At 71.7% G+C, this 40,618-nt stretch carries 39 protein-coding genes and 2 pseudogenes; 18 read left to right on the forward strand and 23 right to left on the reverse strand.

Annotated features, from left to right (window positions below; all coding sequences use genetic code 11):
* Positions 1–125: 125 nt before the first annotated feature.
* Positions 126–1,109 (reverse strand): magnesium/cobalt transporter CorA, encoded by a 984-nt coding sequence (corA, locus tag BGM09_RS28245; protein WP_317452929.1) that lies wholly within the window; start codon positions 1,107–1,109, stop codon positions 126–128.
* Positions 1,110–1,302: 193 nt separating this feature from the next.
* Between corA and BGM09_RS28250 the strand changes: the two genes are divergently transcribed.
* The 3 genes from BGM09_RS28250 (at position 1,303) to BGM09_RS28260 (ending at position 3,747) form a co-directional block, all read left to right on the forward strand.
* Entirely contained in the window at positions 1,303–2,520 is a 1,218-nt protein-coding gene (locus BGM09_RS28250) for an AAA family ATPase (RefSeq protein WP_188284547.1), read from the forward strand.
* Between the two features lie 127 nt (positions 2,521–2,647).
* Entirely contained in the window at positions 2,648–3,289 is a 642-nt protein-coding gene (locus tag BGM09_RS28255; RefSeq protein ID WP_188284548.1) for an HAD family hydrolase, read from the forward strand.
* Between the two features lie 95 nt (positions 3,290–3,384).
* Complete coding sequence (locus BGM09_RS28260; RefSeq protein WP_223187732.1) at positions 3,385–3,747, forward strand: hypothetical protein; 363 nt, start codon at positions 3,385–3,387, stop codon at positions 3,745–3,747.
* Positions 3,748–3,825: 78 nt separating this feature from the next.
* On the opposite strand, the gene BGM09_RS28265 is transcribed toward BGM09_RS28260, so the two are convergent.
* The gene (locus tag BGM09_RS28265; protein ID WP_188284549.1) at positions 3,826–4,452 is read right to left on the reverse strand and encodes a TetR/AcrR family transcriptional regulator; all 627 of its coding nucleotides are present in this window, start codon (positions 4,450–4,452) and stop codon (positions 3,826–3,828) included.
* A 127-nt stretch (positions 4,453–4,579) separates the two neighbouring features.
* Complete coding sequence (locus tag BGM09_RS28270; RefSeq protein WP_188284550.1) at positions 4,580–4,831, reverse strand: hypothetical protein; 252 nt, start codon at positions 4,829–4,831, stop codon at positions 4,580–4,582.
* Between the two features lie 246 nt (positions 4,832–5,077).
* Between BGM09_RS28270 and BGM09_RS28275 the strand changes: the two genes are divergently transcribed.
* Positions 5,078–5,671 (forward strand): hypothetical protein, encoded by a 594-nt coding sequence (locus BGM09_RS28275; RefSeq protein WP_188284551.1) that lies wholly within the window; start codon positions 5,078–5,080, stop codon positions 5,669–5,671.
* Positions 5,672–5,762: 91 nt separating this feature from the next.
* Here BGM09_RS28275 and tkt read toward each other — a convergent pair whose 3' ends face one another.
* The 6 genes from tkt to BGM09_RS28305 are packed head-to-tail and all read right to left on the reverse strand — an operon-like array spanning position 5,763 to position 12,335.
* Positions 5,763–7,877 carry a transketolase gene (tkt, locus tag BGM09_RS28280; RefSeq protein WP_188284552.1) on the reverse strand — a complete coding sequence of 705 codons (2,115 nt, stop codon included), beginning with the start codon at positions 7,875–7,877 and terminating at the stop codon, positions 5,763–5,765.
* 52 nt (positions 7,878–7,929) lie between these two features.
* Entirely contained in the window at positions 7,930–8,697 is a 768-nt protein-coding gene (locus tag BGM09_RS28285) for an SDR family NAD(P)-dependent oxidoreductase (RefSeq protein ID WP_188284553.1), read from the reverse strand.
* A complete protein-coding gene (locus BGM09_RS28290; RefSeq protein ID WP_188284554.1) occupies positions 8,694–9,404 on the reverse strand; it encodes a nucleoside/nucleotide kinase family protein in 711 nt (236 codons plus the stop codon). Before BGM09_RS28290 ends, BGM09_RS28285 begins: the two co-directional genes overlap by 4 nt.
* Complete coding sequence (locus BGM09_RS28295) at positions 9,401–10,276, reverse strand: ATP-binding cassette domain-containing protein (protein WP_188284555.1); 876 nt, start codon at positions 10,274–10,276, stop codon at positions 9,401–9,403. Before BGM09_RS28295 ends, BGM09_RS28290 begins: the two co-directional genes overlap by 4 nt.
* Positions 10,273–11,286: an ABC transporter permease gene (locus BGM09_RS28300; protein ID WP_317452930.1), complete on the reverse strand. Its 1,014-nt coding sequence runs from the start codon at positions 11,284–11,286 to the stop codon at positions 10,273–10,275. The genes BGM09_RS28295 and BGM09_RS28300 overlap by 4 nt, the downstream gene beginning before the upstream one ends.
* Positions 11,283–12,335 (reverse strand): substrate-binding domain-containing protein, encoded by a 1,053-nt coding sequence (locus tag BGM09_RS28305; RefSeq protein ID WP_188284556.1) that lies wholly within the window; start codon positions 12,333–12,335, stop codon positions 11,283–11,285. Before BGM09_RS28305 ends, BGM09_RS28300 begins: the two co-directional genes overlap by 4 nt.
* A 179-nt stretch (positions 12,336–12,514) precedes the next feature.
* Here BGM09_RS28305 and BGM09_RS28310 point away from each other — a divergent pair, with 179 nt between their 5' ends.
* Positions 12,515–13,756, forward strand: coding sequence for an ROK family transcriptional regulator (locus BGM09_RS28310; protein WP_188284557.1), 1,242 nt, complete (start codon positions 12,515–12,517; stop codon positions 13,754–13,756).
* Positions 13,757–13,772: 16 nt separating this feature from the next.
* Here the strand turns inward: BGM09_RS28310 and BGM09_RS28315 are convergent, their stop codons facing one another.
* Positions 13,773–14,327, reverse strand: a complete 555-nt coding sequence (locus BGM09_RS28315) for a TetR/AcrR family transcriptional regulator (RefSeq protein WP_188284558.1) — start codon at positions 14,325–14,327, stop codon at positions 13,773–13,775.
* A 75-nt stretch (positions 14,328–14,402) separates the two neighbouring features.
* On the opposite strand from BGM09_RS28315, the gene BGM09_RS28320 reads away from it, so the two are divergent.
* On the forward strand, positions 14,403–15,701 hold the full coding sequence (locus BGM09_RS28320) for an MFS transporter (protein WP_188284559.1): 1,299 nt from the start codon (positions 14,403–14,405) through the stop codon (positions 15,699–15,701).
* A gap of 55 nt (positions 15,702–15,756) precedes the next feature.
* Here BGM09_RS28320 and BGM09_RS28325 read toward each other — a convergent pair whose 3' ends face one another.
* Genes BGM09_RS28325 through BGM09_RS28340 form a run of 4 tightly spaced genes read right to left on the reverse strand, consistent with a single transcriptional unit; the run spans position 15,757 to position 20,473 of the window.
* Positions 15,757–17,361 (reverse strand): glycoside hydrolase family 3 N-terminal domain-containing protein, encoded by a 1,605-nt coding sequence (locus BGM09_RS28325; protein ID WP_188284560.1) that lies wholly within the window; start codon positions 17,359–17,361, stop codon positions 15,757–15,759.
* A 7-nt stretch (positions 17,362–17,368) separates the two neighbouring features.
* Positions 17,369–18,205 (reverse strand): carbohydrate ABC transporter permease, encoded by an 837-nt coding sequence (locus tag BGM09_RS28330; protein WP_188284561.1) that lies wholly within the window; start codon positions 18,203–18,205, stop codon positions 17,369–17,371.
* Positions 18,202–19,182: a sugar ABC transporter permease gene (locus BGM09_RS28335; protein WP_317452931.1), complete on the reverse strand. Its 981-nt coding sequence runs from the start codon at positions 19,180–19,182 to the stop codon at positions 18,202–18,204. Before BGM09_RS28335 ends, BGM09_RS28330 begins: the two co-directional genes overlap by 4 nt.
* A 1-nt stretch (position 19,183) precedes the next feature.
* Entirely contained in the window at positions 19,184–20,473 is a 1,290-nt protein-coding gene (locus BGM09_RS28340; RefSeq protein ID WP_188284562.1) for a sugar ABC transporter substrate-binding protein, read from the reverse strand.
* A 264-nt stretch (positions 20,474–20,737) separates the two neighbouring features.
* Here BGM09_RS28340 and BGM09_RS28345 point away from each other — a divergent pair, with 264 nt between their 5' ends.
* Positions 20,738–21,760, forward strand: coding sequence for a MurR/RpiR family transcriptional regulator (locus BGM09_RS28345; RefSeq protein WP_188284563.1), 1,023 nt, complete (start codon positions 20,738–20,740; stop codon positions 21,758–21,760).
* Positions 21,761–21,974: 214 nt separating this feature from the next.
* Here BGM09_RS28345 and BGM09_RS28350 read toward each other — a convergent pair whose 3' ends face one another.
* From BGM09_RS28350 to BGM09_RS28360, 3 genes are all read right to left on the reverse strand, one after another.
* Positions 21,975–23,168, reverse strand: coding sequence for an anhydro-N-acetylmuramic acid kinase (locus tag BGM09_RS28350; protein WP_317452932.1), 1,194 nt, complete (start codon positions 23,166–23,168; stop codon positions 21,975–21,977).
* A gap of 180 nt (positions 23,169–23,348) precedes the next feature.
* Positions 23,349–25,577, reverse strand: a complete 2,229-nt coding sequence (locus BGM09_RS28355) for an MMPL family transporter (RefSeq protein ID WP_188284564.1) — start codon at positions 25,575–25,577, stop codon at positions 23,349–23,351.
* A 209-nt stretch (positions 25,578–25,786) separates the two neighbouring features.
* Complete coding sequence (locus BGM09_RS28360) at positions 25,787–27,259, reverse strand: MFS transporter (RefSeq protein ID WP_188284565.1); 1,473 nt, start codon at positions 27,257–27,259, stop codon at positions 25,787–25,789.
* 160 nt (positions 27,260–27,419) lie between these two features.
* On the opposite strand from BGM09_RS28360, the gene BGM09_RS28365 reads away from it, so the two are divergent.
* The 3 genes from BGM09_RS28365 to BGM09_RS28375 all read left to right on the forward strand — a co-directional run bounded on the left by BGM09_RS28365 (position 27,420) and on the right by BGM09_RS28375 (position 29,939).
* Positions 27,420–27,947, forward strand: a complete 528-nt coding sequence (locus BGM09_RS28365) for a MarR family winged helix-turn-helix transcriptional regulator (protein WP_188284566.1) — start codon at positions 27,420–27,422, stop codon at positions 27,945–27,947.
* A gap of 154 nt (positions 27,948–28,101) precedes the next feature.
* Positions 28,102–29,277, forward strand: a complete 1,176-nt coding sequence (locus BGM09_RS28370; RefSeq protein ID WP_188284583.1) for a sensor histidine kinase — start codon at positions 28,102–28,104, stop codon at positions 29,275–29,277.
* The gene (locus BGM09_RS28375) at positions 29,265–29,939 is read left to right on the forward strand and encodes a response regulator (RefSeq protein ID WP_188284567.1); all 675 of its coding nucleotides are present in this window, start codon (positions 29,265–29,267) and stop codon (positions 29,937–29,939) included. Before BGM09_RS28370 ends, BGM09_RS28375 begins: the two co-directional genes overlap by 13 nt.
* A gap of 162 nt (positions 29,940–30,101) precedes the next feature.
* Here the strand turns inward: BGM09_RS28375 and BGM09_RS28380 are convergent, their stop codons facing one another.
* Positions 30,102–30,968 carry a haloalkane dehalogenase gene (locus BGM09_RS28380; protein WP_188284568.1) on the reverse strand — a complete coding sequence of 289 codons (867 nt, stop codon included), beginning with the start codon at positions 30,966–30,968 and terminating at the stop codon, positions 30,102–30,104.
* Between the two features lie 91 nt (positions 30,969–31,059).
* Here BGM09_RS28380 and BGM09_RS28385 point away from each other — a divergent pair, with 91 nt between their 5' ends.
* On the forward strand, positions 31,060–31,575 hold the full coding sequence (locus BGM09_RS28385; RefSeq protein WP_188284569.1) for a MarR family winged helix-turn-helix transcriptional regulator: 516 nt from the start codon (positions 31,060–31,062) through the stop codon (positions 31,573–31,575).
* Between the two features lie 76 nt (positions 31,576–31,651).
* Positions 31,652–32,095 (forward strand): glutaredoxin domain-containing protein, encoded by a 444-nt coding sequence (locus BGM09_RS28390; RefSeq protein ID WP_188284570.1) that lies wholly within the window; start codon positions 31,652–31,654, stop codon positions 32,093–32,095.
* Here the strand turns inward: BGM09_RS28390 and BGM09_RS28395 are convergent.
* The gene (locus BGM09_RS28395) at positions 32,085–32,570 is read right to left on the reverse strand and encodes a GNAT family N-acetyltransferase (RefSeq protein WP_188284571.1); all 486 of its coding nucleotides are present in this window, start codon (positions 32,568–32,570) and stop codon (positions 32,085–32,087) included. The genes BGM09_RS28390 and BGM09_RS28395 overlap by 11 nt on opposite strands.
* 81 nt (positions 32,571–32,651) lie before the next feature.
* Complete coding sequence (locus BGM09_RS28400) at positions 32,652–33,236, reverse strand: TetR/AcrR family transcriptional regulator (protein WP_188284572.1); 585 nt, start codon at positions 33,234–33,236, stop codon at positions 32,652–32,654.
* 96 nt (positions 33,237–33,332) lie between these two features.
* On the opposite strand from BGM09_RS28400, the gene BGM09_RS28405 reads away from it, so the two are divergent.
* Positions 33,333–33,923, forward strand: a complete 591-nt coding sequence (locus BGM09_RS28405; RefSeq protein WP_188284573.1) for a cupin domain-containing protein — start codon at positions 33,333–33,335, stop codon at positions 33,921–33,923.
* Between the two features lie 118 nt (positions 33,924–34,041).
* Here the strand turns inward: BGM09_RS28405 and BGM09_RS38990 are convergent, their stop codons facing one another.
* Positions 34,042–34,251 (reverse strand): hypothetical protein, encoded by a 210-nt coding sequence (locus BGM09_RS38990; RefSeq protein ID WP_317452933.1) that lies wholly within the window; start codon positions 34,249–34,251, stop codon positions 34,042–34,044.
* 149 nt (positions 34,252–34,400) lie between these two features.
* Positions 34,401–35,324, reverse strand: a complete 924-nt coding sequence (locus tag BGM09_RS28415; protein WP_188284574.1) for an NmrA family NAD(P)-binding protein — start codon at positions 35,322–35,324, stop codon at positions 34,401–34,403.
* Between the two features lie 117 nt (positions 35,325–35,441).
* Between BGM09_RS28415 and BGM09_RS28420 the strand changes: the two genes are divergently transcribed.
* Positions 35,442–36,008, forward strand: a complete 567-nt coding sequence (locus tag BGM09_RS28420) for a TetR/AcrR family transcriptional regulator (protein WP_188284575.1) — start codon at positions 35,442–35,444, stop codon at positions 36,006–36,008.
* Between the two features lie 34 nt (positions 36,009–36,042).
* Here BGM09_RS28420 and BGM09_RS28425 read toward each other — a convergent pair whose 3' ends face one another.
* Positions 36,043–36,465, reverse strand: a complete 423-nt coding sequence (locus tag BGM09_RS28425) for a winged helix-turn-helix transcriptional regulator (RefSeq protein ID WP_188284576.1) — start codon at positions 36,463–36,465, stop codon at positions 36,043–36,045.
* 101 nt (positions 36,466–36,566) lie between these two features.
* On the opposite strand from BGM09_RS28425, the gene BGM09_RS28430 reads away from it, so the two are divergent.
* The 4 genes and pseudogenes from BGM09_RS28430 to BGM09_RS28440 form a co-directional block, all read left to right on the forward strand.
* Entirely contained in the window at positions 36,567–37,418 is an 852-nt protein-coding gene (locus tag BGM09_RS28430) for an alpha/beta fold hydrolase (RefSeq protein ID WP_188284577.1), read from the forward strand.
* 303 nt (positions 37,419–37,721) lie between these two features.
* A pseudogene (locus BGM09_RS39235) lies at positions 37,722–38,090 on the forward strand (hypothetical protein); the annotation flags it as partial.
* A gap of 135 nt (positions 38,091–38,225) precedes the next feature.
* Positions 38,226–40,103 (forward strand): chitobiase/beta-hexosaminidase C-terminal domain-containing protein, encoded by a 1,878-nt coding sequence (locus BGM09_RS28435; RefSeq protein ID WP_411158377.1) that lies wholly within the window; start codon positions 38,226–38,228, stop codon positions 40,101–40,103.
* Between the two features lie 180 nt (positions 40,104–40,283).
* A pseudogene (locus BGM09_RS28440) lies at positions 40,284–40,618 on the forward strand (hypothetical protein); the annotation flags it as partial.

Raw genomic sequence — 40,618 nt, forward strand, 5'->3', positions numbered from 1 at the left:
CCTGACCGCGGCGGGGCGCCGGAGCCGGGAGACCCGCCGGGGTCGGGGAAGCCGACCGCGGCGAGGACCGGCCGAGGCCGGGGGCCACGAGCGGCCGAGCCCGTATCGCCCGGCCCGCACCCGACTCAGAGCCAGCCGCGCCGCTTGAACAGGAAGTAGAGGAAGGTCACGACCGACGCCATCAGGGCGAGCACCGCCGGATAGCCCCAGATCTGGCGCAGCTCCGGCATGTGGTCGAAGTTCATGCCGTAGATCCCGGCGATCATCGTCGGGGCCGCCGCCATGGCCGCCCACGCGGAGATCTTGCGCATGTCGTCGTTCTGCCGCACACCCACCTGCGTCAGATGCGCCGCCAGGATGTCGGACAGCAGCCGGTCGAGCCCTTCCTCCGCCTCGTTGACACGCGCCAGGTGGTCGGCGACATCGCGGAAGAACGGTTTGGTGCGCGCGTCCACGAACGGCGCGTTGCCGCCGGCCAGCCGGGCCATCGGCTCCGAGAGCGGACTGATGGCCCGGCGGAATTCCAGCACCTGGCGCTTGAAGGAGTAGATGACGCCCGCCACCCGTGAGGAGTCACCGCCGGTGGGGGAGAAGACCTGCTCCTCCAACTCCTCCAGATCCACTTGCAGCTCCGCGGCGATGTCCAGGTAGTCGTCCACGACCGCGTCACAGATGGCGTAGAGCACGGCCACCGGACCGTGGCGCAGCACCTCGGGGGACCGCTCCATACGGGAACGGGCGTCGGCGGCCGTCTTCGCGTCCCCGTGCCGCACCGTCACCACGAAGGAGTCGCCGATGAAGATCATCAGCTCGTCGGCCGTGATGCGGCTCTCCTCGTCGTCGTAGCGCAACGGCCGCACGACGGTGAACAGCGCCCCCTCGTACGCTTCCATCTTCGGCCGCTGACGGGCCTTGAGCGCGTCCTCGACCGCCAGCGGATGCAGGTCGAACTCGGTGGCGACCCGGTCGAACTCGCTCGTCGTCGGCTCGTGCATGCCGATCCAGACGAAGCAGTTCCCCGACGCGCGGGCCTCGGCGAGCGCGTCGGACAGGTCGTCCGGCGTCTTGGCGCGACGACCGTCCCGGTAGATGGCGCAATCCACGATCACGCGGTGATCCCTTCGGTGAACGTCTGCGGCCGTACCACCCACGCCCGCGCGGCTCCCTGGCCCGTGCGGCCTTAGCGCGCTCCTGCCCGGAACGCGCCGCTTCATGGCCGGATCACGCCTCCGCCGCGCCACGCCACCGTGCGACCCGCCCGGTCGGCGCGGATCACGGCGGCGCGGCTGACAGACTGGCCGCATGCAGGACACCTCCTTCTCGCTGACCCGTGTCCGGCTGCGGCAGTACCGCAGCATCCCGGAGGCCGACGTGGCGCTCGGCCCGCTCGTCTTCCTGATCGGGCCCAACGGCTCGGGGAAGAGCAATTTCCTCGACGCCCTGCGCCTGGTCTCCGAGGGCCTGCGGACCTCCCTCGACGAAGCGCTCGACCGGCGCGGCGGCGTGGCGCAGGTCCGCCGCAGGTCGGCGGGACACCCGACCCGCTTCTGCGTCGACCTCGACTTCCGAGGCCCGCACGGCGACGGCGGCTACGGAATCCAGGTCGCGGCCGTACGCGGCGGCGGCTTCCGTATCGTCCGTGAGCACTGCGCCGTACGGCCTGCCGCCACCGCCCGCGACGGCGCGGGCGCCGCACCGGCCGAGGCCGCCTACCGCGTGGACGACGGGGTGCTGACCTCCAGCACCGAGCCCGGCATGCCCGCGGCCGACCGTCACCGTCTGCTGCTCGCCGACCTCGCCACCCGCAAGCCCTTCAAGCACGTTCTCGACGGCCTCGCCGACATCGGCGTGTTCACCCTCAATCCAGAGGCCATGCGCGAGCCGCGTACGCCCGGATCCGGTCAACTCCTCCAGCGCGACGGCTCCGACATCGCCGGGGTACTGCACCGGCTGGGCCGGAGCGCGCGCGGCCGGGAGGACAAGGCGAGGATCGAGAGCTATCTGCGGCAGATCGTGCCGGGCATCCACGGCGTGACCCGGCGCACGCGCGCGGGCCGCGAGATCCTGGAGTTCACCCAGGACGTGCCCGGCGCCAAGACGCCCTGGCGGTTCGGCGCGCCCTCCGTCTCCGACGGCACCCTGCGCGCGCTCGGCGTCCTGACCTCGCTGTTCACCCCCGCGGGCGGCGCCTACAGCACGGTGGCCGTCGAGGAGCCCGAGACCGCCCTGCACCCCACGGCGACCGGTGCGCTGCTGGCCGCGCTGCGGGACGCCAGCGACCGCCGCCAGGTCATCGCGACCAGCCACAGCCCCGACCTCCTCGACACCGACGAGGTCGACCCGGCGGAGCTGCTCGCCGTCCGCGCGCCCGGCGGCCGTACCGTCATCGCCCCGCTCGACGCGCCCGCCACCTTCGCGCTCCGCGCCCAGCTCCACACCCCGGGCCAACTGCTGCGCGCCGACCAGCTCCTGCCGCACCCGTCCCCGCCCGCGGGCGGGGAGCGCGCGCGTGTGAGGTGACGTGAGGTGAGACGCGCCGCCGTCGGCCCGCTCGCGGGTCCCTCCACGAACCGACGGCCGCCACGACGGAGTGAAGGACCGGTCGTGGCGCGCCGGGCGGCGCGGCGGCTGCCCTAGGGTGACGACGATGACTACCACGATCGTGTTCGACATCGGCGAGACCCTGATTTCCGACGCGCGGCACTGGGCGGGCTGGGCCGACTGGCTCGGCGTCCCGTCACACACCGTCTCGGCCCTGGTGGGAGCGGTCGTCGCCGAAGGGCGCGACGACGGCGACGCGCTGCGGCTGATCACCCCCGGCCTCGACATCCCCGCCGCCTACGCCGCCAGGGAGGCGGCCGGGCGGGGCGAGCACCTGGACGAGACGGATCTGTACCCGGACGTCCGCCCCGCGCTGGCCCGGCTGCGGGAGGCCGGCGTCAAGGTGCTCGCCGCCGGCAACCAGACCGCCCGGGTCGGGGAGCTGCTGCGCGGCCTCGACCTGCCGCTCGACCTGGTCGCCACCTCCGCGGAATGGGCTGTCGCCAAACCGAGCCCCGGCTTCTACGCGAAGGTCGTCGAGGTCGCGGGGGCCGAACCCGAAGAGATCCTGTACGTCGGCGACCACCCCGGCAACGACGTCTTCCCCGCGAAGCGCGCCGGACTGCGCGTCGCCCACCTGCGTCGCGGGCCGTGGGGCCACCTGTGGGCCGACGACCCCGACGTGGCCGCCGCCGCGGACTGGCGGATCAACTCCCTGACCGAACTCGTCGCCATCGCGTCCCGCTGACCGGCACCGCCACCGGCACCCGCACCTGTACCGACATCGCGAGCCGCGCGCGGACCGCGACGGGATTGATCATCCGCTCCGTGGGGAGGCGAGCAATGACGAGAGAGGGCGGGGACATGAGCACGAGCTACCAGGACGGCTGGATCGAGTGCACACCTTACGCGCTCCGGATCCGCGGCTACTACTTCCCCTGGGGCACGAAGACGATTCCGTACGCGTCGATCCGCACGGTCACCCGCGTGAAGATGGGGCTGTTCAGCGGGCAGGGCCGCATCTGGGGGACCGCGAACCCCCGGTACTGGGCCAGCCTCGATCCGCGGCGGCTGTCCAAGACGGAAGGTCTCGTCCTGGACACCGGGAAATTCGTCCGGCCCTTCATCACCCCGGACGATCCGGCGGCCGTGGAGAGCATCCTGCGCGAGCGCTCCGGCGCCGGGCCTGACGACCAGGATTCCTAGGCCCGGTCCTAGGCCCCGCCCTAGGACCGGCCCGGTCCCGCACGACTGTCCGCTGCGGGGCCGGTCGTACGGAGGGCGTCAGCCGAGCGCGCTCGTCACCGTCACGGCGGGCCCGGTCCGGCCGACGTCACCGGTCCCCGCCGCGATCAGCGCCGAGGCGGCGGCTCGGGCGGCGACGGCCGCCGAGGGGTCGCGGTCCATCCGGGCGGAGATCCCGGCGCCGTCGTAGAGCAGATGGAGCTGGCGGCCCAGCGACCGCGGGTCGGCGGCGCCCGCCTCACCGGCGAGGCGGGCGAACAACTCCCGCAGCCAGGCCCGGTAGTTGTCCGCGGCCTCCTCCACGAGGCTGCCGGGACCGGCCTCCGCGCTGGCCTGGACGAAGGCGCAGCCGTGGAAGTCCGGTTCCCCGAAGAGCGCGCCCTGCGCCTCGAAGATCGCCAGCAGCCGCTCGCACGGAGTGTCGCGGCTGTCGACCGCGTCGGTGATCCGCCCGGTGATGCCCGCGTGGCGGGTGTCGAGGTAGGCCCGGATGAGCTGTTCCTTGCCGCCGAAGGTGTTGTACAGCGACGCCTTGGCCACGCCCGCGTGCTCGATGACGCGGTCGATGCCGACGCTCCGTACGCCCTCGGCGTAGAAGAGCTCGTCCGCGGCGGCGAGCAGCCGCTCACGCGCCGACGGCTTCGTGGTGCTCCGGGCAGTCGCCATGGCCGTCACCTTTCGGACAGATCTGTCTGCATTATGCCCCGGCGGCGGGGCCAGCCCGAGTGCGGCGAGCCGGGGCGGCCGGGGCGGCGGAGGCGGTCGTGCCCGGCCCTAGGCCCTAGGCCCGAGGTCACACGGTCGGCCGGGGGGACTGCTCGGAGGCGGCCCAGGTCAGTTGCTTAAGCTCCATCCGGGCGGCCGGAGCCGTTCCGGGCAGCGACGCCCAGTAGGGATGGGTGGAGATCCGGACGGAGAGCCTTTGCAGGCGGCGCCGGAGCACGGTGGTCTGCGTACCGGCGGGAGCGTCGGCGAGCAGGCGGTAGGTGATGTACCAGTCGCGCTGCGCCTCGATGAGATCAGCGGGGAAGTCGTGCTGCTTCATGGGGGCAATCCTGGCACGTGTTCGAATATTTGTGCGAGTCGATCTCGTCACGTTCGTACGACGGCCGCCCCTGCGCCGCCGGTGGCCGTGAACGCGGCCGGATGGAGAGGCGGTGGAGGGGCGGCGGGAAGGCGGCGGGAAGGCGGCGGAGGGGCGGAGAATGGGGGAGAGGGGGACAATCGGGGTGTTCGTCCGCGTGTCGCGGCTCACGCGCCGCGGCCCGCCCTCGGCGGAGGAGGTCCGGACATGAACGAGGCAACACGACGGCAGGGCTCGACCGTGTGGGACCCGGCGACGGACGGCGCCACCGCGGGCCATGGCTTGGGGGAGCGGCCCAAGGGGCCGCACAACATCCAGAACCACTCCGAGGAGTTCAACCAGTCGGTCCTGGACGCGGAGACCGAGGCCGCCACCGCCGACCGGGCCCGGTTCCACGGCGTGTCCGTCCGGCTGCTGGCGTCCGGCACGGCGGTGCACGACATGATCCAGGTGCTGTTCAACAAGGAGACGACCGCCCCGGCCGATCTGCGGCCCGTTGCCGACGCCTTCCGCCGGCACTGCGCCGCCAAGGACGCCACGGCGGGGCGCGCGCTGGAGTCCCACCCGCCGGTCGCCGAGGCCGTCCGGCGCGACCGCGAGGAGGGCGCGTACCTCCTCGCCCTCCTCGACGGCTCCATCGCGTCGCCGGGTCCGGCCGGAACGCGCGCCCAGACCGTCAACGGTGTGCTGGCCGACATCGACCAGTACCTCGGCCACGAACAGCGCGACTTCATCCCGCTGATCGAGCGCGAACTCCCGGTCTCGCAGAGCAACCGCCTGGCCGCCTCCTTCGACGGCTGACGGCCGGACGACGACGCCTGCGCCCGCGCGTACGCCTGCACCCGCGCGTACGCCCGCGCCCCGCGGCCCGACCGGCGGCCCGGCTGTCCTCCTACCCGCCCATCAGCTCCCGGGCCGCCGACGCGACCGCGTCCGCCGTCAGCCCGAAGTGCTCGTAGAGTTCGGCGGCCGACGCCGACGCGCCGAACTCCTGGACGCCGATCGACCGGCCGTCGAGTCCGATCAGGTCGTACCAGCCCTGACCGACGCCCGCCTCGACCGCGATCCGGCGGCGTACGGCCGGGGGGATGACGCTGTCGCGGTACGCCGCGTCCTGCGCGTCGAACCACTCACGGCACGGCATCGACACGACGCGCGCCCGTATCCCGTCCGCGGCCAGCGCCCGCGCCGCGGTGACGGCGAGCTCCACCTCGGACCCGGTGGCGATGACGACGACGTCCGGGTCGGACGGAGCGGCGGACGGGTCGGCGACGGGCGCCTCGTACCGTACGTAACCGCCCCTGACCGCCTCGGCGGCCGAGCCGAAACCGTCCGTGCCGTCGGGGAAGACCGGCAGGTCCTGACGGCTGAGGCTGAAGCCGGTCGGCCCTGCGGACCCGGCCGCGCCGAGCACCTTCCACAGGGTGACGGCCGTCTCGTTGGCGTCACCGGGCCGCACGATGTCCAGGCCCGGTATCGCGCGCAGGGACGCCAGGTGCTCGACCGGCTGGTGGGTCGGGCCGTCCTCGCCGAGACCGATGGAGTCGTGCGTCCACACGTAGAGCGTCGGCAGCTTCATCAGCGCGGCGAGCCGTACCGCCGGGCGCATGTAGTCGCTGAAGACGAGGAAGGTGCCGCCGTAGGGACGGCTGAGGCCCGACAGCGCGATGCCGTTCATCGCGGCGGCCATGAAGTGCTCGCGGATTCCCCAGTGGACGGTGCGCCCCGCCGGGTCGGCGCCGGGCTGCGCGCTCGACGCCGGAAGGAAGGACGAACTGCCCTCCACCGTCGTGTTGTTGGACTCGCCGAGGTCGGACGAGCCGCCCCACAGCTCGGGCAGCTCCGCCGCCGCCGCGTTCAGCGCCCGCCCGAACGCCTTCCGCGTGGCCACCCGCGTGTCCGCCGCGAAGACAGGACGCGCGTCCTCGAAGGCGGCGGGGAGCCCCTTGGCCGTCAGCCGGTCGAGCAGCGCCCGCCCGTCCGGATTCCCGCGCGCCCACGCGTCGAACGCCGCGTCCCACTCCCGGCGGGCCGCCGAGCCCACCGCGCGCGCCGCCGACGTCAACCGCTCGTGGAGGTCGGCCGATACGTCGAAGGCGGTGTCCGGGTTCACGCCGAGGACGGACTTCGCCGCCCGGACCGCGTCGGCCCCGAGCGCGGAGCCGTGCGACTTCGCGGTGTTCTGCGCGCCGGGCACCGGCCAGGAGATGATGCTGCGCATCAAGATGATCGACGGCCGCGTCGTCTCGGCGGCGGCTTCCTCCAGCGCCCGGGACAGGTCGGACACGTCGATGTCGCCGTCGGCCGCGAGGCCGACCCGCCGCACGTGCCATCCGTACGCCTCGTAGCGGGCGCCGACGTCCTCGCTCGTGGCCAGTTCGGTGCTGCCCTCGATGGAGATCCTGTTGTCGTCGTAGACGACGACGAGGTTGCCCAGGCGTTGGTGTCCCGCGAAGGAACCGGCCTCGGCGCTGATGCCCTCCTGGATGTCGCCGTCGGAGCACAGGACGAACACCCGGTGGTCGAAGGGGCTGGTCCCCTCGGGCGCGTCGGGGTCGAGCAGGCCGCGCTCGCGACGGGCGCCCATCGCCATGCCGACCGCGGTGGCGATGCCCTGGCCGAGCGGCCCGGTCGTGGTCTCCACGCCCGGCGTGTGCCCCCACTCGGGGTGCGCCGGGGTGAGGCTGCCGCGCTTCCGGTAGGCGCGCAGGTCGTCCAGCGTGAGCGGATACCCGGCCAGGTAGAGCTGGATGTACAGCGTGAGGCTGGAGTGGCCGCAGGACAGGACGAACCGGTCCCGCCCGCGCCACCGCGGGTCCGCGGGGTCGTGGCGCAGGAAGCGCCGGAATATCAGATGGGCGGCGGGCGCCAGGCTGACGGCGGTGCCGGGGTGACCGTGGCCCGCCTCCTGCACGGCGTCCATGGCCAGGACGCGGGCGGTGGTCACGGCCCGCTGGTCGTCCTCGGTCCAGGGTATGTGGGCATGCTGAACGTACGTGCTCGTCACGAGCGCTCCTTCGACACGAAAAGGGGGTACGGGCGGGGCGGGGCCCGCCGGCTCACCAGAGGGTGTAGCCGCCGTCGATGACGAGGATCTCGCCGGTGACGAAGGACGAGGCGGGGCTGGCCAGGTAGAGCGCGGCCGGGGCGATCTCCGACGCCTGCGCGTACCGCTGCATGGGCACTTCGTCGATCCAGTAGTGCTTGTACTCGGGCAGGTCGATGTCCGAGATCTCGGTCTTCGTGTAACCGGGCGCGATCGCGTTGACCCGTACCGACCTCGGCGCCCACTCGGCGGCCAGGGACTTGGTCAGGTGGTGGACCCCGGCCTTGGAGACGGCGTAGGGGGCGTGCCACTGCGGGCGGTTGACGATCATGCCGGACATGGAGCCGACGTTGACGATCGAACCGGTGCCGCGCTCGACCATCGACTCCCCGACGACCTGGCTGACCTTCCAGACCGCGTCGAGGTTGGTGGCCATCACCCGGTCCCAACTGTCGTCGTCGATGGTCAGGGACTCGCCGTGGATGCCGATGCCCGCGTTGTTGATCAGGACGTCGACCGGGCCGAGCTCCGCGGTGACCCGCTCGTTCATGGCGACGATGTCCGCGCGGCTGGTGACGTCGGTCCTCGTCGAGATCGCGGTGGCGCCGAGCGCGGTGAGTTCGGCGACGGCCTCGGCGTTGCGCGCCTCGTCCCGGCCCGCGATGGCGACGGACGCGCCCGCTTCCGCCAGCGCGGTGGCGATGGCCTTGCCGATACCGCGATTTCCGCCGGTGACGACGGCGACCTTGCCGTTCAGCCGGAACTGGTCCAGAACGCTCATGCCGATTGCTCCTCGGTTGACGTCGGCGCTGACTGCGCGTCGGGCACCCGGACGATCCGGTCCGCGCGGGTGCGGGTTGCGTGAATGAGTTCCGCGTTGCGCTGGTCGGAGCCGTGCGACCGCTCGTACGCCTCCGCCGCCGACCGGCCGTACCGCATGTGCCGGGCGATCAGCCGTTCCATCCGCACGTCCTCGTCGGGGTCGACGTACCAGCACGCGTCGAGCAGCGGCTGTACGGCTCCCCACCGGGGCCCGTCGACCAGCAGGTAGTTGCCCTCGGTGACGACCAGCGGGATGTCACGGGGGACGGGCACCGCGCAGGCTATGGACTCCTCGATGGCGCGGTCGAAGAACGAGGCGTAGACGACCTCTTCGTCACGGGCGCGCAGCCGGCGCAGGAGGTTGACGTAGCCGGCCGCGTCGAAGGTGTCGGCGGCCCCCTTGGAGGCGTGGCGGCCGAGCCGGTGCAGTTCTGCGTTGGCCAGGTGGAAGCCGTCGAGGCTGACGAGCACCGCCTGGTCACCGAGCGCGTTCACCAGGGCTTCGGCGAGAGTGGACTTCCCGGAGCCGGGCGCGCCCGTGATACCGAGGATCCGGCGCTGCCCGGAAGTGATCAGCGTCCGGGCCGAGTCGATGAGGGCGTCGTAGTCCGCGCCGTCGGCCCCGGGATTGTGCTGGGGGTCGGCGGCCGGTCCTGGGGGGTTCAATTTTCGCCTTTCGAGAGATCCGTCGGTGCCGCGTGCGCGCCCTGCGGGGCGGAGTCCCCGGCGGGTGCTTCCACGCCCACGAGGGTGTCCGGCGCCTTGGCGCCGGTCATGACGGCGACGGCTTCTTCCATGCTGGTGTCGTTCTTGTCGACCAGGGCGATACGCCGCCCCAGCCGGTGGATGTGGATCCGGTCCGCGACCTCGAAGACATTCGGCATGTTGTGGCTGATGAGCACCACCGGCAGGCCGTTGTCGCGGACGCGGAGGATCAGGTCGAGGACCTGGTTCGTCTCGCGCACGCCGAGCGCGGCGGTCGGTTCGTCCATCACCACGACGCGGGTCGCCCACGCGGCGACGCGCGCCACCGCGACGGCCTGCCGCTGCCCGCCGGACAGCGTCTCGACCTTCTGCCGGATGGACTGGACGCGGATGCCCAGGTCGGCCATCTGCTGGGCCGAGCCGCGGCGCATGGCGCCCTTGTCCAACTGCCGGAAGACCGTGCCGAGTACGCCGCGACGGCGCTGCTCCCGGCCGAGGTAGAGATTCTGCGAGATGTCCAGGGCCGGGGCCACGCCCAGCTCCTGGTACACCGTCTCGATGCCCGCCCTGCGCGCGTCGAGCGGGCTGCGGAACTGCACTTCCTCGCCGTTCAGCCGCAAGGTGCCCGAACCGGGGACGACCGCGCCGGTCAGCGATTTGATCAGGGTCGACTTGCCCGCGCCGTTGTCCCCGATGACGGCCAGGATCTCGCCGGGCCGCAGGTCGAAGTCGGTGTTGTCCATGGCGACGACGTGGCCGTAGTGCTTGGTGAGGCCGCGGCCCTCCAGCACGCTGGGCGCCGACCCGTCCGGCCGGGACTCGGAGTGCGTCATCGGGACTGCCTCCTTCGTACGAGTTGGTCGACGCCGACCGCGACGACCACCAGGACACCGGTGGCGACCTGCTGGTAGAGCGAGTCGATACCGGCCTGGGTGAGGCCGTTCTGAAGGACCGTCACGATCAGCGCGCCGATGAACGTTCCGATGACGCCGCCGCGACCGCCGAACAGGCTGGTGCCGCCGATGACGACCGCGGTGATGCTGTCGAGGTTCGCCGTCGAGTAGCCGCTCGGGTCGGCGGTCGGGGTACGGCCGAGGGCCTGCCAGGCGGCGAAGACGTAGACCACCGCGGCTACCACGTACACCCCGAGGAGCAGGCGCTTGACCTTGATCCCGGCGAGTTCCGCGGCTTTGTGGCTGTCACCGAGCGCGTAGACCCGGGTGCCCCACGAGGTCTGGTTGAGGGCGTAGGCCAGGACGGCGGTGAGGCCGATCCACAGCATGACGCCGTAGGTGATCGTGAACCCGCCGACCGCCACACCGTTGTTGAGTCCGGTCAGCAGGCCGGAGTCGACCGGGTACGTCTGCGAGGAGGTGTAGAGCCTGGCCGCCGCCGCGATCACCGACATCACGCCGAGGGTGACGATGAACGGTGGCAGTCTCAGCAGCGAGACGAGCGCGCCGTTGACCGCGCCGACCGCCACGCACACCACCAGGCCGACCAGCAGCGCCAGGGCCGGGTTGTCGTGCACGGCGATCTTGCCGATCACGACGGAACCGAGCACCATGATCGCGCCATTGGCCAGGTCGATGCCCGACGTCAGGATGATCAGGGTCTGGCCGAGCGCGAGGGTGCCGACGACGACGGACTGCTGGGCGATCAGCGACAGGTTGTCGGAGTTGAAGAAGGTGCTGGTCGACAGCGTGAAGACGATCACCGCGACGATCAGGGCGGCGAGCGGTCCCGCGATCTGGTTGGTCGCGGCGGCGCGGAGCATGCTGCCCCGCGTGATCCCCGACTCCAGAGCTTCCGCGTCGGCGTCATGTGTCGTCGTTCCGGTCACTTCGGGCCCCAGCAGTGGTCCAGGCCCCAGGCGGAGGTCTCGGACGCGATGCCCTTGACCGGCTTGTCGGTGATCAGGACGGTGCCGGAGTCGGTGAGCCCGGCCTTCGGCTTCGTGCCGTCCTTGATGTACGCGGCGGCGGCGTCGACGGCCATCTCACCCATCTTGCTGGGGAACTGCATGGCGGTGGCGCCGATGATGCCGCTCTTCACGTCCTGGACACCGGAGCACGCGCCGTCGACCGAGACCAGCGTCGTCTTGCCCGCGAGCCCCTTGTTCTTGATCGCGGTGTACGCGCCGTGCGCCGTGGGCTCGTTGATCGTGTAGACGATGTTGATGTCCGGGTGGGCCGACAGCAGGTTCTCCATCGCCGACTGCCCGGTGTCGATGGTGCCCTGGGTGAGCGCGGTGCCCGCCACGAGCGGCGACTTGACGGTGATGCCGTAGCCGCTGAGGAAGCCGTCGTGCCGTCCGCTGGACGGTCCGTCGGACAGGTCGAAGTCGAGCATCGCGATGTGCGGGTCCTGCGGCGCGGTCGCCTTGGCCCACTGACCGATGAGCTTGCCCGCGGCGAAGTTGTCGGTGGCGAAGGTGGCGTCCGCCGTGTTCAGCGGCGACAGGCTGGAGTTGACGGTCATCACGAGGATGCCCTTGTCCCTGGCCTTCTTCACCACGCTGTTGAGCGCGGTCGCGTTGGCCGGGTCCAGCACGATGGCCTTGACCTTGTTGGCGATCATGTTCTCGATCGCGGTCACCTGGGTGGCGGAGTCGCCGGGGACCTTGGCCTCGGCCTTCATGACCTTCCAGCCCTTGGCCTTCGCGGCGGACTCGGTCGCCTTCTCCAGGGTGCCGAAGAACGGGTTGCTCAGGTTCAGTTCGACGATGCCGATCGTGACCTTGCCGTCCGAGCCGCCGGTGCCGCCGGTACCACCTGTGCCGGTGGAGCCGCTGCTGGAACTACACCCCGCGACGGCGGCGAAAGCACATGTTCCTGCCAGGGCCATGACTCCGAGCTGTACCGGTCTGCTGGCCCGTCGGGTGATCTTCATGGAGTTCCTCCTGCGGTGCGGGGCCGTTAGCTCGGCCATTCGGCAGAGCACGGGGCGATGACATTGATATTTCGCAATGTTTCACTGGCTGTCAAGCAGAAATATTTATCTTTTGTCTTTCCATCGACAAAAGAACGTGCTTCACTAAGCTCTGGCCGACGTCCGAGACCGGGAGTGAGATGACCGAGACGACAGGGACGACAGGTACGGCGCCAGGCGGCCCGTCACCATGGCGGGCCGACGAGGGGCCGGGCAGAATCCTGGAACTCATCACCACGGGCCAGGCCCGCACGCGGTCCGCCCTGACCCAGGTCACGGGCCTGTCCCGGTCCACGGTCGGCCAGCGGCTCGACGCGCTGTTCGCCGCCGACCTGATCCGCGAAGGCGCGGAGAACGTGCCCTCGCGCGGCCGGCCGTCCAAGACGCTCCAGCTCAACCACGCGGCGATGCTGATGATCGGCGTGGACATCGGCGAGGAGCGGACCCGTATCGCGGTCACCGACCTCAACACCAACATCCTGGTCGACCGGGTCGAACGACTCGCCCTGGGCGAGGGCCCCGACGTCCTGCTCGACAAGATCACCGAGACCGTGCGCGACATGATCGTCCAGGCCGGGCTGGGCGACATACCGGTGGCGGGCATCGGCCTCGGCCTGCCCGCGCCCGTGGACTACGACGCGGGCAAGGTGCTCGGCTGGTCGATCATGTCCGGCTGGGACGGCTACGACATCCGCGGCCACCTGCGCAGGACCTGGCAGGTCCCGATCCTGATCGACAACGACGTCAATCTGCTGACCCTGGCCGAGCACCGGCGGTTCTGGCGCGACGAGCCTCACCTGCTCTACATCAAGGCCGGTACGGGGGTGGGCAGCGGCATGGTGATCGGCGGCCAGATCAACCGCGGCGCCCAGGGCGCGGCGGGCGACATCGGCCACGCGCACATCGGCGGCTTCGGCGACCCCCAGTGCCGCTGCGGGAACCTCGGCTGCCTGGAGGCCCTGATCGGCGGCTGGGCCCTCGCCCGCGACCTGCGCAGCCGCCAGCACAGCGACAGCCACGACGCGCGCTATGTCGTCACGCAGGTCAAGCGCGGCGACACCGAGGCCGTCGCCAGCCTGCGGGCCGCGGGCCGCGTCCTCGGCGAGATGGTCGCCTACGCCACCAGCCTGCTCAACCCCGACGTCATCGTCCTCGGCGGCATGCTCGGCACCACAGGCGACCACCTGCTGGCGGGCGTGCGCGAGGTGATCTACCAGCGCTCACTTCCGCTGGCCACCCGTCAGTTGCGCATCGTGCCCACCCGGTACAAGTCCCGCGCCGGGATCGCGGGCGCGGGCTATCTCGTACGCGACCACGTCCTGAATCCCGCGACCCTCGACATCACCCTGGCCGCCGGAGGCTCCCCGATCGTGGTGACGTGACCTCCGGCCCGCGCGGCTACGTGGTCGCCAGGAGCGTGGCGACCAGGCCGCGCGCCCATTGGCTGGAAGCGGGTCGGGCGCTGAAGATCGCGCGGTAGTACAGCGGGCCGAGCAGCGTGTCGACCGCACGCTCCAGCGGCGGGACGTTCCCGCCGCGCGCCTGCTCCCGCTCGATGATCGCGCGGAGCTGGTCGTGCCGGTCGGCCGTGCACGCGCAGCCGCCCTCCGGACCCGAGCCGATGGCCGCGCGCATCAGGGCCAGCACATCGGGGTCGGCGAGGTCGGTGGCGACGTCGCCCATCCACCGCTCCAGGTCGCCGGCCAGCGAGCCGGAGTCCGGTACGACGATGTCACCGCTGAACCTGCTGGTCGCCACGTCGGCCAGGAGTTGCGCCACCGAACCCCAGCGCCGGTAGACGGTGGTGGGGTGCACCCCGGCGCGCGCGGCGACGGCGGGAATGGTGAGCGCGTCACCCGGTTCTGTGGTGAGCGATTCCTCGACGGCCCGGTGCACGGCGGCCCGTACGCGTGCGGAACGGCCACCGGGACGGGTCTGGACTGCTTCGGTCATGCGGAAATTATCGCACCAATCGCTGCGTTAGCATGAGCGTCGCTAACGCAACGATCACTGCAATCGGAGAGTCGTATGACCGGCGCGCTGACGCCCCAAGAGAAGAGCCCCGCGTCCCCGGGTGTCACGTCCCGGGGCGCCGAGCCCGTGGCGATACCGGGCGCGGGGAACGGCTCCCGGCGGCGCGGCCTGAGCCGTCCCGCCGCCTTCGCCGCCATCGCCGCGATCTTCATCCTGTTCATGGCGGCGTCGAGCGCGCCGTCCCCGCTCTACGTCGTCTACCAGCACGAATGGAACTTCTCCGCGTCCATGCTGACCACCGTCTTCGCGGTGTACGTCGTCGGCATGATCGGCGCGCTGCTGGTGCTCGGGGCGCTGTCGGACCACATCGGCCGCCGCCCCGTCCTCGTCTCGGCCATCGCGCTCGAAGCCGTCGCGATGCTGCTGTTCATCCTCGCGGGAGACGTCTCCGTGCTGCTGGTGGCCCGCTTCGTCCAGGGGATCGCCACCGGCGCGGCCATGACGACACTCGGCGCGACCCTGGTCGACCTCAACCCGCCGCACGCACCGCACCGCGCCGGAGTCATCAGCGGCGCCGCCCCCACCTTCGGCCTCGGCCTGGGCGCGCTCGGCTGCGGCTTCCTGGTGCAGTACGGCCCGCACCCGACCCGCCTGGTCTACGTACTCCTGCTCGCCGGTCTGGTGCTCGCGGGCCTGCTGGTCTCCCTGCTGCCCGAGACCTCGCAGCGGCGGCCCGGCGCGGCGCGCTCGCTGCAACCGCGCCTCGGCGTCGCCCCCCGGCTCCGCGCCGACCTCGTCGGACTCGTGCCGATCCTCGTCGCGAGCTGGGCGCTCGGCGGGCTGTACCTCGCGCTCGGCCCCTCGGTCGCCGTGGGACTGTTCGGCCTGTCCAGCCACGTCATCGGCGGACTCGTCGTCACCCTGCTGTGCGGACCGGCCTCGATCACCGCCTTCGCCCTGCGCGGCTGGCCCACCGAACGCACCCTCGCGCTCGGCGCCGCCCTGCTGGTCACCGGCACCGCCGTCGGCCTGGCCGGAGTGCAGGCCGAATCGGTCACCACGGCCGCCCTCGGCACCGCCGTCGCCGGTGTCGGCTTCGGCGCCGCGGGCCTGGCCAGCTTCGGCACCCTCGCCCGGATCGCCGAACCGGCCGAGCGCGGCGAACTCTTCGCCGTCGCCTTCGTGATCTCCTACCTCGCCTTCAGCATCCCCGCCGTCGTCGCCGGATTCGCCACCACCGACGTCGGCCTCCACCGCACCGCCGTCGTCTACAGCGCGGCCGTCATCGTCTTCGGCGCCCTCGCCCTGATCGCCCAACGCGTCCGTATCAGCCGCACGGCCGCGCACGCGTAGCACCCACGGTCCTCGGCCCCGCTGTCGAGGACCGCCGGTCGAGGACCGCCGGGTGTCAGCGGGTGAGCAGCGCGGCGACCGCGCGGGCGGTGGGGAGAGACTCGCCGTGGGTGAAGACCGCGTGGAGCGCCTCGGGCAGGGCGTCGTCGGTGCCCGGCCAGCCGAGGCACACGACGACGGCGCCGGGGGAGAGCGCCAACTGCCGTGCGAGCGCCGCGTCCTGGGCCGGGTCACTGCCGGGAGTGCCGACCAGGACCACATCGGCGGGGACGCCGGGGGAGGCCGCGTCGTCCGGCGCCTCGCCCGGTGCCAGGTCCCCGTCCTGGGCCCGGCCCTCGACGGTCGCCGTCCGCGCGAAGACCGCCTCGACGGTCGAGCCGGGCAGCCGTTCGAGCAAGGCGTCCGCGACCAGGTCGGAGAGCCGCCCGGTCGCCACATTGCGTCGCCTGCGCACGTCCACGACGCGCACCGCGCCGCTCAGCGACCCGGCGACCTGTCCGCGTACGCGCAGCGCCCGCTGCGCCGCGGCGGCGTTGGCGTCGGTGACGTCCGACGTCACCGACGCTTCCGAGACGTCGCCGCCCCGGGCCACTCGGGCCCCTCGGGTCCAGTCCGCCAGGGCGTGGACCCGGGCCGCCGCCTCTTCGAGCCGGGCCACCGGCAGGCGGCCCTCGGCGACCGCTCGCGTCACCGCGTCCAGCACCGCGCGGAATTCTTCCTCGTCGGTGGGCGTGTCACCGGTCGGCGGCAGACCCGGATTGCCCAGGCACACCAGGTCGACGCCCGCGGCCAGCGCCCGCACCGCGCTCTCGGCGAAGCCGATGGTCTCGGCGACCGCCAGCATGCTGATCGCGTCGGAGACGATCACGCCGTCGAAGCCGAGACCGTCGCGGAGCAGGGCGACGACGGCGGGACTGACCGTCGCCATCGCGCTGTCCAGCGCGGGGAAGACGATGTGCGAGGTCATCACGCAGCGCACCCCGGCCGCCACCGCGCCCGCGAACGGCACGAGGTCCCGGCTCCGCAGCGTCTCCAGGTCGACCCCCACGACCGGCAGGCCCACGTGCGAGTCGACCTTCGTGTCGCCGTGGCCGGGGAAGTGCTTGGCGCAGGCCGCGACCCCCTCGGCCTGCATCGCGGTCACGAACGCGGCCGTGTGCTTGCCGACCAGGCCGGGGTCCGCGCCGAAGGAGCGCACCCCGATCACCGGGTTGGCTGGGTCGGAGTTGACGTCCGCCACCGGCGCGAGCGCCAGGTCGATGCCCGCCGCCCGTACGTCGCGGGCGATCCCGCGCGCGACCGCCGCGGTCAGCGCGAGGTCGTCGGCGCGGCCGAGCACCGCCGCGCCGACGTGCGGAGAGCCGCCCCGCACATGCAGCCGGGTGACACCGCCGCCCTCCTCGTCCATCGCGACGACCGCCCGCCCGGCCGCGTGGATCCGCTCCGACAGCGCCGCGGTCTGCTCGGGCGACTCCAGATTGTGCCCGAAGTAGCACACGGAGCCCAGGCCGTCGCGCAGGGCGTCGAGCAGCCAGGGCGGCGCCGACGTGCCGGTGAAGCCCGGCATGAGGACGGCGTGCACCAGGCGCCGGGTCCGCTCGTCCACGGCGGGCGCCGTGCTCGTGGTGCTCCCGGAGGTCCCGGTGTTCACAGATGACATGGAGTCCTCACTTCACGGCGCCGGCCACCAGGCCCATGGTCAGCCGTCGTTGGGCCAGCACGAAGACGATCACGACCGGAATCGTCACCAGCGTGGAGGCCGCCATCAGGCCGCCCCAGTCGTTGGTGTTCTGGCCGAGGAATTCGGCGAGGCCGACGCCGACGGTCATCCTGTTCTGGTCGGACAGGAAGGTCAGCGCGAAGGTGAACTCCTCCCAGGCCAGGACGAAGGAGAACGCGCTGGTGGCGATGAGTCCCGGCACGACCAGCGGCAGCAGGACCGAGCGGAACATCCGCCACCAGGAGCAGCCGTCCAGGTAGGCGGCCTCCTCCAACTCGACCGGCACCGCGGCCACGAAGCCCCGCAGATTCCAGATCGCGAACGGCAGCGCGAAGGCTGTGTAGACAACCGCCAGGCCCAGCAGCGAGTTGAGCATCCGCAAGTCCTTCATCTGAAGGAACAGCGGGATGACCAGCGCCTCGGCGGGCAGCATCTGCACCACGAGGATGAGCACCAGCACGGTGGTGCGCAGCCGGAACCGGAAGCGCGCCATGGCGACCGCGCCGAGCAGCGCGAGCACACCCGAGGCGACCACCACGATCACGGTGACGATCGCCGAGTTGACCATGTAGCGGCCGAAGCCGCCCGAGGCCCCCGAGGACATCACCTTCGAGAAGTGCCCCATCGTGAAGTGCGTGGGGAACAGGCTGTCCGTGCCCGAACTCGCCCGCCCGTTCAGGGCCGTGGAGAGCATGAAGTACACCGGGAACAGCGTGAACAGCAGGACCAGCGCCGTGGCCGCGAACTTGCCGGTTCTGACCCAGCTGGAGGATCTGGCAGTCATCGGATCTCATCCTCTTTGAACAGCACCCGCAGGTACACCGCGGTGATCGCCAGCAGTACGACGGTGAGCAGGACGGCGATGGCCGCGCCCAGCCCGTACTGGTTCTGGTTGATCGCCTTCATGTAGGACCACACACCGAGGTTGAGCACGTCGGGGTTGGAACCCGCGCCGCCCGGCATCAGGTAGATCTGGGTGAAGACCTTGAAGTCCCAGATCGTCGAGAGCACGGTGACCACGGCGAACACCGGCCGCATCACCGGCACCGTGACGTGCCAGAACCGCTGCCAGGCGCTCGCGCCGTCCAGCCGGGCCGCCTCGTGCAGCTCCTGCGGCACCGTGGTCAGCCCGGCGAAGACGGTGATGGCGACGAACGGGTAGCTGTGGTGGATCACGTTCAGCTCGGCGATCGAGTAGAACGACAGCCGGTCGGTGAACCAGTTGTATCCGTCGGGACCGAGCAGGCCGACACTCTGGAAGACCCGCCGGGCCAGGCCCGAGTCCGGGTCGAAGATCCACACCCAGACGTAGGTGCCGGTGACCGCCGGCAGCGCCCACGCGACGAGCGCGGAGGCGATGACGGCGGCACGCGACTTGGGACCGAGCGTCTGGAGCAGCAGCGCCACCAGCGTGCCGAAGACGATGGTGCCCGCGACGGCGACCAGCGCGAAGAGCACGGTGTTCGGCAGCACGGTGTGCCACAGATACGAGCCCGCCAGCGCCTCGCGGTAGTTGTCCACACCGATGTACGTCGGGTGGCCGGAGATGATCTCCTTCAGGCCGTAGCGCTGGAACGACAGATAGGTGACGCGCACGATCGGGTAGAGCAGCAGCGCCGCGATCACGGCCAGCGGCGCGGCGAGCAGCAGCCACGGCCGCAGCCGGGCCACGAGCGGCGGCGTGCGCCGGACCGGACGGCGCGCGTCCTCCGCGGGTGCGGGGACGGTGCGCACGCCGTCGGTCACGGTGACGTCCTCCACGTCAGCTCCCCTGGAGCGTCTTGGTGATGGAGTCGGAGGCTGTCGTGGTGGCCTTCTGCACCGAGGTGCCGGTGAGGATCGACTGGAGCATCTGCGTCACGGTCTGGTCGCCCTCGACGGCGCCCCACTGCGGCGCGCTCGGCACGTTCTTGCCCGCTTCGAGCATCGTCTTGGCGAACGGCGCCACCAGCGGGTCGGGGCTGTTGGCGTACTGCTTGAGCTGCGTGGTGGTGCTGGGGAAGTAACCCGCCTGGTCCGCCCACTGCTTGCTGAGGTCGCCGGTGGTCATCATCTTGATGAACTTCCAGGCCAGGTCCGGGTTCTTGCTGGTCTTGAGGACCGCGAGGTTGGAGCCGCCGAGGAACGCGGGCGCGATGCCGCCGTCCTTGCCCGGGATCGGGAAGGCGCCGATCTTGTCCTTGAGGGTGGGGTCGGTGGCGACCGCGGTCTTCGGGGTCCAGTTGCCCTGGATCACCATGGCGGCCTTGCCCTTGACGAAGGAGTCGAGCAGGTCGGTCTCCTTCCAGGTCGAGGCGCCGACGCTGGAGGAGTCGTCCTTGAGCGCGAGGTTGGTGTAGAACTCCAGGCCCGCCCGAGCCTGCGGCGAGTCGAGGCTGCCGGTCCACTTGCCGCCGCTGTCCTTGGCGAAGTCGCCTCCCGCACCCCAGATGAACGGCGCCGAGGCGTACGAACTCGCGCCGGCGATCGGCATGGGCATCATGTCGGGCTTCTTCTGCTTGAGCGTCTTCACGGTCTGCTCGAGCTCGGCCCAGTTGGCCGGGGTCTTCAGACCCAGCTCGGTGAAGACGTCCTTGCGGTAGATGATCGCCCGCACACCGGCGTACCAGCCGACGCCGTACTGCTTGCCGTCGTAGGTCGCGGAGTCCTTCAGGGCGGGGATCAGGTCCTTGGAGATGCCCGCCGAGTCGATCTGCTGGGTGAGGTCGGTGAGCCCGCCCGCGGCGGCGAACTCCGGGGTCCAGGTGGTGCCGATCTCCGACACGTCGGGACCGCCGCCGCCCGCGAAGGCGCGGACCAGCTTGTCGTGGGCGTCGGCCCACTGCACTTCCTGGATCTTCAACGTGGCGCCGGTCTCGGCGGCGAACTCCTTCTTCGCGGCGGCGTAGAAGGCCGTCGCGTCCGGGTTGGTGCCCTTCATGACCCACCAGGTCAGCGACTTGCCGTCGGCCGAGGAGGGGGAGGAGGAGGACGAGCCGTCGTTCCCGCACGCGGTGAGCAGGAAGACGGCCGCGGTGAGCCCGGCAATGCCTGCCTTGCACATAGATCTCATCGAGCTGTGTCTCCTTCGCGGTGCGGTGCCAGAGGTGTCGGACGGGGACCTCGGCGGCGCCGTCCCCCGTACGCGCAGCCCCGCCCGTCGGGCGTACGGCATGGCCGGACGGTCCGGCTGCGGACCGCCCTTGGGCTGCGGTGATTCGGCAAGTATGGAGATGACGGCCTGACGCGTCAATAACTACCGCGATCAGCGGTCATAGTGTTCGTTTTTAACATCATCTCCGGGCTACGCTGTCGCTGACGTCATCTGGAGGAAGCCATGGCCAAGCGCGCACTGTCGCCCGTGCCCACCGCGCGGGACGCGTCCACCGCGGTCACTCCGGCCGCGGCGGCCCCTCCCGTCGCGGGGGTCGCGGCGCACCGGGCGCCCGACGACGCGCTCGCCGGTGACGTACTGGTCAGGATCCGCGGCGCCGTCCCCTCCCTCCAGCCCGCGGAGAAACGGGTCGCGGCGGCGATCCTGAGCGATCCGGCCGGGGCGGCGCGGCTGTCCAGCACGGCGCTGGCCGGGCAGGCGGAGACCTCGGTGACGACGGTGATGCGCTTTTGCCGGACGATCGGGCTGCGCAACTACCCGCACCTGCGCGTGGCGCTGGCCGGAGCGGCGGCGCGCGAGGACGCGCAGAGCGCGGACCGGCTACGGGCCAGCGGCGACATCAGCGAGGCGGACACCCTCGCCCAGGTCGTGGACAAAATCGTGTACAACGAGGCGCGGGCGCTGGAGGAGACCGGCGCCAACCTCGACCTCGACACCCTCGAACTGGCCGTGCGGGCGATATCCCAGGCCCGCAGGATCGACATCTTCGGCATCGGGGCGAGCGGCTTCGTCGGCCAGGACCTGCACCAGAAACTTCACCGCATCGGCCTCATGGCGTTCATCTGGACCGACGCCCACGCGGCGCTGACCGCCGCCGCCCTGCTCGGCAAGAACGACGTGGCGGTCGGCATCTCCCACTCCGGCGCCACCGTGGACACCGTCGACCCCCTGGAGGCCGCCGCCGAGCGCGGCGCGACCACCATCGCCCTCACCAACTTCGCGGGCTCGCTGCTCACCCGGTCCGCGGACCTGGTGCTCACCACCGCGGTCCGCGAGATGCCCCTGCGGTCCGGTTCCACGGCCAGCCGGATCGCCCAACTGGCCGTGGTCGACTGCCTGTTCGTCGGCATAGCCCAGCGTTCGTACGACCGCGCGACCGCCGCGCTCGCGCAGACCTACGGCGTGGTGCACCAGCGCCGTCCGCACCCGCACCCCGGCCGGCGCGCGTCGGCCGAGGACCACTGAACCCGGCGCACGGTTCGACCTACGAGCAGTACCTCGGCCTCGTCCGCTCGCAGGCCGGACCTTCATCTTCGCCGACCCCGACGGCTACCAGATCACTCTCCACGACCGCGCCTGAACGGCCCCTCATCGGCGCACCGGTTCAACGGGGGTACGCACAAGGCGACACCGTCGGCCACGACCAGCGTGTCCCCCCCCGCGCGGACCGCGATCCGGCTCAGACCGGCGGCAGGACGGCGAGGCGGCGCGGGCTCGGGGCCGGTTCCGGCAGCCGGAGCGGCGCGTCGCCCGGCGTGATCCGGCCCAGTACCCGCGGGGTCGCGGAGCCGGTCGCGCCGGGGACCACACCGGGAATCCCGTGCCAGGTGAGGAAGCCCAGCAGCGCCATCAGATACGCCTCCTTGTCGCCGGCCGGCAACCCGCGCTCGTCACTGGTGACCAGTACCGCGGGGCTCAGCCGCTCGCGCAGCGCCGCCATCAGCGCCGGATTGCGCACCCCGCCCCCGGAGGCGACGACCTCGGTGAGCCCGTACCGGCGGCAGGCGTCCGCGACGGTGACGGCCGTCAGTTCCGTCAGCGTCGCCATCAGATCCTCGTCGGACACCGGCGGCAGTCCCGCGCACCGCGGCTCGACGTAGTCGGCCCTGAACAGCTCGCGGCCGGTGGACTTCGGCGCCTCCCGCAGGTAGTACGGCTCGTCCAGCAGCCGGGCCAGCAGGTCCGCGCGTACGGTCCCGGCCAGCGCGAGGCGGCCGTCGAGGTCGCTCCCGGCCCGGCCCCCGGTGATGCGGTGGGCGGCGGCGTCGAGCAGGCAGTTGGCCGGGCCGGTGTCGAAGGCGACGACGGGCTCGTCCCGGCCGCCGACCACCGTCACATTGGCGATGCCGCCGAGGTTCAGAGCCGCGCGGCGGGTCGGTACGGTCCCGGCCGACGCGTCGTCCGCGAGCCACAGCGTGTCCAGCGTGCTGGCGAGCGGCGCGCCCTGGCCGCCCGCGGCGATGTCGCGGGCCCGTACGTCCGAGACCACGGGCAGCCCGGTCGCCTCGGTGATCCACGCGGGCTGGCCGAGTTGCAGGGTGCCCAGGGCGCGGCCGTCGGTGATCCAGTGGAACACCGTCTGGCCGTGCGAGGCCACGAGGTCGGCCCGGCCGGCCGAGAACCGCTCGATCGCCCGGCCGACCGCCGCCGCGGACGCCTGCCCCACCAGCGTGTCCACCTCGCACACCTCGGCGAGCCCGACAGCGGACGGCGGCAGCAGCCCGAGCAGTCGCTCCCGCGTCTCGGGCGGCCACGGGTACTCCTCGGCCCCGAGCGGCCGCAGCGTCAGCACCTCCCCGTCGAACCCGAACTCACCGACGGCGACATCCAGGCCGTCCATCGAGGTGCCCGACATGAGGCCGACGACGATCACGTGACTTCTCCAGGTGTGCGGGGTCCGCGGTCGCCCCAGTATGAGCGGACGTGTCGTTCCCGCTCACCTGGGGCTCCGGGACGTCACGCGGTCCACGCGCGCGGCGGCGTCGCCGTATCGCGGCCGAAACGATGCGTCCGCCGACCGGACGGGCGTCAACTCCGTTACGTCTGAGGGCCGTCAGCGGATCGGGACCGGCCGCTCGGCCTCGACCTGGCCCACGTCGCAGGCGCCCGTCGCCTCCGCGGCGACCTCGGCGCCGAGCTTCGCGCCCTCGACGTCGATGTCGGGGAGCGCCCGGTCCAGCCAGCGCGGCAGGTACCAGGCCCTGTCGCCCAGCAGGGACAGGACGGCGGGCACGATCGCCATGCGGACGACGAAGGCGTCGAACAGCACCGCGACGGCCAGCCCGAACCCGATCATCTTGATCATTGACTCGCCCGCGCCGATGAAGCCGGAGAACACCGCCGTCATGATGAGCGCGGCGGCCACGACCACCCGCGCGCTGTGCCGGAAGCCGGAGACCACCGCCGCGTCCGGCTGTTCGCCGCCGACGTACGCCTCCCGGACCCGGGAGACGAGGAAGACCTCGTAGTCCATCGCCAGGCCGAAGACGATGCCGACCAGGAAGATCGGCATCATGCTCATGATCGGACCGGTCTGCTCCACGCCGAGCAGCCCGGCGCCGTGCCCCTGCTGGAAGACCGCGACCACCGCGCCGAGCGCGGCCAGTACCGAGAGCAGGAAGCCGCCCGCCGCCTTGAGCGGGATCAGGAGGGAGCGGAAGACCAGGAGCAGCAGCACGATCGCCAGGCTCACCACGACCGCGAGGTAGGGGACCAGCGCCCCCTGGACCTTCTCCGCGACATCGATGTTCAGCGCGGTCGAGCCGGTGACCTCGAAACTCGCCCCGGCCCGCGACTCGATCCCGGCGCGTTCGCCGCGAATGGCCTTGACCAGCTCCTTCGTCCTCTCGTCCGTAGGACTGGTGGACGGCGTGGCCGAGAACACCGCGGTGTCACCAGCCTGGTTGAAGCGGGCGGGGGAGACGGAGACGACGCCTTCGGTCGTCGCGATCTGCCGGGAGATCGTGGACACGGCGGCCTTCGGCTCGTCGGCGCCCTTGGCGTCCACGACGATCGTCAGCGGCCCGTTGAATCCGGGGCCGAAGCCCTGCGCGAGGTCGTCGTAGGCGCGGCGCTCCGTGGTGGACGTGGACTTGGCCTCGTCACCCGGCATGCCGAGCTGGAGTTGCGTCATGGGTACGGCGATCGCGCCCAGACCGGCGACGCCCAGCAGCAGGACCGGCAGCGGGTGGCGCACCACGAGGCGGGCCCACCGCGAGCCGCCGTTGTCCTTCCTCTCGCGCGGACCGCGCTGTCGCCCCTTGCGCGCACCGCGCGACAGCACGGCGTCCGGCCAGAATCCGAGGAGCGCCGGGACCAGGGTGAGCGAGATGAGGACGCCGACGAGGACCGCGCCCGCGGCGGCCAGCCCCATCGTGGTGAGCACCGGAATGCCCACGACGAACAGGCCCGCGAGAGCGATCACCACCGTCAGCCCGGCGAAGACCACCGCCGCTCCCGCCGTACCGGTGGCCAGGCCCGCCGCCTGCCGGGGACCGTGGCCCTTGGCGCGCTCCTCGCGGTAGCGGGAGACGACGAACAGGGCGTAGTCGATACCGCAGGCCAGACCGAGCATCGTGGCCAGGGTTCCGCTGGTGCCCGACAGGCCGAAGGTGGTGGCCAGGGCCGTGATCGCGGTCATGCTGATCCCCACGCCCAGGACCGCGGTGAGCAGCGGGAGTCCGGCCGCGGCCATCGACCCGAAGGTGATCAGCAGCACCACGGCGGCGATGGCGATGCCGATCGCCTCGGACGAGCCGCCCGCGCCCGGCTGCGTCGCCAGCGCGTTTCCGCCGACCTCGACGGTCAGGCCCTGGGACCGCGCCTGTTCGACGGCGGTCTCCAGCCGGGTCTTGCTCGCGTCGGTGAGATCGTCGGCCTTCACCGTGAAGGTGACGGTCGCGTACGCCGTCGTCGCGTCCTGGCTGACCGCCTCCGCCCGGAACGGGTCGACCACGGTCGCGACCTGCGAACCGGCCTCGGCCTCGTGGACGACCTGCTCGACCGCCGCCTTGTTCTGGGCGGCGGTCACCCGCTCGCCCCGCGGGGCGACGAAGACGATCCTGGCGCTCGCGCCGTCGGCCGCGGCACCGGGGAAGCGCTGGTCCATCAGGTCGAACGCCTTCTGGGACTCGACGCCCGGAGTCGTGAAGCCCTCGTCGGGCGCCGAGTCGGCCCGGGTTGCGGCGAATCCCGCGACGGCCAGCACGGCCACCCACAGCAGGGCGACCCACCAGCGCCGGCGGAAGGCCGTACGGCCCAGGTGATAAAGGACAGTTGCCATGGGGAGAGGTGCCTCCGCGTCAGCGATTCACGTCGGATCATTCGGAAAATGAGGAACAGCCGCCGCGCCCCTGAGATCGCCCCTGCTCAAAGGGGCGTTCAAGAGGCGCGCGCTGGTGTCCTCCACCTTTCCGTCCGCCGGCCGCGACCACGAGGGAGCACCCTCCCGAACCGAGGGTGTAGCCCGCTCCACCCTCGGCGGTGGCCTTCTTACGCGGGGGCCTGCGCCGGTTCGGCGGACGTGGTCGCCGGAGTCGGCGTGGCGGCCGGCCGGTGGCGGGGGATGAACGCGGCGACGGCCAGGGCGAGGAGGGCGGCGCCGGCCCCGATGGCCATGATGACCTTGAAGGCGTTCTCCGAAGGCAGCGCGGCGGACCCGAAGTCGGTGGTCATCTGGGCGAGGACGACACCGGCGAGAGCGCTCGCGAAGGACGTACCGATCGACCGCATCAGGGTGTTGAGGCTGTTGGCGGCGGCGGTCTCGGACGGCGGCACGGCGCCCATGATGAGCGCGGGCATCGCGCCGTAGGCGAAGCCGATACCGGCGCCGATGACGCAGGAGACCAGGACGAGGTGCCAGACCTGGGACATCAGCACGATGTTGAGCAGATATCCGGCGGCGACGATGACGGCGCCCACCATCAGGGTGATCTTCGGGCCCTTGGTCCTGGTGATGGCGGCGGACAGCGGGGCCATGGCCATCATGACCAGGCCCTGCGGGGCCAGCACCAGGCCGACGGTCAGCATCGACTTGCCCAGGCCGTACCCGGTGGCCTGGGGGAGTTGCAGCAGTTGGGGCAGGACCAGGGACATCGCGAACATCGAGAAGCCGAACGCCACCGACGCCAGGTTGGTGAGCAGGACCTGGCGGCGGGCCGTGGTGCGCAGGTCCACCAGCGGCTGGGCGGTGCGCAACTCGAACAGGCCCCAGGCCACCAGGATCACGACGGCCGCCACGAGCAGGCCGAGGACGGTGGGGCTGGCCCAGCCCCAGTCACCGCCCTTGGAGACGGCCAGCAGCAGCGACACCAGCCCCGCCGCCATCCCGAGGGAGCCGATCAGGTCGAAGCGCCCGCCGGTACGGACCTTGGACTCGGGCACCGCCACCGTCACCAGCACGGCGGCGACGGCGCCGAGCGCGGCCGAGAGCCAGAACAGCAGGTGCCAGTCGAACTTGTCCGCGACGAAGGCGGCGGTGGGCAGACCGAGCGCGCCGCCCACCCCGAGCGACGCGCTCATCAGCGCCGTCGACCCGGTGAGCTTCTCCGCGGGCAGCACGTCGCGCATGATGCTGATGCCGAGCGGGACGACCGCCGCGGCAAGGCCCTGCAAGGTGCGCCCGATGATCATCGGCACCAGGGAGTCGCTGAGCGCGCAGACCACCGAGCCGGTCACCAGCAGCGCGAGGCTGGTGAGCAGCATGCGGCGCTTGCCGTACATGTCGCCGAGGCGTCCCGCGACCGGCGTGGCGACGGCCGCGGCCAGCAGCGTGGCGGTCACCGCCCAGATCGTGTTCGACGCCGACGCGTGCAGGTAACGGGGCAGCTCGGGAACGATCGGGATGACAAGGGTCTGCATCAGCGACACGACGATCCCGGCGAGGGCCAGTACCGCCACCACGGCGGACGACCGCGCCGGGGGAGGACTCCCGGCCTCGGCGGATCGGACTAGGGCGTCGGACATGGGAGTGCCTCCGTGGGGAACGCTCGGATGTGTTTGACTTACGCAAGCGTAGGCAGATTGATTGACTTAAGCAAGTTCATGAGGGGTGGGCGGAGCGGGCCGTAGCGCGGGGGAGGCGGCAGATTACTTGAGTGAGGCAAGTAGGGGTTAATGTGGTCACATGCCCACACCCACACCGTCTGCGGACCCTGTCTCCACGCACGTGGCCGAGATCGCGCGGGCCTTCAGCCGCATCACCTACCTGAGCACCCGGGCCCGGCAGCACGAACGCCTGATGACACTGGTGGGGCTGCCGCTGGACCGCGCCGCGGTGGCGGTGCTCCAGCAGATCGCCGAGTCCGAGCCGCTGCGGTCCGGCGAGATCGCGGCCCGGCTGTCGGTGGAGGCGTCGCACATCACCCGGCAGGTGCAGCAGCTGGAGAGAACCGGCTACGTCGCACGAATCCCCGACCCCGAGGACCGTCGCGCGCAGCGGATCCGGCTCACCGCGCCGGGCAGGGAAGCGGTCGGCCGTATCCGGGAGGCGAATCGCCGGGGCATGCAGATGGCGCTGTCGGACTGGTCGCCCGAGGATCTCGGGCAGCTCGCGACGCTGTTCCACCGGATGGTCGACGACTTCGTCGCCCACGCCGAGGACGACTTCCTGGCGCTCGCCGAGGACGACGTGGCCGTCCAGCCCTCGGTCTGAGGGCGGACCTCTGATGAGCACGTCCTTCCGCGGGGAGAGCCGCGACCGCGTGCGGTCGGCACCGACGTCGCGCGCCGACCACCACGGCGGACCGCTCTCCCGAAGCGGTGACGCGGCTGCCCGCACCGGAGAACGACGTCCTGCCCCGGCCGGCCTGTGGGCCGTGGTGCGGCGCGGCGCGCGGGCCACGGCCGCGCTCGCCAAGGCCGCCGTGCTGGCCATGGGCTCGATCCTCTTCATCACCGTGCTGCTGATCGCGGCCGTCGGCACGCTCGCCGTGGTCGGGGCCGGTCTGCTTCCCGAGACCGTGCTGCTGATACGGCGGATCGCCGGATCGAAGCGCCGCCTCGTCGGCGGCTGGACTGGTCGTGAGATTCCCGAGGCGTATCCGCCGATCGACGGGCCGCTCCGGCTCCGCCTGCGCACCGTCGTCCACGACCCCGGCACGTACACCGACCTGCGCTGGATGGTCGCGCAATACGGCTACGGATTCCTGGGCGTCGGGACGCTGGTTCTGTGGCCGCTCGGACTGCTCGTGGACGGTGTGGGGTGCGGCCTGCTCGGCCGCAGGGCGGTCGTCCTCCCGCTGATCAGCCGCCTCGCGGACCTGGACGCCGCCTGGTCGCGCGCCCTGCTCACGCCGTCACCCAAGGCTCGGCTGGCCGAGCGCGTCGAGGAGCTGACCGAGACACGGGCCGGTGCGATCGCCGCGCACGGCGCCGAACTGCGGCGCATCGAAAGGGACTTGCACGACGGCACGCAAGCGCGGCTGGTCTCGCTGTCCATGCGGATCGGCCTGGCGAAACGGGCCTACGCGCATGATCCGCAGGCCGCGCTGCGGCTTCTCGACGACGCCCAGGACCAGGCGGAGGAGGCGCTGGCCGAACTGCGGCACGTCGTCCGCGGCATCCACCCGCCGATCCTCACCGACCGGGGCCTGACCGGTGCCGTACGCGCGTTGGCCGCGAGCAGCGGGCTCGACGTCACCGTGGACATCGCGGACGCGGACGGTCCGGCGTCCGTGCGCGCCCCCGCCGCCGTCGAAGCCGCCGCCTACTTCGTCGTGGCCGAAGCGCTCACGAACGCGGCCAAGCACAGCGGCGCCGACCGCGCGTCGGTCCAACTCACCCGCTTCGCCGCCGGATTGAGGGTCGTCGTTCGCGACGAAGGCCGCGGCGGCGTGGACGAGCGGACGGCGAGCGGGGAGCACGGCGGCTCGGGTCTGCTCGGCGTACGCCGCCGGGTCGCCGCGCTCGACGGCGACGTCATCGTGTCCAGTCCGGTCGGCGGACCGACCGTCATCCAGGTGGAGTTGCCGTGCGTGTGGTGATCGCCGAGGACAACGCGCTGCTGCGCCAAGGGCTCGTCCTGCTGCTCACCTCCTCGGGGCACGAGGTGGTCGAAGTCGTCGGCGCCGGCCCCGAGGTGCTGCCCGCGCTGCTCGAACACCGCCCGGACATCGCCGTGCTCGACGTCCGGATGCCGCCCGGTTTCCGGGACGAGGGCCTGCGCGCGGCGCTCGCGGCCCGCCGTGAGATCCCCGGACTGCCGGTGCTGGTGCTCTCGCAGTACGTCGAGGAGTCCTACGCCGCCGAGTTGCTGGGCGGCGGCGCGAGCGGGGTGGGCTATCTGCTCAAGGACCGGGTGGGCCGGGTCGACGAATTCCTCGACGCGCTGGAGCGGGTCGCGGCCGGCGGTACGGCGCTGGACCCCGAGGTGGTGACCGAACTCCTCACCCGGCGCCGGGACTCGCCGCTGGACTCGCTGACCCGGCGCGAACGCGAAGTCCTCGCACTGATGGCGGAGGGCCGCGACAACACCACCATCGCCAAAGCCCTCGTGGTCACCGAGCGCTCGGTCAGCAAGCACATCGGCAATGTCTTCCTGAAGCTCGGACTGCCGCCGAGCGACAGCGGCCACCGCCGGGTCCTGGCCGTACTGGCCTACCTCGAAGGGCGGGCGGAGAGCTCTTCGGCCCGGCGACCGCAGTAGGGCGCGCATACGGACGGGGACGCTGATACGGTCGCGGCTCGAGCGGCGTCCGTGGCCGGTCCGGTCGTCGTCCCGATCGCCACCGCACCCCGCTGACACGAGGCCGCCGGGCGCGACTGACTTCCCGTCCGGACGCGGGGCGGGAATGGCCGGGCCGCGCGGTCAGCGGCCGGTAGCCACCGCGTGCCGCCGCGCCCACGCGGTGACCGCGTCCGCGATGGCCCGCGGCTGGTCCTCCGGCGCGTGGTGCCCGGCGGGACCGCAGTGCCGGGTCTCCAGGGCCGCGATGTTCGCCGCGCACCAGTCCGCCGTCTCCGCGCCGATCAGCAAGGTGGGCGAGGAGTCGAAGGTGAGCAGCAGCTTGGGGACCCGATCGCTGCTCGCGAGCCACTTGTCGTACCGCTCGACGCGCTCGGTGACATCGGCCGGTTCGCCGTCCAGCGGCAGTGAGCGGGCCCATGCGAGGATCGGGCGGCGGCTCTCCGGCGTCGGGTACGGCGCCCGGTAGGCCCGCAGGTCGTCCTCGCCCAACGGGTTCAGCACCCCGCCGGTGAAGGCCGACTCCAGGAAGACGTTCCGGTCGAGCACCAGGGCTTCGCCCCGCGGCCCGCGCATGGTCTCGGCGCGCGAGCGCGGTCCCTCGCCCAACTCGCTCCAGGACATCGGCCGCACGACGGTCTCGAAGAAGGCAACGCCCAGGACCCGGTCGGGGTGGCGGGCCGCCCAGTCGAAGGCGAGGGCCCCGCCCCAGTCGTGGCCGACGAGCACCGCCTTGTCCAGCTCCAGTCGGTCGAACCACGCGTCCACGTAGCGCGCGTGGTCGGCGAACCGGTACGGCACGTCGGGCTTGCCCGAGCGGCCCATGCCGATCAGGTCGGGCGCGAGCAGGCGGGCGGGCAGATCGATCGCGGGCAGCACCTTGCGCCACAGGTGGGACGAGCCGGGGTTGCCGTGCAGGAAGACGACGGGAGTGCCGTCTCCCGTCTCCTCGTGGAACATCGTCGAATCGAGCACGTTCGTCACGGGCATGACGCTTCTCCGCATCGCTAGTCACACTAACGGTTACTTGGTGCCGACGATAATCCGTTAGTGGCACTAACGCAAAGAGTATGATCGCGGCATGAGCGACGGCACGCGTGACACGGCACCCCCGACCGCACCTCCGACCGCACCTCCGACCCCGCCGCAGGCCACCGGGGCCACCGCGGCGCGGCTGCGGAATCTGCGGACCCGGCTCCTGTCGCTCGCCGCGATCCGGTCGGACCGCCTGGTGAACGAGGAGCTGACGCGGGAGGGCGCCCGCAAATGGCACTACGCGGTGCTCGCCACCCTGGAGGAGTTCGGGCCCGCCAGTCAGGCCGAACTGAGCGGCCGTACGGGCATCTACCGCAGCGACATGGTCGCGGTCGTCAACGAACTGGCCGAAAGCGGGCTGCTCGAACGCTCACCCAACCCCGCCGACCGCAGGCAGAACATCATCGCGCTCACCGAGCCGGGCCGCCGCCGGCTCCTGAAGCTCGACAGCCTGCTGACCGAGGTGGAGGACCAGGTGCTCGCCCCGCTGACCGAACCGGAGCGCGCCGAGTTGGCCCGGCTCCTCACCGCCGTCGTGGACCACCACGGCCGGCACATGTGAAACCGGCCCGCGCGTGTGCGGGCGAGCCGCGGCCTGATCCGCGAGGCGGTTCACCGCACCGATAGGCTGCCTGACCATGATGCGTGCGTGGTTCCTGCCGATGCTGCTGGTGCTCTGCGGCGCGGCAGCCGCGACCGGGCCGATCCTCGATGGGAGCCCCGGCGAGGCCGTGACCTTTCTGCTGGCTTTCGTGCTGCTCGCGGGGCTGAGTTCGCCTCTGGTCTTCCCCCGGTCGATCGGCGCGTCCGAGGCGCGACGCCTCAGCGCCGCCGACGGCCGCCCGATCGTCTACTGGCGGCCGGGCTGCGGATTCTGCCTGCGCCTGCGCTTCCGACTCGGCCGCAGCGCCCGCCGGTTGTACTGGGTAGACATCTGGCGTGACCCGGCCGCGGCGGAAGCGGTGAGGGCGGTCAACGAGGGCAACGAGACCGTCCCGACCGTCGTCGTCGCGGGCCGGCCGTACACCAACCCCGATCCCGCGTGGGTGCGCGAACAGCTCTCCCCGTCCGCTACGGCGTGAGGGCGCGGCGGTACGTCAGACCGGGGCGGCCGGAGAACTGGCGCTCGCCGACGACGGTGAAGCCCGTACGGGCCAGGACGGCTCGGGAGGCCGCGTTGTCGAGGGTGGTTCCGGCGCGCAGGACGGTCAGCCCGTAGTCGGCGGCGGCCGTGCGGCACAGTTCCCGTACCGCCCAGGTGGCAAGACCCCGGCCCGCGGCGCGTTCGGCGATCCGGTAGCCGAGGTCGGCGCCGCCGTCGGCGACGTCGACGAGATTGATCCGGCCGAGGACATCGCCCTCGGGACCGGTCACGACGTGGAAGTAGCAGGTGCCGCTCTCCTGCTCGGCCAGCCGGTCGCGGAGGTGGTCGTCGAAGCGGGCGAAGAAGTCGTCCCCCCGGTCGGGGATCGTCGCGGCGAAGTAGGCCCGGTTCTCCCGCTCGAAGGTGAGCAGGGCGGGGGAGTGGTCCGGGTGGAGCAGTTCGATCTGGGGCATGGCCAGGAATATAGGCAGTCGGGCCGCCGTGCGGCCTGTGGTTTTCCGCCGGCGAAGGCGCGCGGGGTCATCGCGGGTCAGTCACGGCTCGCGCCGCAGGCCCCGCAGATAGGTCGCGAGAAGGCGGCGGCAGGTGGCGTCCCAGTCCGGGTCGGACGGCCGGGGCTGGGCCAGCATGGCGCCGAAGACGACGACCTCGTGCGGGGTGACACCGGGAAGGAGGCTCGCGTCGGCCACACCGCGCTCGATGATCCGCCGCACGATGTCGTGGACCTCGTCGCGTACGGCGAGGGTCGTCTCCGCGGTCGGCTGCGGTCCGCCGTGCAGCGGCAGCACCAGTTCGTTGCGCTGGCTGATCGCGGCGTCGATGAACAGCCGCAGGCACTCGGCGGGGGTCGCCCCGTCGCGCTCGGCGGCGCGCGCGTTGGCGAGTACCTGCTCGAAGGAGCGGTGCGTCAGGTGGCTCAGCAGGTCCTCGCGGGTCGCGAAGTGCCGGTAGAGCGTGCCGATGCCGACACCGGCGTCCGCCGCGATCGTCCCCAGGGGGACGCGCGGCCCTTCGCGGTGGACGGCCGCCGTCGCGGCCCGGATCAGTTCCTGGTGGTTGCGCAACGCGTCACTGCGCGGCTCACGCCGGGACGCGCGCGGGGAGGGCGCGGAGGTCATCCCGTCATTGAACCCCCTCACGGCCGCACGGGCGGCCCGACCTCGCTACACTTAAACGGATGAATTCCTCCGAATAGCTGAGCGTGAGGAGACCCCATGACGCAGGACCCGATCCCGCCCGACCCCGCTTCCGCACCGACCTCGACCCCGGTCCCGGCGGACGATCCGAATCGCCGCCTCACCGTCGCCCGCCCCGACCACGACCAGAGGCTGCCGCACCTGGGCCTGGTCGGGGACACGTACACGATCCTGATCGCGGGCAGCGACACGAACGGCGCATACACGCTGATCGACATGCACGTCCCGCCTGGCGGCGGACCGCCGCCGCACCGGCACGACTTCGAGGAGATGTTCTCCGTCCTCGAAGGCGAGGTCGAGGTGACCTTCCGCGGCGAGAAACTGATCGCGCGGGCGGGCGAGACGATCAATGTGCCCGCCAACTCCCCGCACGGCTTCCGCAACGCCGGCGAGGGTCCCGCACGGCTGCTGTGCATGTGCGCCCCGGCTGGGCAGGACGAGTTCTTCACGCTCGTCGGCGAGCCGGTCGCGACCAGGACGCAGCCGCCGCAGCCGCTCGACGCGGCGGCCCAGGCCGCTTTCGTCGCCAAGGCCCAGGAGTTGGCGCCGCGTTTCCGCACCGAACTGCTGCCGCCGCCCGGCGTCAGGCCGGGCGGCAGCGGGCTCTGACGCGGAAGCGTTCGTTCTGCGGGCCGAGGATGCTGAGGAATTCGGCCACTTCCCCGCTGGTGAGGACGAGATCCTGGTCGCCGAGCACGACACGCAGCCGCCCGCCGAGGACGTACCGTCAGTGGTAACCCTCGTGCGGCCGGGGTTCGGGCTCCAGTCCGGTCGGGCCCGCGGGAAGGATCGCCTGGAGTCCGCCGGGCGGGCGGCTCAGCGGGATCACGGTCATGCCGTGGTGAGTGAAGGGCCGCGGACGGACCCGCGGGCCGGCCTCTTCAGGGGCGCCGACGATCTCGTCCAGCGGGACCTGACACGCCCTGGCCAGGGACACGGGTGTGCGCGTGCTCCCCGTCCTACCGCCACTGTTCGGGCTCGCTGAAACGGGCGGCCTGGCCGATCTGGGCGGTGACCTTGTCGAACATCACGTGATACCTCTTCAGGGCCGGTCGCCGTGCGGGTCCGCGCGCCTCGCGGTCCGGTTCAGGCCGCGGCCACCATGTGCTGCCGCGCCCACTCCTCGAAGCCGGTGAGCGGGATGCCGAGGTCCCGCGCGTACCGCGGGCGGCCCGGCTGGCCGACCGCGTTGAGCCATTCGTGCGAAGCGCCCATGGCCGGCATTCCGGCGGCGAGCGCCTCCTGTTCTGTCATGTCCGGCGCGGGCAGGCGCGTGTCCAGGACCCGCGAGAGGACGTCGGCGATCTGAGTCATCGACAGATGCTCTCCGGCCAGCTCCAGTTCGACCCGGTCGAACCGCTCCGGCTCGGCGAAGGCCGCCGCGGCGGCGCGGCCGATGTCGTCCACCGCGACCAGCGACAGACGGGTGTCCGGCCTGAGGACGCTCACCAGGCCGCCCTCGACGCCGCGCGGGAACAGGAACGCCATGGACGGCAGGAAGTTCTCCATGAAGAAGCCGGGCTTGAGCAGCGTCCAGCGGGGGAAACCCGCCGTGCGGACCGCGTCCTGGACCGCGCTCTTGGCGCCCAGGACGGGTTCCATCGAACGCCAGCGGCCCTCGGCCCAGCCGGGCGTCTCGGTGTGCTGACCGGCGCCGGTCACGGAGGTGTGCACGAATTGCGGCACTCCCGCGGCCTTCGCGCCCTCGACGAGGTTGACGCCCTGAGTCACCTCTCCCTCGAAGTCGAAGCTCTCCGCGGTCATCTCGGGCATCTGTACGGAGAAGACGGCGCGGACTCCCTCGGCGGCCCGGACCACGGAGTCGCGGTCGCGCAGATCGCCGGTGGCCAGTTCGGCGCCGAGCGCCTCGACGGCCTTGGCCCGTGCGGTGGCCGGATCGCGGACCAGGGCGCGGACCGGAACACCGGACGCGAGCAGGGCGCGGGCGGTGGCTCCGCCCTGCCGGCCGGTGGCGCCGGTGACCAGGACCGGTGCGGGGCGTGCGGACATGATGCTCCTCGGGTGCTCGTGTGCTCGGGTACTCGGAGACTAAACGGCGGGGCCCGCCGTTTCTCTTCCGGGTACGATATGGCGGACCCCGCCACTTGGCAACCATGGAGGTAGGCCATGCCGGATGGCCAGCGCGCCGACGCCCGGCGCAACTACACGCGCATCCTCGCCGTGGCCCAGCGGGAGGTCGCCGCCCACGGCGCCGACGCCTCGCTGGAACAGATCGCCCGCACGGCGGGTGTCGGCTCCGCGACCGTGCGGCGGCACTTCCCCACGCGGCAAGCGCTGCTGGAGGCGGTCTCCCGGGAGCGGATCGAGGCCCTGCGCGTCCGCGCCCACGAACTGACCGGCCAAGGCGAGAGCCGTGACGCGCTGCTGGAGTGGCTCGGCGACGTCCTCACCTACTGCGTCTGCGCCCGCGGCCTGGCCACCGCGCTGTCCTACGACGCCGCCGGAGCCGACCCGGTGCACAACAACAGCTGCTCGGCCACGCTCGAAGAAGCGGCGGGCCCGCTGCTTCTGCGCGCCGCGCGGGACGGCGCGGTGGCGCAGGACGTCACCACCCTCGACCTGATCACCCTGCTGGTCGGTATCGCCCTGGCCACGGAGCACGCCCCCGACCCCGCCGCCCGCGCCCGCCAACTCTTCGACCTGTCGGTGGCTGGCCTGAGCCCCCGGCGATGAGCGACGGCGCCGGTCGCCGTCGGCCGCGCGGCCTCTAGTCGGTAGCCGGCCCGCTGGCGAGCCGATTGTTGCGGTCGATCTCCGGCATGTGGGTCTCGGCCCAGTCGCGCAAGGTCGCGAGCGGGCGTTCGAGGGACAGGCCGAGGTCGGTGAGGCGGTAGTGGACGGCGGGCGGCACCGTCGGTTCCACGCGGCGCGTGACCAGGCCGTCGCGGACCAGGCTCTGCAAGGTGGCGGACAGCATCTTCTGCGAGATGCCGGGGATACGGCGCCGCAGTTCGGCGAAGCGAACCTCGCCCGGAGCCTGCTCGGCCAACGTCTTGACCGTCAGCGACGTCCATTTGGTGCCGATACGGTCGAGCAGCTGACGGGTCGGGCAGCACGGATCCAGCAGGTCGCCGCGGTCGCCGGGCCGCGGGCCGGGCTCGGCCGGTTCGTCGGGCCTGGACGTGGTCACCTGGGGCTCACCACCTGAGGGGAAAGTGCCGTCTTGGGCGGACCAGGCTAGTTCCCTACCGTGATCTTGTCACCATCGGTTACCGCTCCTGGAGTCCCGTCATGCCCGAACTGCGCCGCCTGCCCGTCAACGGTGTCGAACTGAACGTCGCCCTCGCCGGATCGGGTCCCGCCGTCCTGCTGCTGCACGGCTTCCCGCACACCTGGGAGGTGTGGACGGACGTCATGGCCGATCTGGCCGGCCGCTACCGCGTCATCGCGCCCGACCTGCGCGGCTTCGGCGCGAGCGGTCCGGCCGCGTCCGGGTACGACGCGGGCACCCTAGCCGAGGACGCCGCCGCGCTCCTCGCCGCTCTCGGCGTCTCCTCGGCCGCGGTGGTGGGCATCGACGCGGGCGCCCCTGCGGCCTTCCTCCTCGCGCTGCGCCACCCCGATCTCGTCCGCCGCCTGGTCGTCATGGAATCCCTGCTGGGCGCGCTGCCCGGCGCCGAGGACTTCCTCGCCGACGGACCGCCGTGGTGGTTCGGCTTCCACCGCGCGGCACCCGGCCTCGCCGAGACCGTGCTGGAGGGCCACGAAGCCGAATACGTCGACTGGTTCCTGCGCTCCGGCACGCTCGGCGAGGGAGTGCGCCCGGCCCTTCGGGAGGCGTTCGTGCGCGCGTACACCGGCCGCGAGGCGTTGAGCCGCGCGTTCTCGTACTACCGCGCCCTGCCCGAGAGCGCGGCGCGGATCGGTCAGGCGGTCGCCGCCCGCCGCCTGACGGTGCCGACGATGGCCCTGGGCGCCCAGCCGGTCGGCGACGTGCTCGCACGCCAACTGCGTCCCCTGGCCGACGATCTCACCGCACACCTCATCGAGGACTGCGGCCACATCATCCCGCTGCACCGGCCGCGCGCCCTGCTCGCGCTCCTGCGCCCGTTCCTGGCCCGTGACGACGCGGGCACGGCGTGACCGGGGGCGGCGTGACCCGGGGGCGGCGCACCACGGATCCCACACCTCCCGCCTGCCTCACTCGAATCGTTCACTGTGTGAATCCGGTGCATGTGCTTGACGGCTCGCCATGGCCACTTGACACTGCCTTACGGATTCGGGATTACCGCCATCCGCAGATTGAGAGCGTTTTCAAGAGACTGAATCAAAGGGCCAAGGCGGGACCTTGGCTCTGAATGTGCAGTGCCGAGCGCGATCCACCCCCACATCTCCGCGCTGACCCTGGTGTTCACTTCGCGAACCCAGGCGAAAGGACCCCCACACATGCGCAGATCCATCCTCCCGGCCCGTACCGAGGGCACGCCGCGTCGGCAGCGACGCGTGGTCGCCCTGCTCGGGGCCCTCGTCCTCGTTCTGGCCGGGATCATCGGCCTCACCCAGACCGTCGGAACCGCCTCGGCGGACGCGTCCGACTACACGCAGAGCGTCGCCCAACTGAACTCCACGCAGGCGCAGATCACGTTCAAACCCACCACGGCCGCCGCCTACGTCGACGTCCACTACCTGGTCAACAACGCGAATCAGCAGAACGTCCGGATGGCCAACAACGCGGGCGTCTGGACCCAGACCGTCAGCTCGCTCACCACCGGCACCGTACTCACCTACTGGTTCACGTACGAGAAGAGCGGCCCGCAGTACGACACGCCGCACTTCTCCTACACCCAGGGCAGCGGCAGTACGACCGGCGGCAGTACCGGCGGCACCGGAACGACCGTCGCCACACCGACGTTCAGCCCGGCGGGCGGCACCTTCAGCTCGGCGCAGAGCGTGACGATATCCGACGCCACCTCGGGCGCGAGCATCCGTTACACGCTGGACGGCTCCACGCCGACCGCCTCCTCCGCGCTCTACAGCGCGCCGCTGACCATCTCGGCGAGCACCACGGTGAAGGCGATCGGCATCAAGTCCGGGTCCACCAACTCGGCCGTGGCCACCGCCAGTTACACCATCGGCTCGACCTCGGCGAGCTGCCCGACGCAGTCGGACACTCCCAACTTCGGGTCGAACGTCCACATTTACGACCCGTCGATGTCCAGCGCCACCATCCAGGCGCAGCTCGACGCGCAGTTCGCCCAGCAGAAGGACACCCAGACCGCGCAGTTCAGCAACAACCGGGTCGCGCAGCTCTTCAAGCCGGGCACGTACAACGTGTCCGACAACGTCGGCTTCTACACCTCGGTGGCCGGTCTCGGCCAGAACCCCGACGACGTCACGATCAACGGTGACGTCACCGTGGACGCCTTCAACGCCTCCGACGCGGGCAACGCGACCCAGAACTTCTGGCGGTCGGCGGAGAACCTGGCGATCAACCCCTCCAGCGGCACCGACCGTTGGGCCGTCGCGCAGGCCGCGCCCTTCCGCCGGATCGACGTGCACGGCGGGCTCGCGCTCTACCCGGCCAGCTACGGCTACGCCAGCGGTGGCTACATCGCCGACACCAAGGTCAGCGGCCAGGCCGCGTCCGTCTCGCAGCAGCAGTGGTACACCCGCGACAGCAACCTCGGGAGCTGGGCGGGCGGCGTGTGGAACATGGTCTTCTCCGGCGTCAACGGCGCCCCGGCCAACACCTTCCCGAACCCGCCGGAGACGACGCTGGCCACCACCCCGGTCTCCCGCGACGTGCCGTACCTGTACGTCGACAGCGCGGGCAAGTACCGGGTCTTCCTGCCGTCGCTGCGCACCAACGCCTCCGGACCGAGCTGGGCCAACGGCAGCACCCCCGGCACCTCGCTGCCGATGAGCCAGTTCTACGTGGTCAAGGCCGGGGACACGGCCGCGACCATCAACACCGCCCTGTCCCAGGGCTGCAACCTCTTCGTCACCCCGGGCGTCTACCACCTCAACCAGACGCTCAACGTGACCAAGGCAAACACCACCATCCTGGGCATCGGTTACCCGACGTTCATCCCGGACAACGGCGTCAACGCCATGCAGGTCGCCGACGTGGACGGCGTACGCCTCAAGGGTCTGCTCTTCGACGCGGGCACCACCAACTCCGCCGCGCTGCTGACCGTCGGCCCCTCCGGCTCCACCGCGAGCCACGCCGCCAACCCGACCACCATCCAGGACGTCTTCTTCCGGATCGGCGGCCAGGTCGCGGGCAAGGCCACCACCAGCCTCATCGTGAACAGCGCCAACACGATCATCGACCACATCTGGGCCTGGCGGGCCGACCACGGCAGCGGCGTCGGCTGGACGTCCAACACCGCCGACACCGGCCTGATCGTCAACGGCGCCAATGTGCTCGCGACCGGACTGTTCGTCGAGCACTACCAGAAGTACGAGGTCGTCTGGAACGGCCAGGGCGGCAAGACGATCTTCTTCCAGAACGAGATGCCGTACGACCCGCCGAACCAGGCCGCCTGGGCCAACCCCAACGGGCAGAACGGATACGCCGCCTACAAGGTCGGCGCGAACGTCACCACCCATGAGGCGTGGGGGCTCGGCAGCTACTGCTACTTCAACGTCAACCCCGCGGTGAACAGCTACCACGCGTTCGAGGTGCCCAACACCTCCGGCGTGAAATTCCACAGCGCGCTGACCGTCTCGCTCGGCGGCGTGGGCACCATCACCCACGTCATCAACGACACCGGAGCGGTCACCGCGTCCAACACCACCCCCAGCAATGTCGTGTCCTATCCCTGAGCCGGTGATCCCCTCACCGTGAACCCACGGTGACGGCGGCCCGGTGCTCCCGCGAAGGCGGGAGCACCGGGCCGCCCCCGCGAACGGGTGAAGCCGGGCCCGTGACCCCCACCCGCGTGCGCGTCGCCGTCGCCCGCCGCCTACGCTGCGCCAGGGGAGTTACGTCACGGGAGGCCGACCCTGCTGGTGCTGTGTGTGTTCTTCGCGTTGCTCGGTGCGGCCAGCAACGCGGTGGGAACCGTCCTCCAGCGCAAGGCCGCGCTCGCCGTGCCGCCCAACGACGCGATGCGCCCGCGCCAGATGCTCGCGATGATCCGGCAGCCGGTGTGGCTGCTCGGCATCTGCGGCGTCGCGGGCGCGGCGGCCTTCCAGGCCCTCGCCCTGGTGGCGGGACCGCTGGCCCTCGCGCAGCCCGTCTTCATCCTGGAACTGCCGCTCGCCCTGCTCTTCAGCGTGCCGCTGCTCGGGCGCGCCCTGCCGCGCGCGGGCTGGAGCGGCGTCGCCTGCGTGGTCGC

The sequence above is a fragment of the Streptomyces sp. CBMA29 genome (assembly GCF_014596445.1).
In the GTDB taxonomy this organism is placed as follows: Bacteria; Actinomycetota; Actinomycetes; order Streptomycetales; family Streptomycetaceae; genus Actinacidiphila.

What these genes read in the sequence shown, in the direction of transcription:
- BGM09_RS28250 (WP_188284547.1), top strand. Translation starts at nt 1,303, where the DNA reads ATGCAGGACACCTCCTTCTCGCTGACCCGTGTCCGGCTGCGGCAGTAC.
- BGM09_RS28255 (WP_188284548.1), top strand. Translation starts at nt 2,648, where the DNA reads ATGACTACCACGATCGTGTTCGACATCGGCGAGACCCTGATTTCCGAC.
- BGM09_RS28260 (WP_223187732.1), top strand. Translation starts at nt 3,385, where the DNA reads ATGACGAGAGAGGGCGGGGACATGAGCACGAGCTACCAGGACGGCTGG.
- BGM09_RS28265 (WP_188284549.1), bottom strand. Translation starts at nt 4,452, where the DNA reads ATGGCGACTGCCCGGAGCACCACGAAGCCGTCGGCGCGTGAGCGGCTG.
- BGM09_RS28270 (WP_188284550.1), bottom strand. Translation starts at nt 4,831, where the DNA reads ATGAAGCAGCACGACTTCCCCGCTGATCTCATCGAGGCGCAGCGCGAC.
- BGM09_RS28275 (WP_188284551.1), top strand. Translation starts at nt 5,078, where the DNA reads ATGAACGAGGCAACACGACGGCAGGGCTCGACCGTGTGGGACCCGGCG.
- BGM09_RS28285 (WP_188284553.1), bottom strand. Translation starts at nt 8,697, where the DNA reads ATGAGCGTTCTGGACCAGTTCCGGCTGAACGGCAAGGTCGCCGTCGTC.
- BGM09_RS28295 (WP_188284555.1), bottom strand. Translation starts at nt 10,276, where the DNA reads ATGACGCACTCCGAGTCCCGGCCGGACGGGTCGGCGCCCAGCGTGCTG.
- BGM09_RS28305 (WP_188284556.1), bottom strand. Translation starts at nt 12,335, where the DNA reads ATGAAGATCACCCGACGGGCCAGCAGACCGGTACAGCTCGGAGTCATG.
- BGM09_RS28310 (WP_188284557.1), top strand. Translation starts at nt 12,515, where the DNA reads ATGACCGAGACGACAGGGACGACAGGTACGGCGCCAGGCGGCCCGTCA.
- BGM09_RS28315 (WP_188284558.1), bottom strand. Translation starts at nt 14,327, where the DNA reads ATGACCGAAGCAGTCCAGACCCGTCCCGGTGGCCGTTCCGCACGCGTA.
- BGM09_RS28320 (WP_188284559.1), top strand. Translation starts at nt 14,403, where the DNA reads ATGACCGGCGCGCTGACGCCCCAAGAGAAGAGCCCCGCGTCCCCGGGT.
- BGM09_RS28325 (WP_188284560.1), bottom strand. Translation starts at nt 17,361, where the DNA reads ATGTCATCTGTGAACACCGGGACCTCCGGGAGCACCACGAGCACGGCG.
- BGM09_RS28330 (WP_188284561.1), bottom strand. Translation starts at nt 18,205, where the DNA reads ATGACTGCCAGATCCTCCAGCTGGGTCAGAACCGGCAAGTTCGCGGCC.
- BGM09_RS28340 (WP_188284562.1), bottom strand. Translation starts at nt 20,473, where the DNA reads ATGAGATCTATGTGCAAGGCAGGCATTGCCGGGCTCACCGCGGCCGTC.
- BGM09_RS28345 (WP_188284563.1), top strand. Translation starts at nt 20,738, where the DNA reads ATGGCCAAGCGCGCACTGTCGCCCGTGCCCACCGCGCGGGACGCGTCC.
- BGM09_RS28355 (WP_188284564.1), bottom strand. Translation starts at nt 25,577, where the DNA reads ATGGCAACTGTCCTTTATCACCTGGGCCGTACGGCCTTCCGCCGGCGC.
- BGM09_RS28360 (WP_188284565.1), bottom strand. Translation starts at nt 27,259, where the DNA reads ATGTCCGACGCCCTAGTCCGATCCGCCGAGGCCGGGAGTCCTCCCCCG.
- BGM09_RS28365 (WP_188284566.1), top strand. Translation starts at nt 27,420, where the DNA reads ATGCCCACACCCACACCGTCTGCGGACCCTGTCTCCACGCACGTGGCC.
- BGM09_RS28380 (WP_188284568.1), bottom strand. Translation starts at nt 30,968, where the DNA reads ATGCCCGTGACGAACGTGCTCGATTCGACGATGTTCCACGAGGAGACG.
- BGM09_RS28385 (WP_188284569.1), top strand. Translation starts at nt 31,060, where the DNA reads ATGAGCGACGGCACGCGTGACACGGCACCCCCGACCGCACCTCCGACC.
- BGM09_RS28390 (WP_188284570.1), top strand. Translation starts at nt 31,652, where the DNA reads ATGATGCGTGCGTGGTTCCTGCCGATGCTGCTGGTGCTCTGCGGCGCG.
- BGM09_RS28395 (WP_188284571.1), bottom strand. Translation starts at nt 32,570, where the DNA reads ATGCCCCAGATCGAACTGCTCCACCCGGACCACTCCCCCGCCCTGCTC.
- BGM09_RS28400 (WP_188284572.1), bottom strand. Translation starts at nt 33,236, where the DNA reads ATGACCTCCGCGCCCTCCCCGCGCGCGTCCCGGCGTGAGCCGCGCAGT.
- BGM09_RS28405 (WP_188284573.1), top strand. Translation starts at nt 33,333, where the DNA reads ATGACGCAGGACCCGATCCCGCCCGACCCCGCTTCCGCACCGACCTCG.
- BGM09_RS28415 (WP_188284574.1), bottom strand. Translation starts at nt 35,324, where the DNA reads ATGTCCGCACGCCCCGCACCGGTCCTGGTCACCGGCGCCACCGGCCGG.
- BGM09_RS28420 (WP_188284575.1), top strand. Translation starts at nt 35,442, where the DNA reads ATGCCGGATGGCCAGCGCGCCGACGCCCGGCGCAACTACACGCGCATC.
- BGM09_RS28430 (WP_188284577.1), top strand. Translation starts at nt 36,567, where the DNA reads ATGCCCGAACTGCGCCGCCTGCCCGTCAACGGTGTCGAACTGAACGTC.